Source organism: Neobacillus sp. D3-1R (genome assembly GCF_052180215.1).
Classification (GTDB): Bacteria; Bacillota; Bacilli; order Bacillales; family Cytobacillaceae; genus Pseudoneobacillus.
Genome location: NZ_CP197471.1, coordinates 2,651,209 through 2,708,879, shown reverse-complemented (window position 1 = coordinate 2,708,879; position 57,671 = coordinate 2,651,209). Strand labels below are relative to the sequence as shown.

Here is a 57,671-nt window from a genome sequence, read left to right as displayed (position 1 = left end):
TTTCTACAGCGGGAATCAGTTTTTTATACCAATCGAATCAATTAAAGACAGAGTTAACGGAAAGAGGTATGGGGGTAGCTTCTCTTTGGAGTGCCACTATTTCTCAGGATGATGTGTTGGCCATTCAAAAGTTAAAAGATCCTGACCATCCAGCTGTAGAGAGGTTAACTTATATTGTTTCTATGCTGAATGAGCGGAACTCGAACATCATTGACGGACATATATATGATGCAGCGCTTTTCAATAATAAACCATATTTTTTAGCCGTATCTAAAAAAGGACAAAAGATGGGATTAGAAAAATTTACGTCCTATAATGCTGGAAAAGAATTTCTGACAGCTTTTAATCAAACGGTTAAAGATAAAAAAGTTCATCATACAAGCATTTTTCGAGATCAATACGGAATTTGGATTACAGCTTTTGCCCCAATTATTGATAAAGAAGGCCAAGTTATTGCCTTGCTTGGTGTGGATGTAGATGCATCCGTTATCGAAAAAGATCAAAATAGAATTGCTGCGTATTTATTTACTTCTTTCCTATTAATTACTGTCCTTGTCTACTTTACGTTGAGATGGGGCTTAAAGAAGGTGACGGAGCCGATTAATGGTATTATTTTTGGGATTAATCAGGTGAGTGCTGGTAATTTTGATGTGAAACTCCAAATAAATGATGAATCGGAATTAGGACGATTGAGTGAAAATTTTAATCAAATGACCGAACAACTCTCACTTTTATTTAAACAGCTTTCCGTGACATCGAAAGAGCTTGGACATAGTCAGAAGGAAACAAATTTGCTGTACAAATTTGAAGATGCGATTGATGAAATGGAGCAAATTATTGAAAGGACGAAGCTGCAACGAGAATTACAACGTGCTGAAAAAATGAACGCCATTGGTCAACTTGCTGCTTCTGTTGCCCACGAAATAAGAAATCCAATGACGGTTGTAAAAGGTTTTTTACAGCTTTTTCTTGGAAAAGAGCATATGACAGAGGAAGAACATAGTTATTTACGATTGATGATTGATGAGTTAAATCGAGCGGAAATTATTATTAATGATTATTTATCTTTAGCAAAGCCGGACATCCATCAAGAATCAGAAAAGATTAATGCTAATGATTTAGCATTAAAAGCAATGGATTTGATGAATTCCTATGCGATGTTATCAAAAAATATCGAACTTGCAACTTATTTTGAAAAGCATGTGAGCATCAAAGGCAATACCAGTGAGTTAAAACAGGTTTTAATCAATATTTTAAAAAATGGAATAGAAGCCATGAAAGATGGAGGAAAATTAAGTTTAACTGTATCTGAATCAAATGGCTTTGGTGTTTTTGAAATATCTGATACTGGTATTGGAATGAATGAGGATGAACTTTCGAGGCTCGGTACGGCGTTTTACTCTTTAAAAGAAAAAGGTACAGGGATCGGATTGATGGTTTGTTATCAAATAATCGATCGAATGAAGGGTAAAATTGAAGTTGAAAGTAAAAAGGGAATCGGAACTACTTTTAAAATCTACTTACCTCTATATGAAATTTAAACAAATATTTCACCACTTGTTACAATAAAATGGGTAACAAGGGATAAAGGGCAGCTTCATAAAATGAATCTCCTTTACCGAATTGGGGTGAAAACAAAGATGAAGAATGTTTTATTCTTTAGTGATTTTGGTGTTGATGATAACGTAGCCATTATTTATTCCTTTTTTACTGAAGAAATTAATATCGTTGGTGTTGTCGCCGATTATGGAAATGTGTCTAAACAAGATGCAGTTCGGAATGCTGAATATATCCAGAAATTGACCGGAAGAAAGGATATTTCCGTTTTTGGTGGTGCTGAAATACCATTAACCGGGGAGTCACCAACGTATTACCCGGAGGTTCATGGGCTTGAGGGCTTTGGGCCTTTTATTCCAGACTTAGAATTAACCGACCAATTTGAAAATTTTGAGGGGATAAAGGGGCTCATTGAAAAATACAAAAATGATATTATCATTGTGAATGTCGGTAGATTATCATCACTTGCGACTGCCTTTATACTTTTTCCAAGCACCATGAAATTGGTTAAGGAGTTTTACATTATGGGAGGTGCTTTTTTAACTCCAGGGAATGTTACTCCTGTTACAGAAGCAAATTTTTTTGGTGATCCATATGCTGCAAACATTGTCATTAATTTTGCCCCCAAAAAACTACATATTGTTCCCTTAGATATAACGAAATCTGCGATTGTTACACCAGCTTTAGTAGAGAAGTTAAATAAACATTATGAGGCTACGAAAAATAAGGTTGGATTATTAGTAAAACCAATGGTGGATTACTATTTTAAGTTTTACAAAACAACCGATCCTAATATTAGTGGAAGTCCCTTGCATGATGTATTAACACTATGGGCGATTACAACGAATGCCAAAATTTCATACACCGAAGCACCCACAAAGATTATTGTTAATACTGGAAATGCATTTGGTCAGAGTATAGCAGATTTTCGTGAAACACCTAATAAGGTAGATTGGCCCATTCATAAAATAGCTCTACAATTTGATTATCAGTCTTTTATTCAAGATTTTTATAAGAGTATGACCAATGACCTTAAAACACCAACCAAATAGGTGTTTTATTTTTTTTGCATAAAATAGCCAATTCTTGTCCTTTCTAAAATGATAATAGTTTGTTAAGATAATGATGGAGTATAGATATGGATGAAAGAAAGGTGTAGTTTGTTGAAAAAGAATTGGTTATTCGCACTTTTAATTATTTTTACAGTATTATTGTCTGCATGTGGACAAAAGGAATTGAAAGATACAGTAGATTGGCCTGTTAACGATTTTACATATACAAACCAAGATGGAGAATCCTTGGGACTGAAGGATTTGAAAGGGAAGGTTTGGGTTGCTGATTTCATTTTTACAAGCTGTGTGGATGTATGTCCGCCGATGACGTTCAATATGAAAAAATTGCAGCAAATGACGAAAAAAGAAGGAATAGAAAATATACAATTCGTTTCCTTTAGTGTAGACCCTACTGTTGATACACCTGAAGTTTTAAAAAAATTCGGCGAAGATTTCCAGGCTGATTTTTCAAACTGGAATTTCCTAACTGGGTATTCACAAGAGGAAATCGAAAATATGGCATTAAAAAGCTTTAAAGCATTAGTGAAGAAGCCAGAAACAGGTGACCAAGTGATCCATGGAACGGACTTTTATTTAATAGGTCCAGAAGGGAAAGTATTGAAATATTATACGGGTCTTAATGAAATACCTTATGAGCAGATTGTCTCTGATATTAAAACCTTACAAGATTAAGTGTAAGGTTTTTTACTTGATATAAATAAAGAACTTAAATCAGGTTTGAAAAGTTTGTTTGGTGTTATAATATCTATACCAATAAAATGAGGTGAGGCAAATGCATAGAGCTTTCATCTTCTTCTTTATCTCAATTTTTTTATTATCCTCTTGTAGTCAAACTACTTCTGTTCGTCCCAAAACACTCTCATATAAACAAAGCCTTACTTTAATTAAACAACCAATACCTGTAGATTTTGTACCATCTAACTTAAACATTGTTTCCATAGGTGATTCCCTAACGCAGGGGGTAGGGGATAGCACGAAACGTGGTGGTTATATCCCATACTTAAAACAAAAATTAGAAGCAGAAAAAGGCATAAAACAAGTTAATTTTTCGAATTATGGAGTAAAGGGAAATAAAACGAACGACTTGTTGAATAGACTAAAAAAAGAGGAAATTCAAAAAGCGATAAAAGCTTCAGACATGGTTATTGTAACTATTGGTGGTAATGATTTGATGAAGGTAGTGAAAGAAAATATCTCACATCTTAAGAAAGAGGATTTTTCACCAGCCAAATTGCAGTACCAAAAAAATCTAATCAAAATTATTGCTTCCATTCGAACAATACAGCCAAAAGTTTCTGTTGTGGTATTAGGCTTATATAACCCTTTTTTCACATGGTTTCAAGATGTACAAGAGTTGGATGAAATTTTAGCAGAATGGAATCAAACGGCTCAAAATATCATTTCTTCATATAAAAATAGTTATTTTGTCCGTGTAGATGAACCATTTAAAAATAGCAATGAGAATCTGCTCTATAAGGATTACTTCCATCCAAATGATAAGGGTTACTCGATTATTGCGAATCAATTATATGTAACTTTAACAGATAAAGCCTTAAATGATTTATCAAAAAGGCAGTATATAGCAAGTAAAGAGGAGAACTAAATATGAAAGTTGATAGTTGGAAAAAGGGCTTTTTGCTTTTATTAAGTGTAAACATTTTGATCATCTTAATATTTGTCATCACGATTTCTTTGCCAGTGAATGATAATAAATATTATAAACAAGATGAAGAATTAAGCGGATACGTCCCGTTTTTAATTCATACACAAAAAGATAACTTAAATCAGGTGATTAATCACTACATAAAAAAAGAAGCCTCTGGCGGACCTATTGATTATCAAGTTGTGTTAGGAAAAGAAGTGGAGTTATACGGTGTCATTCCCATTTTTTCTGAAGAAATTCAAATGAAAATGACATTTGAACCAAAAGCCTTGGAAAATGGTGACTTAATCCTTCAACAAAAATCAATGTCTATAGGTAAGATGCAATTACCAGTTACCTACGTCTTAAAATTTATTAAGGATCGTTATAAGTTACCGAAAGGGGTCATCATTGAACCAAATGATAAATTAGTATATATCTCAATGCAAAAATTAAAATTAAAAAGTGATTTTAAAGTAAAAGTAAATGAGTTTGATCTAAAAAGAGATAAAATTTCCTTTCAATTTTTTGTTCCGACAAAGTAAGGTGGCTTATGTGAAGCCACCTTTAATCTTTTATTAATATGGTTTTTAAACCATTTTTTTGGGCTACATCACCAACAATTATCCACGAGTAAATTTCATTGGCTTGCAGTTTTAATCTAGTAAACGGGAGGATGGTGTTTTTGCTATTTGACACGTTTAGTCCTAAATCTACCGTCATCGGTGTTAACCCTAAATAATCAGTCGCTTGACCGTAGGAAACGTTTGAAAAGACCGTATCTCCATGTTTTACCTTCACATCAACAGCAGGAGCAGTATTAGCTAGGTGAATAATTCTAAGCTTGGTTTCATCTTCGGGAAGGTGTTGGTCAGTAGGGAATGTCAGTAAGTCTATTCCATTTTCAGTTTCTGTTATGGCAAAGGTGACATAATTAGATTTAGATATTTCTAGGTTTTGTCTCTTTAATAGCACACTCTCTTCACCGGTCGGTACGATTTCAATTTCATTTCTTTCCGTCGGCATAATAAAATAATCACTTAATCCATTTGTTTGAAAATCATGAAAAACTTCTGTACCGTTTATTAATATTTTTATACTTCTATTTAATAGGTTAATAAATCGAACATGTGAAAAAGGGTGCAAATTAGAATTACGTAAGTTTTCTTGATTTTGTAAGGCTAAATGGATGTACTTATAATGCTTTTTATAAAATTTTATGTGTAGATCAGGATTCGTGTATTTATAAAATTGAGCTATTAAATCATATTGACTGGCTTTTTGTAAAAAATCGTTTTGTTCATCATTCATCATCCGCTTCGCTCCCATCATCAATATTCCCGTGTTACTATATGCAATAAAACAAAGATAAGTGCCTAGGAGTGAATGGTTGCGAATTCAATAACATTCCGTTAATGTTATTATTAAATCTCTCTTTTCCAAGGAGTGTATATAAATGAATAGTGCATATGAACTTGCAACTTTTGCAGGTGGTTGTTTTTGGTGTATGGTAAAACCTTTTGATGAACAACCGGGAATCATAAAAGTTATCTCTGGTTATACCGGTGGTGAAAAAGAAAATCCAACCTATCAAGAGGTATGTTCAGAAACGACTGGACATTATGAAGCGGTTCAAATTACATATGATCCTACTATTTTTCCATATGAAAAGCTTTTGGAACTTTATTGGCAGCAAATCGATCCGACTGATCCTGGCGGGCAATTTTATGATCGTGGAGGTTCGTATAAAACAGCTATCTTCTATCATAATGAGGAACAGCGGGTATTAGCGGAGAAATCAAAACAAGACTTACAACAAAGCGGACGCTTTCAAAAACCCATCGTAACGGAAATATTGCCAGCAAAAGTGTTTTATGAAGCAGAGGACTATCACCAACATTATTATAAAAAAAATTCAGCCCATTATAATCGTTATTCCATTGGTTCTGGCAGGGTAGATTTTATAAAAAGACATTGGGGGGAAGAAGATGAAAAATAAAGACCAAGACACTTTAAGGAAAGAGCTGACACCGATTCAATTTGAGGTTACCCAGAATAATGGAACAGAACCTCCTTTTCGAAATGAGTACTGGAATGAAAATCGTGAGGGAATCTATGTAGACATCGTTTCTGGTAAACCGCTATTTAGTTCGAAAGATAAATTTGATGCAGGCTGTGGATGGCCTAGTTTTACCAAGCCAGTCGAAGAAGAAGAAGTCATTGAAAAAACGGATTTTAGCCATATGATGATTCGGACGGAGGTAAGAAGTAAATCTGCGGACTCCCATCTTGGTCACGTATTTAATGATGGACCTGGACCTACTGGATTACGTTACTGTATCAACTCGGCCTCACTTCGCTTCATACCAGTTGAGAAGCTCGAAGAAGAAGGGTATGGGGAATGGTTAAAAGAATTTAAAAAATAAAAAACACCGCATGCGGTGTTCAGCGTGTCGAAAAAGTGTTTTTCTTAACACTCTTTAATGTTTTAACAATATTTAACTTAAGTTATTAAAACAAAAAAGATTGCGATCCACTTATCCTAGCCTAGCTAGGTGGGTCGCAATCTTTTTCATGTTCTGACAAGCTGCAGTAAGTAGAACCTGCTCACTTGCGTTTTTAATTCCCCGTAACCTGCAATAGCGAAGCCCATGCAGCTCTTTTGAGTCTGCGAAGCTTCGCTCCACTTTTTCTTTTCTAAATTTATAAAGCATTTTCCCAGACTTGGAAAGGCGGTTTAATCTGACCTTCTCCTTGTACTCCTCCCAAACATGACGGGTAACCACTTTCACTTTATTTCTTGATCTTGTGCATTCGGAGAGAAGTGGGCAATTTACACATTTCTTTGAGTCTGATTTGTATTCTCTATATCCTTCTCTAGTTGTTGTTCGGTAAACTAGTTCTTGTTTGTTTGGGCAAAGGTAAACATCTTTTTCTTTATTGTATGTAAATTTCCACTTAGGAAACAAACCTGTAGTAGGGTGATACCTTCTGTGAGCAATGACTCCAAAGATATTCCTGTCGGATAGACCTTTACAAATGGGGGTTGTGAGATAACCAGAATCTAGTGCCACAGCTTCAACTTTAAATGCAAATCTTTCTATTTGACGGTCCAGACGCTTAAGATAAGGAACAGAATCATGAACGTTACCAGCGGTAACGAAGGCATCAGTAATAATATTGAACTTCATATCAGTCGTCCGATGATCAAGGTAACAGAACATTTCTTGTTTATTTTCTCGGGACATGAATCCGCATTCTGGATCTGTTGTACTAACGCGAATCTCTTTAGTTTCCTTCACCTCCTCTTTTTCCTTCAGAGGCTTTTTTCCTTGCTTTTCCCTATCTTCCTCTATTGCTTTATTTAAATCTTCAATATATTCACGTGTTTCAACTTGTACCTCTTCTTTTGTGAACTTATGTTTATTTGCATTAGCCTTTAAGTGGGTGGAATCTGAGAATAATACTCGTCCCCCTACCATTTTGTGATTAATAGCTTGTAGAACTATTTCATCAAAAATCTCTTGAAAGATATTTGTATCTTTAAAACGCTTTTGACGATTCCAACTAATTGTAGAGTGATGTGGAATAGGATCATGAAATTTCAAACCTAAAAACCAACGGTATGCCATGTTCATTTTAATTTCCTGCTCTAACTGCCTTTCAGAACGAATGCCATATAAATATCCAATAAACATCATCTTAAAAAGAATGAGGGGATCCGATGGGCGTCCATTTTCTTCACTATAATAAGGACGAACTTTTTCTAGAATAAAAGAAAAATCAATGTATTTATCAATTTTACGAAGTAGATGGTCCGAAGGAACCATTTCATCAATCGATACAAATTCGTATTCATTTTGGGTATATTCTCTTGGTTTTAACATGAACATTCACCACATTTATCATTTTAACATATTAACGCGGTGATTTATTAAAATGTTAGAATAAAATAATAGGCTATCGAGAGTTTCTCGACAGCCTGAACACCGCATGCGGTGTTTTTTATTTGCCCGTCATTCCACCGGAAAGGATGAATTTCATGGCTTCTTCTGGTTTTACATCGATGATTTCAACGCGGTCTTTAGGAATTAAAACAGTGAAACCAGCTACTTGGAAGGTTTGCGGAATATAAACGGCAACACAGTGTGAAAGTGGCTCATAAAATTCATGGATATCCTCAGAGGTTAAAAAGCCAATACTCTTCATATCTGATCCAGGATGAGAGATAAGAACCACTTTTGAAAACGACTTCTTTTCACCAAGGAAGGAGTTTACCGTATCTTTTATCACCGTATAGATCGTTTTAACAAAAGGGATTTTCTCTAATAAACGATCAATAATTTTAAAGATAGTTCCGGTAATAAATTTAGTGGATAGCCAGCCGAGCACTGTAATAAGAATAATAGTGAGAAGCAGGCCGATCCCTGGGATATAATCTTCCTTAAAATAAGGCTTTAACACATTTCCAAGGATACTGTCTAGAAACATAAAAATCTTATAAATCACATAAATGACAAGTAAAATAGGGACAAACGTAATGATCCCATTAATAAAGCTTTTAATAATTCCTTTCATCCAATCACCTGCAGTCAAAATTCTATTGCTCTATTTTAACGTAAAAACCTAAATAACAAAAGAAAAAGGGCAGACATTAAAGTCGCCCTTTTTGATGATTAAAATTTAAAGTTCCCAACTAAATCACGTAGTTTTTCGGACTGCTTGGATAGTTCTGAAGAAGAAGCGGTAACTTGTTCCATGGCAGCTGTTCCTTCTTCAGCAGCTGCAGCAGTTGATTCCGTATTAGATGCCGTTAATGCAGCAATGGAAGTGACTTCTTTAAACGAAGCAGTTACATCATTGCTTAATTCTAATACCTGATTGATTTGGTCACCCATCGAAGAAATAATGGATGCTGTATCGTTAATGTTAAATACAATTTGATTTAGTGATTGACTTGAATCGTTCATAATTTTTACTCCAGCTTGAACTTCTTCAACACCATTTGAGTTTTTTACAATAATTTTCTCAATTTCTTCTTGAATCATCGTGACAATATTTGTTACCTCTTTAGCTGCATTCTGTGAACCTTCAGCTAATTTTCGGACTTCATCAGCAACAACCGCAAATCCCTTGCCATGCTCGCCTGCTCTTGCCGCTTCAATGGCAGCATTTAAAGCAAGTAGATTTGTTTGATTTGCAATATCTGTAATGGTATTAATCATATGATTAATTTCAGAGGATTTTTCCCCTAGTGCTTCAATTAATATCGTATTTTCAGAAATCGTTTTTTCAATCGTTCTCATTTTTTGACCAGATAATTCAATGTATTCACTGCCTACATTTGCAGCCATTTTCATTTCATTAGAAGCCATTTGTACAGTCGAAGCATACTCGTGCAACTGTGTGGCCGATTGATTTAAATGTTTCATTTTATCATCCGCAACAGTCATTTGAGAAGTGGTATGGTCAGAGCCAGCGGCAACCTCATTAGTTGTGACAGCAATAGACGCTATCGTTTTAGAGGTTTCCTCAGCAGAAGCAAACAATTCCTGACTGCTTGCGGAAACATTCTCTGCCAACAACGATACCTGTTTCACTAGACCGGCGATTCCCTCAATTAGCGTATTTGTATCTGCTGCTAATCCAGCTAATTCATCTTTTGATTTTACATGAATTCGTTTTGTTAAATCTCCACCAGCATTGGCAATTTCCAAAATGGATTGGCTAATCTGTCTTGTACTTCTTCTAATATTACGTGAAAGAGAGAATCCAAAAAAGATAGCAAGTAGAAGAGCTGCAGCAGAAAGTACAATGGTAGCTATCTGAGCGATAGAAACAAATTGGTTTAATTTATTAATTCTATTTTCTGTATTTTGCTTTTCTTCATTAACGAAATTATCTACATGGGCTTGAAGCTCATTCATTAGCTTTCTGCCTTGAGAGGTTTCCACCATTTTAGCGGCTTCGTCCTTTCCAAGGTCCCGTCTTGCTTGAATGACTGAGTCAATCCATTTTAACCATTCTTCATATGTACTGCGAATATTCGCCAGTTCATTCTCTTGTTTTTTATCGCCTTTTGTAAAATCTTTTAATAAATTTAATTGGTTATCAACCGCATTTTTCCCATTTCCATAGGAAGCAAGTAACGATTCTGATCCAGTAATAACGAATCCGCGCTCCCCCGTTTCAATATCCACAAAGGACTTCATTAACTTTTGAACCTCTGTGTGTACAACTAAATCTCTTTCAACAAGATTCGTAATTTCATTATTAAATATTTTGACGTTATAAATAGATGCAGCGGATAATGCTAAAAGCACTAGCACTAAAGTTGCAAACGATAAGACAATTTTCCCCCTAATCGTTCGGAAATAGGTAAATGTCTTCTTCATGGATTAGCCTCCTGTAGCTAGTTTTTATCTAAAATTTGTTAATTCTATCATACTTTTAAATCAAACTTTCGACAATATTATTCTTGAAAAATGTCGAAATTTAGCATAATAGAAAGAAAGTGATATCACATATTTTACGAACAATTATCTATTAATATATAATAATGTTCGGAATTCACTTGACCCCAACCTTAATATTTGATATATTTACCACTGGGTTAAGCAATTAGGCGTACAAGGGGGAAGTTTCAATGAAAACAAATTATGATGTCATTGTAGTGGGTGCAGGTCCTGCAGGAATTTTTGCTTGTTATGAATTAACATTAAAAATGCCGCAAGCAAAGGTTTTACTAATTGATAAAGGCCATGACATATATAAACGAAATTGCCCTATTTTACAAAAGAAAATTGAAAAATGTCCTCCTGCTGCAGGAAGAAAAGAATATGCAGGGTGCTTACCGGCATGCTCCATTACGAATGGTTTTGGTGGTGCAGGGGCTTACTCTGATGGGAAATTTAATATAACCAGTGAGTTTGGCGGCTGGATGACTGATTATTTATCAAACTCTCAAGTAATTGATTTAATAAAATATGTAGATCACATTAATTTACAACACGGTGCTACGGAAAGTATTACCGATCCATTAACGGAACAAGTTAAGGATATTGAAAGACGAGGATATGCTGCAGGATTAAAATTACTACGTGCCCAAGTCAGACACTTAGGTACAGAACAAAATTTACAAATTTTACAGAGTATTTTCGAATATTTAAAAGATAAAGTTGATATGGTATTTAAAGCAGAAGTAGAAGACATCATTACGGAAAAAACAAACGTTGGTCAACATCAAGTTAGAGGAATTTTATTAAAAAATGATGAAAAAGTACTAGCTGAAAAGGTTGTCATTGCACCAGGTCGTGATGGTTCAAAATGGCTAAGTGATTTGTTTAGGTCTCGTCGATTGCGCTTGAAAAATAATCAAGTGGATATTGGTGTTCGAGTTGAAACCTCTAATGTAGTCATGCAGGAAATAAATGAACATCTTTATGAAGGAAAGTTCGTGTTTAATACATCGGTGGGAACCCGTGTTAGAACCTTCTGTAGTAATCCTTCCGGTCATGTCGTTGTCGAAAACCATTCTGGCATTATGTTAGCAAACGGTCATGCGTATAAGGACCCTAAATTAGGTAGCCCTAATACAAACTTTGCTTTACTTGTATCGCACACATTCTCTGATCCGTTCGATCGCCCGAATGAATACGCACATGAAATTTCAAGATTAGCCAATAGTTTATCGAATGGTGGACTAATTGTTCAAAAATATGGAGATATCCTAAAAGGTAGAAGATCTACGGCTAATCGTATAAAGGAAGGGTTTATTGAACCTACTTTGAAGGAAGCCGTTCCTGGTGATCTAGGATTAGTTCTCCCTTATAATACAATGAAGAGTTTAATTGAAATGACAGAGGCACTAAATCATGTTAGTCCAGGTTTGGCTTCAGAGCATACTTTATTTTACGGGATAGAAGCTAAATTTTATTCAGCCCGACCTATTATAAATGATCGTTTTGAGTCTGAAATAGCAGGTTTGTATGTGGGCGGGGATGGAGCTGGAATTACGAGAGGTCTTGCCCAAGCTGGTGCCTGTGGAGTTTGGATTGCAAGAGATATCGTACAAAAAGGGGCAACAACAGTTGTTCCGAAAGAAGTTGTTTATAATTAATAGAATTCAAGATAGAGCCAGCTTAAACGTTGGCTCTTTTTGTATTTAAACAAAGGGCACATAATTCCACCTATTTCATAAAATAACTTCTAGGTTAACGTAGATGGGGTGTCTTCATATGACAAGCATTAATGATTTTTCAAATGAGACTCGAATAAAATTAAAAGAACGCCTTTTTTCTATATATCAAGAAATGACGGATAAGATAAATGCCAAATACCTAAATGATTTGGGGACAACTGAAACGTATGAGAGTATGATAAATTTGCTTTCATTTTTAGAACTAAAAAAATTAAATACTACTGAAATAGTTGAAGACCTTAAGTTAGAAGGGTTGTCCTCGATTAAAGATATTCACCCCCATATTTTATTTTCTATAAAAAAAATGCTCTACAATCTTAATGCTCCAATCGAAGAGAGCACCAAATTAAACATAATTAACCCTGTTTCTGCTTCTGAAATGATTCAACGAAGATCTGAAGAGCTATTTGGGAAAGAATTGCCTTCCATTATGGTAACACTTGATACATCCATGTTATTAACACCAGAAATCTTTGAACAACTTATTTTGGCTGGCATGACAGTTGCTCGAATCAACTGTGCCCATGGTTCACCAGAAATTTGGAATCAAATGGTCGAACAAATTCGCCTGGCTGAATTGAAAATAAACCATCCGACTCCAACCAAAATTTATATGGATATAGCTGGTCCCAAAATACGAATTGACAAGATTATCTCATCCACAAAATCGAACGATTCATCTGATTTGACTTCTTCTATTAAGGTGAAAAAGGGAAGCACCCTACGAATCTATAAACATGACGACAAAGATTCCTATTCATCGTTGAAAATAGATCCTCCAACTATATTCATTACCTCTCCTAAAGCATTATTAAATGCCCGTATAAACGATCCTATTTTTTTTGATGATGGCAAAATATCTGGAAGGGTTTGTCATATAACAAATGAGTTTATTGACGTTATCATACTATTTATCCAGTCGGGCACATCCAAAATAAAAGTAGGAAAAGGAATAAATTTACCTGATTCCTTGGTGTATTGGAATGTAGCTGCCATAACAGAAGAGGATATTAAGGTTTTACCAGATATTTGTCAACTAGCTGATATAATTGGTGCTTCGTTTGTTAATCATCCACGTGATATGAGGAGATTGAGGGTGATACTGGATAAGTTAACAACAAAACGAATTGGAGTAGTGGCTAAGATTGAAACGAAAGATTCTATTCGTCATCTTTCAAAGATTATTTTGGAAGGGCTGCAGTTTGAATCATTCGGAATCATGATTGCTCGGGGAGATTTAGCTGTTGAAGTCGGATTTAAGGATTTAACACCCATACAGGAAAATATTTTAAGTATCTGTGAAGCTGCCCACATTCCGGTTATTTGGGCGACTGGTGTTCTTGAAAAAATGGCCAAAAAAGGCCTGCCATCAAGACCTGAATTAACAGATGCCTATATGGGGTTCCGGGCAAATTGTATCATGTTAAATAAGGGTCCATTTATCGTTGAAACGGTCAGTTTGTTGAAGCAGCTATTATTGTCCAAACAAAAGCTCGATGATAAGTTTCGGGGAAAAAGTGAAATTTCCCAAATTGAATTTTAAAAAGGTCAGGCATAAAAGTATATCTTTTTGCCAGACCTTTTTTTGTTAACTTTTTTCATTCAAGAAAGATTTTGCATTCTTACTCATACAATTTAATATATTGTCCATTCATTGTTGAGATGGGGGTTAGACAGTGGAACAGTCTTATTTAATAAAACCAATGCTAGATACGAATTATCCAGTCATCGATTACGGAAAAGGGGTCTATCTGTACGACAAGGAAGGAAAAAAATACTTAGATGCATCATCAGGGGCTGTTACAGCGAATATTGGGCATGGGGTGGAAGAAATTATTGATGCCATGCATGAACAAGCAAAGAAGGTTTCCTTCGTGTATCGGTCACAGTTTACGAGTGAAGCGGCAGAAAAGTTAGCTAGTAAAATTGCTGAACTAACAAACGGTGACTTAAACTGGAGCTTTTTCGTCAACAGCGGATCGGAAGCGACAGAAACAGCGATGAAAATTGCTATCCAGCATTGGCAAGAAAAAGGGATAACAACCAAAACGAAGGTGCTTTCAAGATGGGTAAGCTACCACGGAATTACATTAGGGGCACTTTCCTTGTCCGGGCATACAGGTAGAAGGGCACGGTTTGTCCCTCTTTTACAGGATTTTCCGGTTATTCATCCTCCTTATTGTTATCGTTGTCCTTACCACTTAGAGGCTCCTGGGTGTGGGCATTTATGTGCAGAGGAATTAGAGACGGTGATTAAAAGAATTGGCGCTAATCAAATAGCAGCTTTTATAGCAGAACCAGTCATTGGTGCTGCAGGAGGAGCAATTACCCCGCCAAAAGATTATTTTAAAAAGATAAAAGAAATATGTGAACGGAATGAAATTCTTTTTATTGCAGATGAAGTCATGACGGGATTTGGTCGAACAGGAAAGATTTTAGCAAGTGAGCATTGGGGGATTACTCCAGATATTGTAGCCCTTGGAAAAGGAATGGGCGCAGGATATGCTCCAATTGCAGCTGCTTTGGTCAGTGACCATGTGATGGAACCTATTTTAAGCGGATCAAAGAGTGTGATGAGCGGACATACATTAAGCGCCAATCCACAATCCTGTGCTGTATCTTTAGCGGTCTTAGAATATATCGAAAAGAACGGAATTATAGACGAAGTAGAATCAAAGAGTTGTTATTTAAGAAATCATCTTGAAAAGTTAAAAAACGAATTCGAAATGATTGGAGATATTCGTGGAAAGGGGCTCCTCATCGGAATAGAGTTAGTTCAGAATCGAGAACTGAAAACACCGTTCCCACGAAAAATGCTTGCCACTCAAAAGATGATTGAATTAGCCCAAAACAATGGATTGTTAATATATCCAGCAGGTGCTGGGATTGATGGGGTTAATGGCGATGCCATCATCATTTCACCGCCATTGACCATTACAAAGAGAGAATTAGAAGAGTTAACACGACTGTTGAAAAAAACGTTTCAAGATTTTGCAGCCCTTTATCCCAGTAATCAAGGTGAGGTAGTGTAATGGAAAATTTGTTTGGAAAACTAACGACCTTAGAAAATGTCTTATCCTTCTTTCATGATGGAATGACCTTAATGTTTGGGGGATTTGGTGGGGTAGGGTCACCACCAACATTAATAGACGGCATTATTGAAAGAGATGTAAAGGATTTGGTGTTAATCGGAAATGATACAGGATTCCCTCATATTGGAATTGGGAAAATTGTCAGCTTAGGTCGAGCTAAAAAGGTGATTGCTTCTCATATTGGGTCCAACCCTATTGCTGGAAGCTTAATGACAGAGGGGAAGATGGAGGTGGAATTTTCACCTCAAGGCATTTTAGCCGAACGAATCCGGGCTGGTGGCGTTGGACTAGGTGCTATCTTAGCGGATATAGGGATGGACAATGAAATGGTTTCAGCGAATAAACCGCGTTTTTTATTAAACGGAAAAGAATATTTAATCGAAACGGCTCTAACAGCAGAGGTTTCGATTGTTTATGCTCAAAAAGCTGATCCATACGGTAATTTAATTTATGACAAAAGTGCTCGGAATACGAACCCACTTGTGGCTATGGCGGGGAACATTACGATTGCTGAAGTAGAAGAAATAGTCCCCCTTGGCAGTTTAAATCCAGATGAAATTATGACTCCAGGAGTATTCGTTGATTATGTCATTCCTTCGAAAGGGGTGAATTGGAAATGGGCATGGGAATAGATACACGAAATCGTATGGCGAAAAGAGCAGCCGAGGAAATTCAAAATGGAATGGTTGTGAATCTAGGAATTGGTATTCCCTCATTAGTACCTAATCATCTACCAGAGAATTTAAATGTGATGTTTCATGCCGAAAATGGCATTGTCGGTATGGGGCAAAGTCCTAAACAAGGGGAAGAAGATGAAAATTTGTGTAACGCGGGGGGATTTCCGGTTACGATTCGTCCAGGTGCTTCTTATTGTGATAGTGCGGTCGCTTTTGGCATGATTCGTCGTGGCAGGATTGATCTTACGATACTGGGAGCTCTTCAAGTAAGTGAATATGGAGATCTTGCCAATTGGATTGTACCTGGTAAAAAAGTTCCTGGAATGGGAGGAGCGATGGAGCTAGCTCAAAAGGCAAAAAAGGTTATTGTCTTAATGAATCAGCTTGATAAAAATGGGCAATCCAAAATCGTTTCAACATGTACCCTTCCGTTAACCTCTGCAAATTGTGTTGACATGATTATTACGGAAATGGGGGTCTTTCAAGTTAATCATAATGGTTTAGAACTATGTGAGCTCTTTTTACCCTATACCCTTGATGATATGAAGAAGCATACTGCATGTGAATTTCGTGTCGCTGATTCCATTAGACAGATAGAGTACTAGAAAAATTAGAACTCTATTAAAGGAGTGATGAAACATCATGGAAGAAAAGACATTAGTGAAGGAATGGCTAAAAAACAATCGTGCACGTGGTGCGAGGTTGCTGCAAAAATTGGTCCAAGAGGATAGTACAAGAGGAAAAGAAAGCATTGCCCAAGCCATTGTGATTGAAAAATGTCGTCAGCTCGGGTTAGATCTCGATATTTGGGAAATTGGCCAAACAACCTTATTTCAACACCCAGCTTTTTGTTCAGACCGAAAGGATTTTAAGGGCAACCCAAATGTTGTTGCCGTTTTAAAAGGTACAGGTGGTGGGAAATCACTAATTTTAAATGGTCATATTGATGTCGTTCCAGCCGGAGACCAACAGACTTGGAGGGATGACCCATTTAGCGGTCTTATTCAAGGAGGTAAATTATACGGGCGTGGTTCAACGGATATGAAGGGTGGAAATGTAGCTCTTTTATTAGCCATGGAATCGATTATAAAAAATGAGATTCGCTTAAAAGGAGATGTCATTTTTCAAAGTGTTATAGAAGAGGAAAGTGGAGGAGCTGGCACGCTTGCTGCCGTATTAAGGGGATATCAAGCGGATGGTGCGATTATTCCAGAGCCGACGAATATGAAGTTTTTTCCAAAACAACAAGGCTCGATGTGGTTCCGTATTACAGTGAAGGGTAAGGCCGCACATGGTGGTACGAGATACGAGGGAATCAGTGCCATTGAGAAATCAATGATGGTTATTCAAGAACTACAGCAATTGGAAAAGGAAAGAAATGCTCGGATCAATGATCCTTTATATGAATCTATTCCGATTCCCATTCCGATCAATATTGGCAAAATTCAAAGTGGGGAATGGCCTTCCTCTGTTCCAGATGTAGCCATTATTGAGGGGAGAATGGGTGTAGCTCCTGATGAAACCATGGAGAATGCTCAAAAAGAAATGAAAAACTGTTTAGAAGCGATAGGTAAAAAGGATAAGTGGTTGGAGGAAAATCCTCTTACGATTGAATGGTTTGGTGGTAGATGGTTGCCAGGGAGCGTAGAAAATAATCATCCATTAATGGAGAGCTTGTCGCAAAGTTTTCAGGAGGTAAAAAAGCAAGTACCAGTCATTGAAGCTTCACCATGGGGAACGGATGGTGGAATATTATCGAATATCGGTCATACACCAGTAGTCGTATTTGGACCGGGGGTAACAGAGGTGGCTCACGACTCGAACGAATATATTGTGCTTGAAGAATTATACGAAGCGGCAGAAATCATCGCCTATACGATTATGGACTGGTGTGGAGTAGTGGAATAAGAGAGGAGAGATTAAAGATGGCTAATATAAAAATCAAAACGACAATTCCTGGACCAAAGGCGATAGAGCTTTTAAAACGAAAAGAATTAAATATTCCGATTGGCCCCTTCAATACGGTTAGGACCTTTGCGGTTAAAGGGGATGGCGCATTATTAACGGATGTTGATGATAATACCTTCATCGATTTTGCAGGAGCGATTGGCACTTTAAATGTTGGACATTGTCCGCCAAGGGTTGTAGAAGCCCTACATAAGCAAGTGGATGCCTATCTCCACCCTTGCTTTCATGTCATGATGTATGAGCCCTACATCCAATTAGCCGAAAAGATTAATGAAATCACTCCAGGAACGCATCGAAAAAAAACCTTCTTTTTAAGCAGTGGGGCGGAAGCAGTTGAAAATGCTGTAAAAATTGCTCGTAAATATACAGGACGAAAAGCGATTATTTCCTTTGAACGTGGTTTTCACGGAAGAACCTATATGGCGATGTCACTGACAAGTAAAGTAAAACCATATAAATTTGAATTTGGTCCATTTGTGCCGGATACGTATAAATGGCCGTATCCATATTATTTACGAAGTGAAGGATTATCGGAAGAACAATTAGATGCTCAGCTTTTAAAAAGATTTGAGACGTTCTTTTTAAGTGAAGTTCCACCTGAGGAAGTGGCAGCTGTGATTATGGAGCCTGTTCAGGGCGAAGGTGGCTTCGTGATCCCTTCTAAACGATTTGTTCAAGGAGTTAAAGCCCTTTGTGATAAACATGGTATTCTCTTTATAGCAGACGAAGTTCAAACAGGCTTTGGTCGTACAGGAAAAATGTTTGCCATGGAGCATTTTGACGTAGTTCCAGATTTAATGACGATGTCAAAGTCCATTGGTGCTGGCCTGCCAATAAGTGCCGTTTCAGGTAGAGCTGAAATCATGGATTCAGCTAATACGGGAGAAATAGGCGGAACATTTGGCGGAAGCCCGTTAGGATGTGTGGCAGCGTTAGAAGTCATTCGGACCATTGAAGAAGATGGACTTTTGGAAAGAGCTGTACAAATTGGGCAGGCATTTCATGAGCGTTTTAAACCGCTTCAATCTCAAATAGAACAAATAGCTGAGGTACGAAACCTTGGAGCGATGTGCGCCATCGAATTTGTGAAAGATAAAGAGACAAATGAGCCGAATAAAGAGCTTGTGCAGGAAATTATTCAAAATGCCCATAAAAATGGTTTAATAATCATGAGTGCAGGACTATATGGAAACATCATTCGTATTCTAACTCCTTTAGTCATTACCAATGACCAGCTAAATGAAGGCTTTGATGTTCTAGAAAAGGTAATTGTCAGCAGCTGCAAAAAAGGCTCTGAAAACTTACAAAAATAAAACCGCTATACAAGTTAGGAGGACTTCATTTTGAAGCAGCATCTCTGGATTAATGGTGAAAAAGTGGAATCAACCAATTATTATCAACTAAAAAGTCCCTATTCTGAAGAATTACTTGCTGATGTAGCTACAGCAACAGAAGAAAACGTTAAAGCTGCGATCTTGGCTGCTGAAAATGCCTTTAGCACGTGGCGAGAAACTCCAGCATTTCAGCGAGCTGAAATTTTAGAAAATTTAGTGTCGCTTTTAAAAGAACAAAGAGAAGAATGTGCAAAAATAATTGCACAGGAGGCGGCAAAACCTTTAAAAACAGCTCGAGCTGAAGTGGATAGAACGATTATGACATATCTCTTTGCAGCCCAAGAAGCAAGGAGAATCCATGGTGAAACGATTCCTTTGGATGCGGCACCAGGTGGAGAAAATAGAGTGACCTATACCGTTCGTGAACCTATAGGTGTGATAGCTGCCATTACGCCGTTTAATTTTCCAATGAATTTAGTAGCTCATAAAGTAGGTCCTGCACTTGCCGCAGGAAATACGGTCGTATTAAAGCCTGCGAGTCAAACGCCTTTATCTGCGTATAAAATAGCAGAATTACTTCATGAAGCAGGCTTGCCAAAAGGAGTTTTAAATGTAGTAACAGGCAGTGGACGCGTTGTCGGTGATGTTCTTATGAAGGATGACCGAGTAAAAATGATTACCTTTACCGGAAGTCCTGAAGTTGGAAAGCATATTCGAGAAAATGCTGGCCTAAAAAGAGTGACTCTTGAATTAGGCTCCAATTCAGCGCTTATCATTGATGAAAATACCGATATTGATGCAATTATTCCAAGGGTTGTAACAGGTGCTTTCAGTTTCCAAGGGCAAGTATGTATTTCCATTCAACGAATCTATGTGCACCAATCTCTTTTTGAAAAATTTGTAGATGCCTTTACAAGGGAAACAGCAAAGCTTAAGATTGGTGATCCTTTAGACGAAACCACGGATTTATCTGCTATGATTTCTCTTGGAGATGTGGATAGAGCAAAATCTTGGATTGAAGATGCAGTCGGGAATGGAGCAACACTTGCTTATGGTAACGAAACAGATAAAGGGGTATTAAAGCCTACTATACTATTAAATGTACCATCTACTGAAAAAATTTCTTGTCAGGAAGTCTTTGCTCCAGTGGTACATGTTAATACTTTTAATGATTTTTCAGAAGCACTAGAAAAGGTGAATGACTCTGAATATGGTCTACAAGCTGGTGTTTATACGTCCAATCTTCAAAGAGCCTTCCAGGCAGTAAAGCAGCTGCATGTAGGTGGGGTCATGATTAATGATATACCTACATTCCGAGTAGACCATATGCCTTACGGCGGGGTGAAGCTAAGCGGCATGGGCCGTGAAGGAATTAAATACGCCATCGAAGAAATGACCGAAATAAAACTAGTAAGCTTTAAACTTTAAATTCAAATCCAACAGAGGGATTAACCAATAAATGGTTACCCTCTTTTTTAAAATAAACTGTTTTCGTAAATTTTGTTGCTTTTAAATTATTTTTTATTTTTCGACTACTGAGTTGATTGGAACGGAGGGCACTTGACTCCTGCGGGATATAGAGGGAAGTGGGAGACCCCACAGGCGGTACGCCGAGGAGGCTCCCATCCCTCCCCGCGGAAAGCAAGTGTCTGGAGTGGAAATCAATGGGCTAATTAATGAGCTAAAAACAACAATTTATGCGAAAAGATTTTTAAAAAGAGGTGGACAATGAACGAATTAGCATCATTTTTAGAATATAAGGACCAAGGCATTTGGCTCCAGATTTATGTTGATCCATTTAACAAACGAATCCGAATTGATGATTATTACGGAAATCTACAGGCAATCATCGAATATGCTGAAAAACTAATCAAAGAAAAGAAGCTTGAAAAACTAATCTTTAAAGGTAGGAAGGAGCATTTTCAAGCTTTCATCCAACAAGGATATATCTTGGAAGCGCAAATTGACCATTATTTCTTAGGTTCCAATGCTTACTTTTTCACCAAATACTTTGACTCTCAACGTATGGAAAACAGCCACTGGATTACCGAAGACCAAATAATTCACAGTATAAACGGGATGGCTCTTTCTGCTGAAACGATCCATCCACCACAAGAATATCACTTAAAAAAAGTGGAAGCTGAAGATGCGGAAAATTTAGCTCAACTTTACCAGCAGGTATTTCAAATTTATCCGACACCTTTACATGATCCAGAATATATAAAGAAAACCCTTGTGGAAGGAACGATTTATTATTGTTTTTATGGCAATGGAAAAATTGTAAGTGCAGCCTCTGCAGAGGTGAATCAGACCTACCGAAATGCAGAGTTAACAGATTGTGCAACCCTAACAGAGCATCGTAAGCATGGCTTTATGAAAATACTTTTAAAAAAGCTTGAACAAGATTTATATAAGCAAGGCATTTATTGCTCCTATTCCATTGCAAGGTCTCTATCCTTTGGTATGAATGCGGCATTGCATCAATTAGGATATGAGTACCGAGGAAGATTAAGAAATAATGTTTTTATTTATGATAAGCTCGAAAATATGAATGTTTGGGTAAAGAATTTAGCCGAACAGCCAAATTTTCGGCAGTAAAATGACAATTTTTCGGCACCATCACATATAGATTAATATGGGACGGTGATAAGCATGGTTCAATTGTCAGAAATGACAAATGAAGTATTAGCGGCAATTTTAAAAAGTATCGATGAAGGCATTCATGTTGTCAACACAGATGGAATCACTATTTTTTATAATGAAGTAGCAGCCAAGCATGATGGACTTGAAATTGATGAGGTATTAGGGAAGCCATTGCTAGAGGTTTTTCCATCCTTAAATAAGGAAACGAGTACTTTATATAAAGTATTAAATGCAACGAAACCCATCTATAATCAGCCCCAAACCTATTTAAATAAGCATAGTGTCAAAATTGATACGATCAATACCACTCTGCCAATCTTTGTGCAGAATAGGATTATTGGGGCTGTTGAAATTGCCAAAGATTATTCCCGAATGAAGGTTCTGTCAGAGCGACTTATTGAGCTTCAAAAAGGAATTCAGCATAAACGTAAAAAAGAGCTCAAAACAAAAAATACCAATTATACATTAGATGATTTACTTACCGTTGATGAAAGAGTTAAAGCGATGAAAGAGAAGGCGAACAAATTAGCTCAATCGGAATCTTCTATATTAGTTTATGGAGAAAGCGGTACCGGAAAAGAGCTTCTCGTTCAAGGCATTCATCACGCCTCTAAACGGGCAAATGGTCCATTTATTGCTCAAAACTGTGCAGCTATTCCAGAGGCTTTACTAGAAAGTATTTTATTTGGAACAGCAAAAGGAAGCTATACAGGTGCAGTAGACCGACCTGGATTATTTGAGCTAGCAAATGGCGGAACCCTTTTTCTTGATGAACTGCACACCATGCCCATAGAGCTCCAAGCAAAGCTTCTTAGGGTGTTGGAGGATGGAATTGTACGAAGAGTTGGGGGTTCGAATAGTTTTTCCGTCGATGTTCGAATTATTGCAGCGATGAATGAACACCCCCACACAGTTTTAGCAAATCAAAAAATGAGATCCGACTTGTTTTATCGTTTAAATGTATTAATGTTCGAAATATTACCGTTAAGAGAGCGTGAAAAAGATATTCTAATCTTAACTAACCATTTTATTGACTATTTTAATAGGCAGCTTGATAAAAAGATTAGAGGAATCACACCAGAGGTGGATGATTTATTTTTACAATACCAATGGCCTGGAAATGTTCGTGAATTAAAGCATTGTATCGAATATATGATGAACATGTGTGAGGGGCATAAATTAACGGTAGATGACTTACCCAATTTATTTAAACAGAATATGAAGGTTAAAAATAAACCTAAGAAACATACAGAAAATCTTTCTCTTCGAAAAAATGTTCAAGAATTAGAGTCCGAATTAATCACCAAGGCATTAGCGATAAGTTCAGGCAATGTTATGCAAGCTGCTAAACTATTAGAGATACCAAGACAAACCCTTCAATACAAACTTCAAAAACTAAATCCCATTCCAACTGCCGAATAATTGGCAGTTTTTTTATTTAGAGGATCTGTTAAAGAGCAGTATTGATTTTTAACAAAGTTGATTGGAGCGGAAGGTACGAGACTCCTGCGGGAGCAGCGGGATAGGTGAGACCTAGTAAAATGGTCCACAAGTGGGACCATTTGTACCCCACAGGAGCGATAACGACGAGGAGGCTCACCGCACGCCCCGCGGAAAGCGAGTGCATGCAGCGGAAATCAACATTCTTGTTTAACAGAGTCTTTTATAAAAGTTAATAAATTATCAACTCCTTTATTAATGTCAATTCACCATTTTGGCACATATCTTGCATTATAGATTAGAAAAGGATTTGGGAGGAATGTAACCTTGAAACAATCATTATATAAACCAAAACGGCATTGGAAGGATATCGAATTATGGAAAGATGTTACCGAGGAACAATGGAATGATTGGATCTGGCAATTAACCAATACAATTCGAACGCTCGATGATTTAAAGAAAGTGATTAACCTAACTCCTGAGGAAGAAGAAGGAGTGAAGATTTCAACGAAAACAATTCCATTAAATATTACTCCCTATTATGCTTCCCTTATGAATGAAGATGATCCTCGTTGTCCGATTCGTATGCAATCCGTGCCTATCTCCAAGGAGATTTATAAAACAAAGTATGATTTAGAGGACCCGCTTCATGAAGATGAGGATTCCCCAGTACCAGGCTTAACACATCGCTATCCTGACCGAGTGTTATTTCTTGTCACAAACCAATGTTCGATGTATTGCCGTTATTGTACGAGAAGAAGATTTTCTGGTCAGATAGGGATGGGAGTGCCAAAGAAGCAGTTGGATGCTGCCATCCAATATATAGCCAATACTCCTGAAATTCGTGATGTTCTAATTTCTGGTGGAGATGGCTTACTAATCAATGACAATATTTTAGAGTATATCTTAAAAAATCTTCGTGCGATTGACCATGTGGAAATTATTCGTATCGGTACGAGAGCACCAGTCGTTTTTCCACAACGCATAACAGAAAACCTATGCAATATCTTAAAAAAATATCATCCGATTTGGTTAAACACTCATTTTAATACATCCATTGAAATAACAGAGGATTCCAAAAAAGCCTGTGAAATGCTCGCTAATGCTGGTGTACCTGTCGGAAATCAATCGGTTATTCTAGCTGGTATCAACGACAGTGTCCCGATTATGAAAAAGCTTATGCATGATTTAGTGAAAATTAGAGTAAGACCTTATTATATTTATCAATGTGATCTATCTGAAGGTATTGGCCATTTCCGTGCACCAGTTTCAAAGGGACTTGAAATCATTGAAGGTTTAAGAGGACATACAAGCGGTTATGCTGTGCCTACATTTGTGGTTGACGCTCCTGGTGGGGGAGGAAAAATTTCGTTACAGCCGAATTATCTAATTTCCCAGAGTGCTAACAAAGTAGTCTTACGAAACTTTGAAGGAGTCATCACCACCTATCCAGAACCAGAAAACTATATTCCTGGTAGAGCAGAAGATTACTACAAGAGTATCTACCCTGATATGGAAGAGAAGCGTTCTAATATTGGAATTGCTGGTCTTATGAATGATAAGCAATTTAACTTAGTACCAGAAAATTTAACAAGACTAAATCGCCGCCATGAGTATGAACAAAATCCTACTCATTCCTCCCTAAAGGATAAACGGGAAAAACGAGATGAGCTAAAGGAAAAGAAGTTTCAAGCTCAAAAAACAAAACATGATCCGAAGGAAGTAACAAAAGAATAGGGGGAGAACGTACTTGGAAGAAAGATGTGAATGGTGTGAAAGCAATCAAATTCAATTAGAACATGACGTCGTTTATTGGGAGTTGCCAGATGGTACAAAAGCCATTGAAATAGAAAACACCCCATCAATAAAATGTTCTGCATGTCAGATGAAATATCAGAAGGAAAGTATTATAAAAGAAATAGAAGACCAATTGTTTTTAATTGATACTAAACAACTTGGTAAAAAGGTGGATTTTGAGGAACTAATGAAGATTCCTAGATTGTTGAAACGGAATTACTTTGATTTTTCCAAGTAAATTAATGTGAGGAGGGCAAAATCCTCCTCTATTTTTCATGGAAAAGAGTAAAAAATCACCTTTTCAACCGTATTAGCTATGTTATCAACTGATATTCCATTTTATCAACCGTCTTTTCGAGTTTATCAACCGCTCCATCAACTTTTTCAACTTTAAGGTACTCTACAAAAAAAGAACCAAACCCTTTTCTATTGAATCAAACCAATCTTATCGGTTATAGTAATGAAAAAAGTTTGTAAAATTTAATGTGATTTTTACTTTTGCATTGAATTGGAAAGAAAGGCGTTTGTTTATGACTAAGAGTTTTTATCATTTTCTTATGAAATATCGACATCCGGAACCAAAGAATGAGATTAGTACATTTGCTAATCAAGCCTACATGGATCATGATTTCCCAAAACACTCTAAACAATATGATGAAATCAGTTTATATTTGGAGTTAAATGCATCTTATTTAACACGAATGTCTATTTTTGATGAGGCCTGGAATCTTTATGTAGCAGAAGAAACAAAAGAGGATTATTAAAAAAATGCCCTTTCCTATTGGAAATGGCATTTTTTGCATATTGACTCCCTTAGGTTTTCATAATCATGTTCGTTTTGTTTGCATATAATAATATACTCAATTCACGACGATCATTGGGAGGTGCGAAAGGATGGGGAAAAAGAAAAAACCAAAATTTGCAATCGGTGATACTGTCGTGATAAAAGCCTACGGAACCGTTGGAGAGATAACCGATATTAAATGGATAGATGGAGCTTACATCTATGAAATTAATACTGATGAGGGTTTATTTATAGAGGAACGGCTTCAATTACTCTCAGAATATCAGGAGAAAGTCATTGAAAAAGAGCAAATTGATATTCAGTACCAGTTCTATTTCGGGGATATTGTTCAAGTGAAGGGATATGGTACAGATCTATTTAAAATTGTCGGGTTTCGCACGGAAATTTGGCGTTATAAAGAGGATGCCTGGGAAGATGTTATTTATGAACTTTCCAGAATCTCTGATGGGGAATGGCTTGAATCGACAGAGGATGAGCTTACTTTAGTTGCAGATGCAGAACAGGCAGATGCTTTTTTGCAAAAGTTAGGACATTTATACATGATGAATACAAAAGAAATTCCATTAAAATTACCAGAACCTATCAAAAAAGCAAAAACAACTAAAAATGATTTAGACCAAAAGAAAGTAATTGATAACTTGTTAGATGTATATAATGATTACGAGATTTTATCTAAAATGTTTCATGATCAAGAGTATGATAGAATCAAGAAGCTCATTCTAAGAAAGCTTAAAAAATTAATCAATAACGATGATAAAAATACGGTTTAAAATAATTTAATGCAGAAATAAGTGAAAATAGGAACAGCTAGTAAAATGATTCCTTTAAAAAGAATAGATGTAAACTGTGTTGCCAATCTAGTAAATAAACCGTCTTCATTATTAACATCTTCCCTAAACATTTCGATTAAAGTATTCATTTCAAATTCCTCCCTCGTTTTTTCTAAAATATATGCTTGTCCTTTCTAATTATTCTTCCAACTATAAAAAATCAAGATAACTTTGTGAGGAATAAAGTAAATAGCATGAAAAGAGTGCTAGCTTCATACATTTTTAAAGAAAAACTTTCTATTGAGATAGACAACTTTCCTAACAATGGACTAAAAAGAAATCCGTACAGATATGCATTCAGAGTAAAATGTTATTCTGAATAGCTTAAAGGGGGGAGATGCGATGAAAGAAATTGAAGTATTTATTGATACGGAGGAAATTGCTGAATTTTTCTTTCACGAGCTTGTTAGAAGAGGTTACGTACCAACAGAAGAAGAGCTTGAAGAAATCGCAGATATCACCTTTGAATACTTAATAGAAAAATGCATTATTGATGAAGATGTAGATGAATAAGGAAAGAAGCGGGTCAAGAGACTCGCTATTTTTTCGTCACACTGAAACTTTCTTTTTTATCAATCGTACATATAGCCTGAGAATGAAATTATTAATGAGGTGAGGGAATAAAATGTCATTTTTTAACAAAGTATTTGCTAGTGTTGGAATTGGTGCTGCTAAGGTAGACACAAAACTTGAAAAAGATACTCTAACTCTTGGTGAACAAGTAAAAGGAGTAGTTCAAATTCAGGGTGGAAATATTGAACAGAAGGTAGATGAGATTTATTTATCTTTAAATACAACTTATGTGAAAGAATCGGATGATAAGAAGTATACGGTTTCTGCTCAAATTGATCGTTTTCGTTTAGTGGATTCATTTACCATCCAACCAAATGAACGAAAAGAAATTCCCTTCTCATTTGTGCTCCCAAATGATACACCCATTTCATTAGGAAGAACTAAAGTATGGGTGAATACTGGTTTAGATATAAAAAGTGCAGTGGATCCAACGGATAAAGACTATATCCGAGTTGTTCCGAATCCATTAATGTCAGGTGTTTTTCAGGCTGTTGAGGAATTAGGCTTCCGTATGCGTGAGGCTGATTGCCAACAAGCTTCTTATCGACTAAGAAAAAGACTTCCGTTTGTACAGGAGTTTGAGTTTGTACCAGTTTCAGGACCATTCCGTGGAAGACTTGATGAGCTTGAATTAGTGTTTTTTACGATTTCAAATGATCAAATGGATATTTATATGCAGGTAGATAGAAAAGCAAGAGGTTTGGCTGGATTTTTATCAGAAGCTTTGGAAATGGATGAAACCAATATTAGAATATCCGTTTCAACAAATGAATTGCCGAACTTACGTAGTAAACTGCAAGCAGTCATTGAAAAATATTCATAATAAAAAAGAGGTGCTCATGATGAGGGCACTGAAAAACTTTCGTTTTTCAAAAGTGTGCTTGAACCATTAAAGTAAAAAAGACAGTTCACATCCATTTTTTTGGATTCCGAACTGTCTTTTTGTGTTTTGAGTAGTTATTCTATTCCCTATTTTTGGTTCATTAGCGTCAATATTCTTTTCACATTCACTGTGAAGATAGCCATTGCCCCTTGCAAATGCATGCCAATTAGACCCGAGGAATCTGCAACATCATACCCGTGTCTATGTTTCAATTCGCTATTCTTAGCTTCTATTTTATATCGCTCCATCGATTTCTCTTTAAAATAGTCGCTTTCTTGAAATTTTATTTGTTCTGTATGCACATTTGATTTAATGCTTACAGAGTACCTCTTACTTTTAGCACCTTCCTTATAACATCCGTCTTTAAATGGACAAACTCTACATTTTTCTACATCAAAATAATAAGTGTCTACTTGATTGACAGCTACATCTTTTTTTCCTTGTCTAGCTTTCCTTATTGCCAGATGTCCAGCTTTACAAACGTACATCCCAGCGTCTTTATTAAATTCAAACTCTTCTTCTTTTTTACGATATCCTTGAGTAACAGAAGGGTTTAATTTAGCTACTAAATTTATTTCATTTGTATTTGCGTACTCGATATTTCCCTTTTCAGAATAAGCAGTATCACCGATTATCGTTTTTACTTCCATCCCAGCTTTTTTACTTTTCTCGACTAATGTTTCTAATTGTTTTCCATCATTCTTTTCGCCTGTTGTAATCACTGCGGCAGTGATAATCCTTTCTTCACTCATTGCCAGATGTGTTTTATAGCCAAAAAAGGAAGAATCAGCTGTCTTATGACCCACTCGCGCATCTGGATCATTGGACATCTGAAGCTGTTCATTCATATCTTCAAGGGTTTCTTTTAGTAAGTTCATTTTTTCTTTCACTTTTGGGTATTCACGGATTACCTCATTATTTTTGGCTACATCCATTAGCTTTTGGCAATACTCGATTTCATCTTCTAATACATCTGTGGAGGATTTTGGTGGAAACTGATTCTTAATACTTTCATCAATTTGATAGATTGCTTTTCGAAGAAGCTTTGATTTATCCATCAATATTTCTTTAGGAGACTTTTGATTATAACGAGCTTTCGAGTGAGTGGCATCCACAATAACAGAATTACTTTTGATAATTTCCTTTTCAATCGCTATTTCTACCGTTTTATTAATAAGTAAATCTAAAAGATTAACATCTTTTAAACGTATTTTTCGAAATTTTGTCAAAGAACTCGGGTCAATGACTTCTTCTTCAGGAGACATGTCTAGAAAATATTTAAACGACATATCGTACTTTGAACGTTCTACAATATCAACATCCGATAAGTCGTGTATAGATTTTAAAAATAGATATTTAAACATACGTATTGGGTGAATGGCATTTCTTCCATTATCGTGACAATAATTGTCCTTGAGTTCCTCATACACAAAGGAAAAATCAATGAGTTCATTCACTTTTCGAAGCATATTATCTTTTGGCACGATAATATCGTAAAGTGCCATGTATGGACTAAAACTCAAAGACTGTTGGTTTGGAATCATCTATAACACACCCGCTTTATATTAGTACATCAATTATACGACAAAAAAGTACCCCTTTCTTCAAAAAAATTTGAAGGAAGGGGTACTTTTAAAATATTTGAGAGACTTTTTCAGTGCCCTCCTCATGATTGAGCATCTTTTTTGTCGGAAAGTGCGGATAAAAAATCGTCCTTTAGACTTATCTGATGATAAGATTGTCGAATTCTTATATGTTCGCAATTGGAGGTTTTTTCAAATGAAATATCTATGTTTCATCATAAATAAAGTCACAGAGTATTAAAAATAGATTAAAACCTTGGGATTTTCATCCTATTTTTTAGTTTAGTGTATGTAGAAATTAGTCGGAAACTATTTTGACACTGACAAAATTAGATAAAGGATTCGACACGTGCTATCTCTAATTAAAGTTGTAACAATATACTATTAGGGGTGGTACACGTTGTTAAAAGTAAAATTAAAATTATTAAACCATTCTTATGATGTAACCATTTTTCAAGCACCTCAATTTTTACAGCAAAAGGGTTATAAGCCCGTATACCGTACAACCCTTACAGGAAGCAATCATCAGGAATGCTTAGAACACGCTTTTCGGTTATTCAATGTGGCTGATTTTATCCCGACAGATTACGAAGGTACCTATATTAGAACTGGGGATATCATTTTAATAGATGAAGGTTGGCTTGGTAAACATTATTATCAATTGAGATCCGGTGGTTGGACAAAAATTAATCGAGTTCATGTAAGATAACCCAGCTATAGTAAATAAGTAAAAAAAATCCCAAGTTGAATATGAACTTGGGATTTTTTTGTTTCTATCGTTTACGTCCTCCGGTAGGACTATTTTCTTTTGCATGTGCCTCATGTTCAGCTACAATAGCCTCTGGTGGAATGTGGTTATTCTTTTTTTGCCCCTTGATTCTAGCACGATGTTTTTTACCCATCATTACTTCCTCCTTATTTAGGGTTTTTCATTTTATCTCGGTTCATTGGAAGATTGCCTCCAGAACGCGATTTAGGGTTTGTTTCATTTGCGTGTTGTACGGCTTGCTGAAGTTTTTTACTCATTTGTTGTTTTGGCATATAGATCTCCTCCTTGGACAATCTATAATTAGCTTTTCCTTCTAAAGAAAAAAATGCTCAGGTAGTTTTTAGAAGTTAAAGAATATGGTATGATTGAAATGGTAGGAAGTCTGACAACTAATGTAAAATGGAGGTTAAAAAATGAGTATCCATATTGAAGCTAAAGAAAATCAAATTGCAGAAATCGTTTTATTACCTGGAGACCCACTTCGTGCACAATACATAGCAGAAAATTTTTTAGAAGGTGCAGAACGTTACAATAAAGTTCGAAACATGTTCGGATACACTGGTACTTACAAAGGGCAAAGAGTATCTGTTCAAGGAACTGGAATGGGTGTTCCTTCCATTTCTATCTATATCACAGAATTAATGCAAAGCTACAATGTTCAAAAATTAATTCGTGTAGGTACATGTGGAGCGATCCAAAAAGATGTAAAGGTTAGAGATGTTATTTTAGCCATGAGCGCATCAACTGATTCTCAAATGAATCGTTTAACGTTTGGTGGAATCGATTACGCTCCAACTGCAAACTTTGAATTATTAAAAAATGCATATGATGCAGGTTTAGAAAAAGGCTTAAATTTAAAAGTAGGAAATGTATTTACTGCTGATTTATTTTATAATGACAATGCTGACCATGAAAAATGGGCAAAATATGGAATTCTTGCATTAGAAATGGAAACAAGTGCATTATACACTTTAGCAGCCAAGTTTGGTCGCCAAGCACTTTCCGTTTTAACAGTAAGTGATCATATTTTGACTGGAGAAGAAACAACAGCAGAAGAACGTCAAACAACATTCAATGACATGATAGAAGTTGCATTAGAAGCAGCTATTAAATAAAAATTCAAAAGGTAAGCTTTTTAAAGAAGCTTATCTTTTTTATGCCCTTTTTCATAAAGTAATAACTAATATTCCCTATTACCCCATGCATCTTTTTCCTTAATTAGTTGATAAGTCCAATAGACTGTTTTACGATTAATGTTAAAATAGATATATTGCCAATAAGAAATAGAAAAAGACAGGGTGGAAAGACATGAAGAAATTATTACTATTAGGCATGATGGGTTTTGTCCTAGTAGCATCAGGTTGTACTCGTTTAGATGCTTTTACAGGAAAAATTCCATTTTTAAAAGAAGATAATAATGGTCAAAAGATACAACAAGAACAAAACAATGGACAAGCTGTTGTAGAAGAAAAAGAGGATTTAACCGAAGCAGGCAATGAAAATGAAACCACTTCTTCTTTAAATGACCAACAACAACAGGATGAAAATAATGAGGACATTCTAACATTAGATGGTATTTACTTTAATGAGATAAAAGAAATGAATGGTCATAATATTATTCAAAACCCTGAAAATACTCTAGCTTTGGTAAATAAACAATATGGACTTCCATCTACATTTTTACCGAAAGATCTGACTAGACCCAATGTGAGTTTTTCATTTGGTAATCAAAAGATAGAGAAGAGCTATTTAAGACAGGAAGCCGCTGTGGCTTTGGAAAAGATGTTTTTAAATGCTAAAAGTGCGGGTATAGAGCTTTTTGCTGTCTCAGGATATCGCTCGTATGCCTACCAAGACCAATTATTTAAGGCTGAGGTACAAAAGGTTGGTGAAAAAAAGGCACTTGAAGCTGTAGCTTATCCTGGACAAAGTGAACATCAAACCGGATTATCAATGGATATTTCAAGTAGAAATGAAGGGCTATTACTGACAGAGAAATTCGGTACATCCAAAGAGGGTATGTGGCTTGCTGAAAATGCTCACCAGTTTGGATTTATATTAAGATATCCAGAAGGGAAAGAAGCCATTACTGGCTATCAATACGAACCATGGCATTTCCGTTATGTGGGTGTGCAAGCGGCAACGATTATCTACGAAAAGAACTGGACATTAGAGGAATATTTTAATACCGTAAAAAAAATATAGTAGCACTAAAACGCATTAAAGCGCCGGGGGTCTGACCCCCGACGCTTTAATGCGATAAAGGAACTTTTTAGATTTGGACAACATTTCTTTTTTAATTTAGTGCGAAAAATGTTATTCTAAGACCTAAGGGCATTTATCTTTTAGTTTTGTTATGGTGAAAGTGGTGAAGAATGTGGAAGATGAGAAATTAGAGCAAAAAGAAACTCAGGAACAGCATAAAGATTCTGAGCATGAAACACCTTTAAAAAGTGCTGGATATGTAAAAATGAAACGATTTTATTTTATCATGCTAATTTTCTTTGTTATTTTTCTGTCTGCCGGTATTACGACATTTGTATTAGCTTTTGGGGATGAAAAAGCTGTTGATGTTGTAAGCGTAGAAAGAAGAGAATTTGATAAGCTTTTCTCCGCTTATGATACTCTTAAAGATAACTACTATAAAGATTTAGACGATGATAAATTAGTTAATGGTGCGATCAATGGTATGCTAGAAGCTTTAGATGATCCATATTCTGATTATATGAATGTAGAAGAAGCAGAAGGATTCCATAACAGTATTTCCTCTTCATTTGAGGGGATTGGTGCAGAAATTCAAGAAAAGGATGGGCATATTACGATTGTCTCTCCAATAAAAGGTTCCCCTGCTGAAAAAGCTGGGTTAAAACCTAATGATATTATCCTAACGGTGGATAATAAAAGTCTGCAAGGTATGAGTACAACTGAAGCAGTTTTATTAATACGCGGTAAAAAAGGATCAAAGGTAGAGTTAACAATCCAACGTCCTGGAACGGATGACCCGATAACTGTACCGATTGTTCGTGACACGATTCCATTGCAAACCGTTTACGGCGAATTATTAGAAGATAATATTGCCAAGGTTTCCATTACGAGCTTCTCTGAAAATACTTCTAAGGAGTTAGTGGAAACATTAAATAATCTTCAAAAACAAGGTATGAAAGGCCTTGTCTTAGATTTAAGACAAAACCCAGGTGGTCTTTTAGACCAAGCTATTCAAATTTCTAGCTTATTTGTTCCAGAAGGTAAAGTATTATTTAAAGTGGAAGACCGCAATGGCAATGTGAAGGAATATAAATCAAATAATGATAATGGTACAGATTTGCCGCTTGTTGTGATTATTGATAAAGGTAGTGCAAGTGCATCTGAAATCTTGGCCGCTGCTGTCAAAGAATCCGCAAACGTTCCTCTTGTAGGGGAAAAATCTTTTGGTAAAGGGACTGTCCAAACAGCTCAAGATTTGCAAGATGGTTCTAATATGAAGTATACGACAGCAAAATGGTTAACTCCTAAAGGTAATTGGATTCATCAAAAGGGTATTGAGCCAGACTACAAGGTTCAATTGCCTCAATATGCGAATCTTCCTTTCCTTGACCCGGATAAAGAATTATCAATGTCGATGTCTTCAAGTGAAGTTAGTGGAGCAGAACAAATGTTAAAAGCCTTAGGCTATGATCCAGGCAAAATGGATAGCTTCTTTGATGAAAAGATGAAGGATACAGTGATCCAATTCCAAAAGGATAACAAACTAGAAGCAAACGGTGTCTTAAAAGGAGATACTACGATAAAGCTGATGGAAAATGTTCGTGAAACACTTATTAAGAACGATCCTCAAGTTCAAAAAGCTGTCGAAATTCTAAAAGGACAGTTGAACAAATAAGAAGCTAAAAAGGAATTGTCCTAAGTGGACAGTTCCTTTTTTACTTTAAGTTGGAGTATATTTAAATGAATTTTTTTCCAAAATGGACAGTATAGAGTCTATTTTGGAGTGATTATGATGAAAAAAGCAGTGTTTCTACTTTTAATAGCTGGATTTATTGCAAGCAATTTTTACGCTGATAAAGAATCAAAGTTTAAGAATAATCCTGTTGTCGAAACCCAAATGGAAGAGGTTCAAACCATTCCTTCTTCAACAGATGATAAGGTATTAGGTGAGTATTCTGAAAAAAGCTATTTATTGTTAACACTAAAAGAAGGAAATGTACATAAAGCCATAATGGCAAAGACAAATAACAATTCCGAAACCATTGAAATGACGTCTATCCCTAATGAACAGATAGAACCTATTTTATCTACTGAAACAGATTCCCCAGAAGGTTTTGAAAAAGACGCCCATTTTAAAGAGAGATTAGCGAAGCATATGGGAATATCTATAGACCATATTATTGTTTTTGATAAGAAGGGATATATAGATGTATATTCTAAACTATTTCCAAATGGAGTGAATTTAAATTTAACAGAAGAGATGAAAAAAGATCTGGATGTTTCTAGCGATTCTAAAGAGTATTCGGTTAAAAATCCAGACGAATTATTAAAGGTCGTTAAAATGTTAACGGAAGACCATCAAAATAAAGAAGAAATATATTCGATGCTAGCCCAATCATTTACAAAGCAAATTTTAAAACCAGATACTCTTTTTTCTTTGTTTACAATTGCAAATCAAATTCATCACTACATTTATACGGATTTATCAATTGACGAATTACTTTCATTTGGCTTTCATGTTATGAAAAAGTCTGGGTCGGAAACAGATAGCTTTGAACTTCCAGAAACAGACCAGCAAGTTATTGAAACTACCCCATACGACATATATAATTTTTAGTCACTTATCATTTGAAATCGTTCCCTTTATCCTTTACCATTAGGACCGAGAGAAATGTATAAAAAGGGAGTTAACTACATGTCAAAGACAGAAATTTATATTTTATCGGGCTTTCTTGGAAGTGGTAAAACCACTTTGTTAAAAAGGTTACTAGAGGATGAAAAGAAAAAGAATCGAAAAGTAGCTGTAATGATGAATGAGCTGGGAAATGTATCGATTGACTCGGATGCTGTAGATGATGATATTGCATTGAAGGAATTGCTTGGTGGTTGTATTTGCTGCTCTATTCAAGACAAATTAGAATCACAGTTACAAGCCTTGCTATTTAATGAAAAACCAGAGGTTATATATATCGAAACAACAGGGGCCGCTCATCCAGTTGAGGTCTTAGATGCGATATTATCTCCTTATTTTGCCGATAAATTTATCATAAAGGGCGTTATCACCATAATGGATGGAGCTAGATGGTTATCACGTTCTATGTTATCGCCACAATTACAGCAATTATTATTAGAACAAGTAAAACATGCCGATTTACTAATTATTAATAAAGTTGACACCTTGTCACCTTCAGAACAAGCAAAAATTTCGTTTGAGGTACAGGGGTTAAATCCTCATGCCATCTGTATATTTACCTCATATGCAGATATATCTATTAAATCTGTAAGAGAAATGTCTTTGTCAAAAAAAGAAGATATAAAATCCGCAAAGATCCATACAGATTTAAGATTAGGTACCTTTGTTTATACCTTTAAAAAAGAGGTTGATTTAGATCAATTCGAACAATTTTTACGATCGTTACCTGATAGTATTTTTCGAATTAAAGGTTACGTAAAATTTAGCGAATATGATTTTCCTTATTTATTTCAATATTCATATGGCATGCCCATTTATATGAAAGAGGATATGAATTATCCACTGAATCTTGTTTTTATTGGCGAAAAAATAAATTGGGATGCGATTCATACTCAACTTAGTGAATTAGAGAGTTGAATGATATCCTAAAAAAAGGAGAAAAATAAAAAAAATGAAGAACTGAGTGATGAGAAATGAAAGTTTTTTATACTGCTTTTTTTATTTTTTTTCTTTTAATACCCTTTGAATCCAGTAAAGCAGAAGAAATTGGTTTAACCATTGATATCATGCCGTGGGATAAAGCGAATACCTTTTTACCTAAATACAGTAAATTTATTGTCATGGATAGTGAGACAGGATTTCGCTTTAAGGTTCAAAGAAGAGCTGGAAGCAATCATGCAGATGTTCAACCTCTTACCAAAGAAGATACAGCCATTATGAAAAAAATTTATAATGGAGAATGGAGTTGGAAACGTCGCGCGATAATCGTCATTCATAAAGATAGATGGATTGCCGCTTCTATGCACGGGATGCCGCATGGCGGGGGAGCATTGAAAAACAATTTTCCCGGTCATTTCTGCATTCATTTTTACGGAAGTACCACCCACCGTACGAATGCGATGGATTTATCTCATAAATTAATGGTTTTAAAAGCAGCTGGTAAATTGGATGAGCATTTAGCCTCTGTTGATCCATATGAACTGGTACAATCCTACATAGCTGGATTTAAACAGCAGGATCAAAGCATTTTAAGAACAGCTTCATTACAAAAAATAAAGTGGAAGCCAATAATCAATCAAGTAGAAAATGTAGGAATCGGCCGAATGTATATGTTACCAGCCGAGGATATAAATGATGAATTATCCCTTTCTGTTCCTGTTGAAATTGATTGGTTTATTACAGGTGAAGGAAGAAGAAGATATAAAGGAGCCATCCATCTTGTTCGGTTTTCACCTATTGGTGCTTGGAAAGTGGATAGTCAGCGCTTTTTACATGAATCATTATCTATGTAAAAAAACACCTCAATCGAGGTGTTTTTTCCTTTATGAGCTTCTCTCACCAAATTTTACAAACGTGAGTTCATCTTCTATCAGTCCGCAAGCACCACATTGAACTCGAATGGACGGTCCATTGTATGCTAAATGGAATGGCTCTAGCGTTGAATTTGTATAATCCTGGATGACATCTCCAGTTTGAGGATCCATTTTTACTGGATGTGCCTCTTGTTTTATGACATTAAAACGGCTTCGATTAGTCTTACAATTTGGGCATCGATAAGGTGCAGTCATGTGATTCATCCCTTTCAATATTTGGATTTTAGTCTATTTTTTGCAGAATGGATGGGATTTATGTAAAAATAATGTATAAATGGAATGGAGGAACAAAACATCATGAGTTACGACTTTGAACAACTTCTTGTGGAATATCGGAAATTATGGAATAATCGATTATTGGCTCAAGAAGACCTTGACAGTGAAGTAATAGTAATAGAGGCAATAAAAAGAGAACTAAAAGATGAAAATTCACATCCAAGAATTAGGAAGAGCATCTTTGAAAAATATTATCTTGCGACTAAAAGGATATTAGAATCAAATATCTCAAATGAATATAAAATGATACTAATCGAATTGCATAAAGAGATAATGAAGGACCTGTAAATAAAGCAAAAAACATATAGTCGTCAAGACTACATGTTTTAAAAAATCAATTTTCAGTTACTTCAATTTCTGAAAATTGCATATCAATATTCTTTTGTAATTTGATTTCTAAAATACCTTCTTTATAGTTGGCGCTTGTTCCTTTTTTTCGAACAATGGCTGGTAAAACGATCGTTTGTTTATCCTCTTCACTTGGAATATGTTCAATGATTAATTGATTAGAAGTATGGTACAATTTCATTTTAGAAAGCCAAGTGTCTTCTTTAATGTGGATACGGATATAGACATGATGATGGGTTTCAAAGACAGAATAGGATAGATTCCCCTCATTTTTTTGTTCAGATGGAGGGTCTTCCGGTTTCGTTTTAGGTCTCATCCAATCTTTCATCCAATCTTGTGATCCAAACATATCTTGCATTTGAGTTGGCATCATCTGATTCATCATATCTTTTACATACTTTTCGATATCATTTTGATCGAATTGGCCCATTGGATTATTAAATTTTTTATTAAAAGGGAATAAATTCCATGGAAACATTTTAGACATCCTTTCAAAGTTGAGCCATTTTACTATCTCATCATATGCTTTTATTCGCCCAAGTGTTCGTATGAATATTTGATAAAGAGGAATTATCTATCTTACTAAAGACTTATTAAAATATTGACATACATGAAAAATAGTGAGGTTTTGTTAGTGATGCAAAAAACAGCATTAATTACTGGCGGTGCAACAGGTATTGGAAAAAGAATAGCATTGGATTTGGGTCAACAGGGGTATAATATCGTCCTAAATTATAGAAACAGTAAAGAAGAAGCTGAAAGATTAGTGAAATCTTTAAATCAATTTGGCACTAAGAATATATGTGTACAAGGAGATGTTTCAGTAAAAGAAGATTGCTTGCGTATCGTTAAAAAATCCTTAAAGGAATTTACTCTCATAGATGTGGTCATTCATAATGCAGGGCCATATATATATGAACGTAAAGAAACGATTAACTATACGGAAGAGGAATGGGAATACTTAATTAATGGTAATTTAAATGCGGTTTTTTACTTATCGAAACATTTTATTCCCCTTATGCGAAAGAATCATTGGGGGAGATTAATTATGATTGGGTTTGATCGAGTTGACACAGCACCTGGTTGGATTTATCGGTCAGCTTTTGCGGCTGCTAAATCCGGCTTAGCGTCTTTAACGAAAACGTTGGCTTTAGAAGAAGCGCCCTATGGTATTACGGTCAATATGGTTTGTCCGGGTGATATCGTGGCTCAATGGAAAGAAAAGACTATCGATGATAGTAAGGATGTAAAAGTTGAAGAAAACCCTGTTGGGCGTCCCGGTACAGGGGAAGATATTTCTAGGGTTATCTCGTTTTTGGTAGAGGAAAAATCCAGTTTTATAACCGGATCTGTCATTCCGGTCACCGGAGCAAAGGATGTTTTAGGAAAGATTTTTAAATAACTTTTTAAGAGGGGAATTATGAAAAATAGAACGATTAATCTTACACCTTCTCAGCTGCTGACCTTTATTTTTCTTTTTTTTATCAGTATAGGTACACTGTTATTAAAGTTACCTATTTCAACTACACATCCTATTCGATGGATTGATGCTTCCTTTATTTCCGTCTCAGCTATGACAGTGACTGGCTTGGCAACAGTTGACCCAGGTTCAACCTTTACTTTATTTGGTCAAATCGTCATTATGATATTAATTCAACTTGGCGGTTTGGGAATCATGTCATTTGCGGTTTTAATTTTCATCATGCTTGGGAAGAAAATAGGTATTAAACAAAGATTAGTAATGCAGCAGGCATTAAACCAAATTAATATAGGTGGGGTTATTAAACTCGTTAGGAATCTTTTCTTCTTTTCTTTAACGATTGAGCTTATTGCAATGATATTGTTGGCATTAAGATGGATTCCTGAGTTCGGATGGAAAAAGGGTTTATTTTATAGTTTATTTCACTCCGTTTCAGCGTTTAACAATGCCGGATTTGCCTTATGGCCAGATAATTTAATGCAGTATGCCGGAGATCCAGTCATTAATATAGTCATCAGTTCTCTCTTTATATTAGGTGGATTAGGTTTTACAGTTCTTGCCGATTTAAAAGACAAGGGAACATTTTCAAAGCTGAGCCTTCACAGTAAAATGATGATTGTAGGGACACTCATTATTAACGTTTTATCCATGTTTTTCGTGTTTGTATTGGAATATTCTAATCCTAAAACGATCGGAAATCTTTCCCTTTTCGATAAGCTGTGGACTTCCTATTTTCAAGCTGTGTCCCCAAGGACTGCAGGGTTTAATACATTAGATATTGGCAGCCTTCACGAATCAACGATATTTTTAATCATCATCTTAATGTTTATTGGGGCTGGGAGTGCCTCAACAGGAGGCGGAATAAAGCTAACTACATTTATGGTTATTTGCCTTTCCACCATTTCATTTATTAAGGGAAGGTATGATATTAGATTATTTCGAAAAAATATTCCGTCCAGTTATATTGCAAAAGTATTAGCCATTGCCATGACGAGTGTGGTTACAGTTGTTGCTTCCTTATTTGTATTAAATATAATTGAAACTTTACCTTTCTTGACTCTTTTATTTGAGGTGGTTTCTGCTTTTGGCACAGTAGGCTTAACAATGGGAATTACACCTTCTTTAAGCCTGCTTGGAAAACTTGTCATCATTGTTGTGATGTTTGTAGGGAAATTAGGACCATTGACGTTAGCTTTTTTAATGGCCAAACCACAGAAACCGCCTTTTAAATATCCGGATGAAGATATTTTAACTGGATAATCAACCCTAAAGGAAAGCTGGCAAAAATGGCCAGCTTTTTTTCTTTGTTAAGAAAAATATTAATTTTAAATTGGATAACTTTTGAAAAAGTTTTTCGTAATCCAGCTTCAGCGCCTAGCCCCTCGAGGTCAAATAACCTGTAGAGTAAGAAGTCAAAGTGCAGACTTCTTACTCTACAGAACATTTGCTTGTCGGGGCTGTTCGAGGCACTTGCGCTTTTTTTCATTGTTAAGTCATTATTTTCCTATTGATTGCATAAAGTGTATGGACAAGCAATCAAAAGGGGGAAATGAAGATGGCATATCCAGGATCAAAGGGTTGGTATGTACAGGAGTTAAAAAAATTAGGGATTTCCAAACATCCAGTGGAACATAAAAAAATGGAACTATATAAAACGTATGTCATCCGTAATTTATATGTTCAATATTCAACAGTAGATAAATAATAGATAAAAATATTAACGATAAAAACTACTCTCAAATAGGAGAGTAGTTTTTCAATTTTATGAACAATTTGATAAAGAGGAATGAAAACAAAGAGAATAGTGGAAAATAAAAATAAAAAGACAGGGGGGTAGGAAGATGAATTTTCGGTTAAATCGAATTAATCCAAACCAAACACAGGTTTATTTTCACGACGGTCGGTTTGAAACTTTAACAAATGAAGAAGTAGAAGATTTTATGCTTCAAATGGGAATAAATGAGTCAGAAGAATCAATGGAACAAAGCGTAATAGACTAAAAAGTAAAAAAGTGGATCCTGTTGATGAGGATCCACTATCTTTTAAGCTTCTAGTAATTGAGTTTGATCCGTTTGCGGTAATCCATTACGTAATACATGTAATGTATACTGATCTTTCGAGATTTCATATAAATCGTAAATATCACCTTGGGCATTCAATTGTTCATAAAGCGATTTTCTTGTTTCATTTGCTTTGACAACATAAGGCAATTTCTCTGCTGCTTTAATAGAACGAACATTAATTTTGCGGATTCGCATAAATATCGTGTCAATTCCGAGTTCATAAAATAGTTCTTGGAAAAAAGCATCTTTGGCAAGGTTATTGTAACCTTTTCCGTGATAAGGTTTACCGAGCCAAGTACCTAAAAAGCCTGCATTGTCTTCCATATCAAACAAGTTAATCGTGCCAATCGGAGTGCCCCATTCGTCAAGAATTGTACGAGAAATTAATTCTCCACGTTCTTCAGCTTCAATGGTTTGCTTCGTCATAAAAAGGAACTCTTCATAGGAGTTTGCTTTATGACGCACGAAAGGGAAGACCTCTGGGTGCGACACTAAGTCATAAAGTTCGTGGCATTCAAAAAGATCACGTTTCTTGAGCATGTTTATCCCTCCAAACCGCGGGCAGTCCAGACTTATCCCATGCAAAAGAGAAGCCCCACCCTCGAAATTTTTTGTATGTTGCTAAAAAATTTCGGGGTGGGAATCGAACCCACTAGAACCAGTATTACTGGTGGCGCACCATTTGCCTTCCCTAGTCATTTAATTGTTTATTATCTTTGAAAAACAACTCACTTTACGTATAATACTAAAAAAAATTGTAAAAGAAAATAGGTAAATGATATATTTTTTACGTCAAATTTTTACAAGAATTTTAAAGTGCTTCATAGACGATTTCGCCGCCCATCATGGTCCATTTTGTTTTTGCAAGAAAATGAAAAGGATGATGAGACCACAGGACTAAATCTGCTTCTTTTCCAATTTCAATACTGCCAAGCTGATCGGCAATTCGTAAATTTTTAGCAGGTAAAATCGTAATTCCTTCTAATGCTTTCTCTTCTGAAAGCCCTTCCCTGACAGCAATTGCTGCACACACGTTTAAGTACTGTATAGGTGTATAAGGATGATCCGTTGTAATGGAAACCTCTACACCATGTCGAGTAAGCTCCTGATACGTGCGCCAGGTTTTATTTTTTAACTCTACTTTTGATCTTCTGGTTAATGTTGGTCCAACAGAAACTTTTAAGCCCAATCCTGATAACTCATCGGCAACGAGATGTCCCTCCGTACAGTGTTCAATTCTTAAATCTAAGTTAAACTCCTCAGCGAAACGCACAGCCGTCATGATATCATCTGCACGATGAGCATGAATTCTTACAGGAATTTCTCTTTTTATTGCCTTAATAATGGGAGCAATTCTTAGTGAGTCTGGGTTATCAGCATTTAATGCTCCATAAAATGCCTCACGAAGCATTCCCATGATTCCCATTCTTGTAATGGATTCGTTATTCCCATGACTATGAATCCGTTTTGGATTCTCACCAAGGGCAATTTTAAGTCCTGCTGTTTCTTGAATAATCATCTTTTTGATATTTCTGCCTGCTGTTTTGATTACAGAGGTTGTCCCTCCAATAACGTTCGCACTTCCAGGCATGATATGAGCTGTGGTAATGCCATATTTAATCGCATCTCCAAAAGCAGGATCTAAAGGGTAGACACCATCCATAGCACGGATATGAGGGCTAATCGCTTCAATCGTTTCATTGGCATCATTACCAGCCCATCCTGTTCCTTCATCATACAAACCTAAGTGGGTATGAACATCAATAAACCCTGGCAACAAATATTGATTCTGACATTCGATAACATGAGTCTCATGGTCAGCTTGCAGCTGTTGTCCAATGTTAGCAATTTTCCCATTCACAATGAGAACATCGCCATTTTCAATGACAGTAGATGTAATCGGATAAATCTTCGCATTTTTTAAAAGTGTTTTGGTCATAAAAATACCTTTCTCAATGATAATTTTAAGAATATAATTTATTATTTTAACAATTGTTATGATATGATGCATTATTTTTTCAAAAATTACACTTATCTTTTTACAAAAAAAACACCGGATTTTCCGGTGCTTTAGGCTTTTTTTGCGTGTTTTCGTTTGGCAATGATGATATAGATAACTCCTGCTAATAAAGCAATCAAGATGATAGGAAGCATAAATGGTTTTGCATATTCCTCAATTTTATCCCAATGTTGACCGAGTTGCATTCCTAATAGTAAAAACAAAATAGTCCACGGAATCATAGCAGCTAATGTATATAGAACAAAGGTAGATAAAGGCATTTTTGAAATACCTGCTGGAATCGAAATCGCATGTCGAACAACAGGGATAAATCTTGCTGTGAAAATAACTCCAGTTCCATATTGATTAAACCATTTTTCTGCTGAATCAAGATGTTTTGAATGGATAAATAAATATTTTCCGTAACGATCGAGAAATGGCCTACCTCCATATAATCCAATCCAATAAAGGAAAAGTTGTGCTATTGTACCACCAATAATCCCAGCTACTAATGCGCCAAAAAAGTTAATTTGTCCTTGATATATTAAAAAGCCGCCATAGCTTAGGACAATCTCACTTGGAATGACTTCAACCATTAAGCCAAGAAGGATCCCAAAATAACCTAATTGGGATAAGTAATCAAAGATTGTATTTACAAAATCGTGCAATATCTTTCCCTCCGTATGTAATGTTTCTATAGTATTTCAAGAAACTGTAACGCGAGTACAATGAAACCAAGTGCCCATACATAATATGCAAATAGTTTAAGTGATTTCTGTTTAAGAAAGCGAATCATCCATACTACTGCTAAATAACCGAATAGGGCTGAAGAAATGGTTGCAACCATCAAACTCCCAAAAGAAACAGCTTCTACATTCCCACTAAGTATATCACCAAATTCTAGGACGATACCACCCGCTATTGCCGGAATTGATAATAAAAATGAAAAATAAGCGGCTGTTTCTCGATCGAGTTTTCGAAATAAACCTGCTGCAATGGTTAAGCCAGACCTTGAAACGGCGGGAAATATCGCTAGAGCTTGAAAGCTGCCAATAAAAAAGGCATCAAAATATCCAAGGTCTTCCATTCTTTTTCTGCCTTTTTTTACAGACTCAGCCATCCATAGGATAAATCCAGTAAAAAGAAACTCCCATCCAAGCGTTATTCCAGTTTTTGAAATGGAATCAAATAAAGAACTAAAAAGAAGGCCGACAATAACAGCAGGAATGGTACCCACTACTAATAACATACTTAGCTTACCAAATGGCTTTTTAATAATAGTTAATAGTTCATCCTTATAAATCACAAGTACAGCAATTAAAGTACCAATATGTAGCATTGTATCAAGAAATAGGCCAGCCTCCTTTAACCCAAACAAAGCACGACCTAAAAATAAATGACCTGTACTTGAAATAGGAATGAATTCCGTAAGACCTTGTATAAGCCCTAAAATAAAAGCTTCTAGTTTTGACATCATGTTTGATCACCTCTATGCATGTTCTAAGACAACCTGTCTACTAAAATATGTATTCATAAAGGTGTAAACAAGAACAATTTTGTCCAATATCAAAAGCTAAAGATAAAAAATGAAACTTATATTTCTTTCATTCGTAATAATGGTATAGTAAAAAGTAAGGATTATTTGTAAGGAGAGGGATAAAATGCCAAGTAATGATGAAAGATTATTAGCTGCCGCCATATATGTGATTAGTTTTTTTACAGCATTTATAGGACCGTTAATCATTTGGTTATTAAAGAAAAATGACTCAGAATTTATTGACTATCATGGAAAAGAATATTTGAATTTTATTATTTCTTACTCAGTATACTCCGTTATCAGTGTCATTTTAATGATTATATTAATTGGCTTCGTCACAATCTGGATTATAGGAATCGCTTCATTCGTCTTCACCATCATCGCAGCCATCAAAGCCTACGAAGGCAAAGAATATCGTATTCCATTAGTATTTCGTTTAATTAAATAAGTCCACAAAAAAAATTCTCCTCTAAACTGAGGGGATTTTTTTGTGGACTTTTCTAAAATGTTGTTGTTTTGAAATGGATTTCAAAACGAATCGTTGACTGGAACGGAAGGTGCGAGACTCCTGCGGGAGCAGCGGGACAGGTGAGACCCCGCAGGTGCTTTAGCACTGAGGAGGCTCACCGCCCGCCCCGCGGAAAGCGAGCAACCTGGAGTGGAAGTCAACAACTTCTTAAATAGCAACAATGTTTACGAAGCCTTTTTGAAAAATATTTTTATAGAGTGAACGATTTATATAGTTCAAACGTCACATATTTGTAGAACATTAAAGACGAATATCTGGGGGAACAAAAATGGAAGAATTATTAAATGTGAATTGGGCACTGTTAGCTCCAATCTTTATTATCCAATTTATTTTATTACTTGTAGCAATTATTGACTTAGTAAGGATTGAAAAAACAAATGGACCAAAATGGCTTTGGGTAATCATCATCCTATTCGTAAACATCATTGGTCCCATTCTCTATTTTGTGATTGGGAGGAGAAATCAGTAATGTCCATTATAAGTGTCAATGGATTAAGAAAAAGTTTTCAAGGTTTAGAGATTATCAAAGGATTAGATTTCAGTCTTAAAGAAGGGAAATGCATTGCGTTATTAGGACCAAATGGAGCAGGGAAGACAACGACTCTTCGTATGCTTTCCGGATTAATGAAGCCTTCTTCGGGATCCATCCAATTTCAGAATAAAAATTTAGGCAAAGATATACGACAGTACATAGGGTACTTACCACAGTATCCTGTTTTTTATGAATGGATGACAGGACGAGAATTTTTAGAGTATGTCGGAAAGTTGGGCGGCTTATCTAATAAAGAAGCCCAAATTCGAAGCTTAGAATTGTTAGAGTTAGTAGGAATTAGCGATGCGAAAAATAGAAAAGTTGGTAAGTATTCAGGTGGGATGAAGCAAAGATTGGGGATTGCCCAAGCGGTCATTCATAACCCTCAATTATTAATGCTTGATGAACCAGTATCAGCCTTAGATCCATTTGGGAGAAGAGAAGTCATAGAGTTATTAGAAAAGTTAAAAACAAAAATGACCATTTTATTTTCTACTCATATTTTGAACGATGCGGAAGAGGTTTGTGATGAAATTCTTTTTCTCCATAAAGGATTAATTGTGGAATCCGGAACGCTTGCCGAATTAAAGAAGAGGCATCAAAAGTCTAAGATCGATCTTGAGTTTAAAGAAATGCCTGAGCCATACCTTCTGCCATTATCTGAAAACAAGTTTATCACTTCGTGGGATTTAGATGGTAATCGAGCTAGTATTACAACGACGAATTTAGAAGAAGCAAAAAAGGCTATCTTTCATGAAGCTTCTGTACAAAACTGGCCATTAACAAGATTTGAAAATAGTAAATTAACACTCGAAGATCTGTTTATGGAGGTAGTACAGAAATGAGACAATTTTTTATTTTACTCCAAAAAGAAATGCTTGAATCTTGGCGGAATTTTAAATGGATTTGGATGCCCATTTCTTTTATTATGCTTGGCATTATGGATCCGTTAACCCAACATTTTCTCCCGCAAATCTTAGATTCAGTAGGTGATTTACCTGAAGGGGCTGTGATACAACTTCCTACCCCATCAGCAGAAGAAGTGCTTACAATGAGTTTATCTCAATATAATATGCTTGGAGTTTTAATCCTCGTTTTAGCATCTATGGCGACAATAACAGGCGAACGGAAAAGTGGTGTTGCGGCCATGATATTGGTTAAGCCTGTGTCCTATTTCTCATTTGTAACGGCAAAATGGCTTGCAACCCTTCTAATAATGTGGCTATCTTATTTTATCGGCTTGTTGGCAGCCTGGTATTATGTAGGCATATTATTTAAAACGATTTCATTTACCGATTTTCTTCTTTCATTTTTGATTTATGGATGTTGGCTTACTTTAGTGGTAACGATAACCATATTTTATAATACTTTTTTAAAGACGACTGGGTTAGTAGGGTTTATTTCACTGGCAACCATTATTCTATTAAACACGATTACTAGTTTATTTTCTAAGTGGTTATCATGGAGTCCAGCTCAATTAATTAATTATGCTGGAGGAGTTCTAGGAAAACAAAGTCTACCTGAACATACAATGGAAACGGTGATTTTAACGATCCTACTAATTCTTTTCCTTATTTTCTTAAGTACAATGATTTTTCGTAAAAAAGAGTTAGCTGAGTAAAAGCAAAAACGTTGAGATTCCAACATGGTAAGGTTATAATTCATTGTTACAAACGTTATTAAAGAAGGTGTCCCAATGAATCAGGTTGGATTAGTTCTTGAAGGCGGAGGCATGCGTGGTGTTTACTCTGCAGGTGTAATGGAATATTTTCTCGAAAAGGATGTAAACTTCCCATATGTCATTGGAGTTTCTGCAGGTGCATGCAATGCTGCATCCTATCTTTCTAAGCAAAAAGGTAGGAATAGAAAAGTAAATATTGATTTTATTTCTGACCCGCGATACCTTTCTTGGCAAAACTATTTTAAACATCGCCAGCTTTTTGGTATGGATTTTATTTTTGATGAAATCCCAAACCGTATAGTACCCTTTGACTATTCAGCATTTTTTAATAATCCAAGTGAGTTTGTCATTGGAACGACTGATTGCCATTCAGGAGAACCTGTATATTTTACAAAATCGCAATATGGAAAAAATGTTCTCCCTATTTTAAAAGCATCAAGCTCTTTGCCATTTGTAGCTCCAGAAATTGAATATGATAATAAAGTTTTGTTAGATGGAGGAATAAGTGATCCGATTCCTATCCAAAAGGCGGAAAAAGACGGTTACAAAAAGAATGTCGTGATTTTAACTAGAAATGAAGATTATCGTAAAAGTCCATCTAGATTCCATTATTTTGTAAATAGAAGATATGCACACTATCCAGGCTTAGTAGCAGCAATGAAAAATCGTTATCAGATATATAATGAAACTTTGCAATATATCATAGAACAACAGAAAAAAGACAATGTATTTATCCTTCGGCCACAACAGCCTTTAAAGGTAGGACGAATGGAGAGAGATCCCAAAAAGTTATCTCAATTATTTGAACAAGGATATATGGATGCGAAAAATTCATATGATGACTTGAAAATATGGATTCAAAAGTAAGAGCAGCTTTATGTTGCTCTTTTTCTTTTGGAATCATTTCTTTTATTCTATTAATTTTTTTCATTCTTTTATCATGAAAACAACAAAAAATTAATAGAATAGAACATCGATCAATTTAAGGAGAGAACTATGGATATTTCTAAAATACAGCTTAAACAGGCTCATCTTTTCCTTAACTCTAGTATTATTGTTCAAATACCAGCGAGTTTATTTATTCTGTATATATTGATATACTCTGAAAAACAGATCATGTTCCTGGTGGCTCCATTTCTCGTTTATAGCCTTTTCCTGTTTCAAAATTATCTATTATATTATAAAAAATCTATGTATACCTCAAAGAAAATAACCAAAAAGAATATAGGAGGAAAAAATATACTATCTTCATCACAAGTATACCTCTATTTTTCTAAAGAGGATTTCGAGTTATTACTTTTTTCCCCTTCAGGTAAACTATTAGGGAAAATAATAAAAGGTAAGAGGAAATATTTTAACTGGGGATTGCCAAAAGAATTTTTATTAGTTAATTACCAAGGAATACATTTAGCTTCTTTTTACTATAATGCAGGAAGTATAGAGGTTATTCAACAAAATACGGGCTATATTGGCCATTTTTCTTATCCGCAGCGTAAAATCAATCATGGTATATTTGAGCTTTTATCTGGAAAGAAAATTGGAACCGTAAACAGTGAATCTATTTTTTTGGATGATAAAATTCTAAATGAAAATAATCAGCCAGTGTTTCAATTAAAAAAGGGTTTGATGTCATTGGATTCTCAAGAAATATTCGGAAACCCCAATACTCCTGTGTTGAGTGTATCCTCTGTTTTAAATGAAAAAGAAAGGCTTTTATATATGGCGCTATTAGTAAAAAGGTATTTTTTAACCTAATTTTACAAAAAAGACACCAATTTTGAGTTTTTTTTTTGAAAAAAATGTAAGTTATCTACAAATTTCGCCAAACTTTGCAAATTAATTAACATATTATTGGATTGAATAGTAAAAAGGACCTATCATTTTCAAAGTGTCGTTGCAAGGGGATGGATTAATGGAAGTATTTGTAGCCAGGCAACCAATTTTTACAGATAGAGAAGAGGTTTTTGCATATGAACTTCTTTATCGAAATAACCAAAACAATTATTTTCCCAATATTAATGGTGAAGAAGCAACCGCTGAGGTTATCATAAATAGTTTTTTAAATATTGGTATCGATGAGCTATCGAATGGAAAACCGTGTTTTATTAATTTTACGGAAAAGCTGCTTTTAATGAAGCTTCCTACTTATTTTCGACCAAGAGATATTATTGTGGAAATATTAGAGACTGTTGAACCTACTAAAGAAATTATTGAAGTATGTAAAGATTTAAAAGGGTTAGGTTATAAAATAGCTCTAGATGATTATGTTTTTCAGGAAGAAAATGAACTAGCATTTGAATTGCTTGCCTTAGTTGATATCATAAAAGTAGATTTCCTAAATTCTTCTTCACAAATGAGGAGAAACATAGAAACGGTTGCAAAAACATTAAACAAACAGCTATTGGCGGAAAAAGTGGAAACACATGAAGTCTTTAATGAAGCGAAAAGGGCAGGCTATCATTACTTTCAAGGCTACTTTTTTGCTAAACCTTTTATCGTATCTACATATGATATTCCAACCTATTTTCATTCATATTTTCGGGTTATCCAATCTTTAACTGAAACTGACCCAAATATTGAAAATATTGCACAGTTAATTGAACATGATTTATCACTATCATATAAACTTCTAAGATTGATTAACTCACCTGCTTTTAGACCAAGGCAAAAGATCAATTCAATCAGGCAAGCCATAATGCTCTTAGGATTAATAGAGATCCAAAAATGGATTTATGTATTGGCAGTAAGAGACTCTTCTAAATCAAAAAAAGCAATTCCAGAGGAAATTATTGGTCTTTGTTTAACTAGAGCAAAAATGTCAGAGAAAGTGGCTATGCACCTTAATCAGACTGGTGCTGCACCTGATTTTTTCATTACAGGTATGTTTTCTTTAATGGATGCTTTATTAGGTATGCCAATGGAAGAGATTTTAAAAGACCTACCTCTAGATGACCGTATTAGCGAGGCCTTAAGCGGAAAAGAGAATCGATTAAAACAAGTGTTGGACTTATCTATTTCCATTGAAAAAGGTAACTGGTCTGAAGTCACTGTACATTGTGAGCAATTGGGATTATCAGAGGAAGTTGCCTATCAGTTATTTAATGAATCAACTTCATGGTCAAAAGAAGTACTGAGCCTAGAAGCATCCAAACCTGTCTAAAGAGTAGACAGGTTTTTTTATATAATTTTTAGTTTGATAAATCGTTAAAAGTATGTCAATCTAAAGGTATTATTAATTGTTGTTGGAGGTTATTTGCTTTGCAAATTGAAATTTTAAAGGTTCATGGCTCTAATAATGACTTTATATTATTGGATGAAATAACACATGAGTATCATTTTACTGAAGAGCAAAGAAGAAAATTAGCGATTCTTCTCTGTGACCGTGAAACTGGGGTCGGAGCAGATGGAATTCTCTACACAATGAAAAGTGAAAAAGCACAAGGCAGAATGCGCGTCTTTAATTCCGATGGGTCTGAAGCTTCCATGTGCGGAAATGGTTTACGTTGTGTGGCAAGGTATGTATGTGAATTATTAGGAATAGAAGAGGCTATTATTGAGACGATGAAAGCTAATCTTCATGTGAAAAAGCAAGAAGATATTATTCCAAACGTTCCAACTTACCAAGTGGAGATTTCTCCTGTATCGTTTCAATTGGCCGATTTGCCATTAGTACTACCTAAAAATACGCTTATAAATGAAAAAATCGACCAGCTATCACCGGACTTGATTTTTACAGCGGTTGCGGTGCCTAACCCTCATCTGATTACAGTGGTGGATGATTTAGATAAACAGATTGATAACCAAAAAAGCTTAAGTGAGTATGTGAATGGACCGAATGAATGGTTTCCTGAGGGTGTAAATGTTAGTTTTGTGAAGTCCATTGAAAAGGGACATATTTATGTTCGGACCTTTGAGCGAGGTGTTGGATTTACAAATGCCTGTGGAACAGCCATGTCAGCATCTAGTTTGGTGACCTGTTTATTAAATTTAAATGATCTTGGTGAAAAGATACACGTTTACAATGATGGCGGAATGGTCAATTGTGTTGCCCATCAAACAGAAAATTCCTATCAAATCGACTTAATCGGAAATGCAACGAACGTGTTTAAAGCAACATTAGCAATAGGAGGAGATTTAAATTCTTTTTCCTTTGTTCAAAAAGAAATATTTGATGATGAGAATGAAAACTATAAAAAATTACAACAATATGCAAAAAAATATTTAGAACAACAAAAAAGCTTATAGAGAGTATATCTCTTTAAGCTTTTTTATTGATTATTTTTTAAGAATTGAAGAACAGGTTCAAAGGCTTGTTCTTCTTTTACTTTAAAGTAATTTTGAAACGGACAGCCATGTTTTTTTATACGTTCCATGATTATATGAAGAGTAAACTGCTCAATATGGAGGCTTTCATCTACTTCGTCCCAAAATAATGGAGTGGAAATCGTTGCTTCTTCCCTTCCTCTAGCAGAATATGGGGCAATAATTGTTTTTCCTTCAGCATGCTGAACATAATCCACATATAAGCGAGTGCCTCGATTCTTTTTCATTCTTTCAATGGTAAAAAGGTCTGGTTCTTTTGATACTAGAAAATTTGCAACAAATTCAGTAAACAAACGTGTATCCTCATAACTGTACAAATCATTGGGTAAAGGGATATGAACTTGAAGGCCCTTACTGCCTGAAGTTTTGATGAATCCAATTAGATTAAGTTGATCTAGGATGTCTTTAATATAAGAAGCTGCTTTTTTGGCTAATGGAAAGTCTTCTCTTGAAGGTGGATCAAGATCAAAAACAATTTCGCTTGGGCCTTTACTTTGAATGGTCTGAAAAGGAATATGAAATTCTATGGCTAATTGATTACCTAACCATACGAGTGTTTTTAAATCATTACATAGAATGTAATTAATATCTTCCGTTTGAAAAGTCTTAATAAATGAAGGAGCATAATCTGGACAATTTTTTTGATAAAAGGGTTCACCGTATAGACCATGTGGATAACGAATAACCGTTAATAGATGATCCTTTAAAAAAGGTAGCATATAGGGAGAAATTTCCCTTAAATAAAATAAATATTCCATTTTATTAATTAATGGATCTTTCCAAACCGGCTTATCAGGATGAGTGATGGTAACTTCTATTGGAAAGTTTTTTTGTTGAAAGTAAAAACTTTCATAGGTACAATCCTCAGGTGTTAAATCAAAACGAAATTGATGAAAATGTGGTTCGCGCAATTGACCCTCGTACATTTCAAGGTATTTAATTTCTAAACAAATACCAGGTGGAACATAAATATATTTTGCATCTTCATCATTTTGATTTTGACGAACAATTTGTGCAAGAGCCTTTTTTTCCTCAGGTTTAAATCCAAATAAAACTAAGCCAATGGGGAAAATTTCCTCCTTTTTGTAAACTGCCACATGAAAATAGCCGTTTTCTTTATCAAAGGCTGTCACAAAACATGAAACCATCTTCCAATTTTTATATTTGATCCAAAAAGGACTTCTTTTTCCTTCTTCCCATAGGCTGTTTTCCTGTTTAGCAACAATCCCTTCTCCATCAGAAAGCTCGATATGTTCCCATAACTCAACAAGATTTTTATAATTTGGGATCATTTGTATCAATTCTTCCTTTTCAGTAGCGGGGTGAAGAGGGAGCAGTAAGCTAGAAAAAAGTTTTTCTAGTAACTCTTTTCTTTCCGTGTATTTTTTTCCTGATAAGGATTTTCCCTTTACTGTTATAAGGTCAAAGGCTAAATATTTGGCCGGTCTCTTGGATGCCTCCTCGGTAATTCTATGCTCTGAGCGCATTCTTCCCCTTATTTGAAGGGCACCAAAATCTGATTTGTATTCATTTTCTAAAATGACCATTTCACCATCTAGTACAATCGGTAAAAAGGGAGTTAAACGATTTTGAATACTTTGGACAAAGTCCGTTATTTCTGGAAATTGAGGGATTAATGTTTTTTCATTTCGACTCATTAAGATGATTTCATTTTCCTTTATCGTACAAAAACAACGAAAACCGTCATATTTACATTCATAAAACCAATCATTCCCTTTTGGAGGGTCAAATTGTAAAGTTGGCAGCATTGGTTTCATGGTTTTCTTTCCTTCCATTTTGTTTGTATTTTATTTTGGCTCTTTGCGTAAGATTTACTCGCTTACCAAACTTTTTTAGGAATTATCTCATCCAATTGGCGGACATTATTAATAAAGGATGGGATATATATGCATACAATGTGGAAGGGCAGTATCAGTTTCGGTCTTGTTAATATACCAATCAAGCTGCATGCTGCAACAGAAGACAAAGACATTAAATTACGGACTCTTCATAAAGAGTGCCACACTCCGATTAAATATGAAAAGATTTGTACAACATGCGATGTGGAAGTAAAGCCAGAAGATATCGTAAAGGCATATGAATATACAAAAGGCAGATATGTTGTTTTAGATGATGAGGAATTAGAAAAATTACGGAAAGAAAATGAAGAAAAAGCAGTAGAGATTATTGATTTTGTCAATATAACAGAGATTGACCCAATCTATTTTAGCAAAAGTTATTATATGTCGCCAAATGAAGGTGGAGGTAAAGCATATTCTCTTTTAAGGAAAGCTTTACAAGAGTCAGCGAAGGTGGGGCTTGCCAAAATAAATATTCGCTCTAAGGAACAACTAGCTGTAATTCGTGTATATGAAAATACGTTGGTTATGGAAACCATTCATTATCCTGACGAGGTTCGTAAGGTAGTAGATGTACCTAATGTGCCAGCTGAGGATAAAGTAACCCAAAAAGAGTTAGATACTGCCATTATGTTGATTGATCAATTAACATCTGAATTCGATCCAACCAAATATACAGACGAATACCGTACGGCCCTACTTGAATTAATCGAATCTAAACGAACTGGTCAGGAAACGGTAACGGCGACAGAAAAAGTTCCTGCATCCAATGTGACTGATTTAATGGCTGCTTTACAGGCTTCCATTGATCGAACGAAACCACGTACAAATAAACCAGCAGGTACTCCTGCAACTGTTTCACCAATAACAGCAGCTTCTAAAAATGTTGCTGCCAAACCAGTGGCACCGAAAGAATCAGCAGCCAAAGCAGAAGCTCCATCTCCAGCTGCAACTGTCACAAAACCAGCAGCTCCTAGAACAAGAAAGAAAGCCGCCGTACCAAAAACGAAGAAGCAAGCATAATTCATTCATAAAAAACCGATTTCCATTAGGAAATCGGTTTTTTATGAATACAATAGAATCAATTTTATATAAATAAGACAAAGTCATATGGTATCCTTTTTTTACAAAGCTGTTTTCGTATAGATTGTGGTTTTGGTAAAAATCCCCAAATCCGGATTTTTACAGGGCTCTCTTAATAAGTGATCAGCTCTTTTCTTTATTTTCATATGAGTTTAACATTCTGAATGGCGAAATGCCTATTTATTAGTTACAAAAGCAACAAAGTTTCAGAAAAGAGCCTTTTACAAAGAGTAGGAGAAGAGAGGGATGTTATGGAAACCTATATTTTATCTTTGGATCAAGGTACGACAAGTTCAAGAGCTATATTATTTAATCGTGAAGGAAAGATTGTGCATACTGCTCAAAAGGAATTTTCGCAAATTTTTCCTAAGCCTGGTTGGGTGGAACATAATGCAAACGAAATTTGGGGTTCTATTCTTTCTGTTATCGCGTCTTGTTTATCTGAATCAGGGACAAAGCCGGAACAAATTGCTGGAATTGGTATTACCAATCAACGTGAAACAACGGTAGTATGGGACAAAGAAACATCGCAGCCCATCTATAATGCTATCGTTTGGCAGTCACGGCAAACAAGTGGCATTTGTGATGAATTGAAATCGAATGGTTACAATGAGTTGTTTAGGGAAAAAACGGGATTATTAATTGATGCTTATTTTTCAGGTACAAAGGTAAAATGGATTTTAGATCATGTAGAAGGTGCTCGAGAAAAGGCTGAACAAGGGAAATTATTATTCGGTACCATTGATACCTGGTTAATATGGAAGCTTTCAGGTGGCAGGGTGCATGTGACGGATTATTCAAATGCATCAAGAACCTTAATGTTTAACATTTATGATTTAAAATGGGATGAAGAATTATTAGAAGTATTGAGCATTCCTAAAAATATGTTGCCAGAGGTTCGTCCTTCATCAGAGATTTATGGCCATACGCTAGAAGAGCATTTCTTTGGAAAGAAGGTTCCAATAAGTGGGGTTGCTGGAGACCAGCAAGCGGCATTATTCGGTCAAGCTTGCTTTGAAAAAGGAATGGCGAAAAATACGTATGGCACCGGTTGTTTTATGTTGATGAACACTGGTGAAAAAGGAGTATCTTCCCAAAATGGCTTACTCACTACAATAGCCTGGGGATTAAACGGTAAAGTGGAATATGCTCTGGAAGGAAGTATTTTTGTGGCTGGTTCCGCCATTCAATGGCTTCGTGATGGACTGAGAATGCTTAAAAATGCTAAAGATAGTGAAATGTATGCGAATAGAATTGAGTCGACCGAGGGTGTTTATGTAGTCCCGGCATTTGTTGGTTTAGGAACACCTTATTGGGATAGTGATGTAAGAGGGGCTGTTTTTGGTTTAACGCGAGGAACATCAAAGGAGCATTTTGTTCGTGCAACACTTGAATCACTTGCTTATCAAACCAAGGATGTATTGTCTGCTATGGAAGCGGATTCAGGTATTCAATTAAAGACATTACGTGTGGATGGAGGAGCTGTTAAAAATAATTTCCTGATGGGATTTCAGGCAGACCTATTAAATGTTCCCGTCGAAAGACCATTCATCAATGAAACAACTGCCCTAGGTGCAGCCTATTTGGCTGGCTTAGCTGTTGGATATTGGAAGGACCAAGAGGAAATATCGAAACAGTGGCTAATGGAGAAGTCATTTAGTCCAAAAATGGCTGAAAAAGAAAGAAATCATTTATATAACGGCTGGAAAAAAGCAGTAAATGCAGCTATGTTCTTTAAATAGTTAATAAATTGCGAATATTTCTTTTTTGAGATGAATAAAATTCTATAAGTTATTTAAATCAAAATGAAATGTGAACCACAAAGACATTATCGTAGACCGATACTGACTTTGTGGTTTTTCTTATTCGTATTTGGAGGTTGTTTAATATGAACTTCTCCTATTTTTCACGTAAAGAAATTATTTCTCGTCTTAAAGAAACTGATTTAGATGTATTGGTTATTGGCGGTGGAATAACAGGTGCTGGGATTACATTAGATGCTGCTTCCAGAGGGATGAAAGTCGGATTGGTTGAAATGCAGGATTTTTCAGCCGGTACATCAAGTCGTTCTACCAAACTTGTTCATGGCGGATTACGTTACTTAAAGCAATTTGAGGTAAAAATGGTTGCGGAAGTAGGAAAAGAAAGAACCATCGTTTATGAAAATGGTCCACATGTGACAAAACCGGAATGGATGCTTTTACCCATCCATAAAGGTGGTACCTTCGGCATGTTTAGCACCTCAGCTGGATTAAGAATATATGATTTTTTAGCTGGTGTAAAAAAGAAGGAAAGGAGAAAAATGTTAAGTCCTGAAGAGACGA

At 35.6% G+C, this 57,671-nt stretch carries 61 protein-coding genes (2 of these 61 only partly in view); 46 read left to right on the top strand and 15 right to left on the bottom strand.

All coding sequences use genetic code 11. The annotated features are described in order from the left end of the window. The 5 genes from ACSBPO_RS13865 to ACSBPO_RS13845 form a co-directional block, all read left to right on the top strand. On the top strand, positions 1-1,541 hold the 3' portion of the coding sequence (locus ACSBPO_RS13865; RefSeq protein WP_442594229.1) for an ATP-binding protein. It extends 85 nt beyond the left edge of the window; the window shows 1,541 of its 1,626 coding nt (coding positions 86-1,626); its start codon lies beyond the left edge, outside the window; the stop codon is at positions 1,539-1,541. A gap of 99 nt (positions 1,542-1,640) precedes the next feature. Beyond that, positions 1,641-2,609, top strand: a complete 969-nt coding sequence (locus ACSBPO_RS13860; RefSeq protein WP_442594227.1) for a nucleoside hydrolase — start codon at positions 1,641-1,643, stop codon at positions 2,607-2,609. A 111-nt stretch (positions 2,610-2,720) separates the two neighbouring features. Beyond that, complete coding sequence (locus ACSBPO_RS13855) at positions 2,721-3,302, top strand: SCO family protein (RefSeq protein ID WP_442594225.1); 582 nt, start codon at positions 2,721-2,723, stop codon at positions 3,300-3,302. Between the two features lie 100 nt (positions 3,303-3,402). Next, the gene (locus tag ACSBPO_RS13850) at positions 3,403-4,233 is read left to right on the top strand and encodes an SGNH/GDSL hydrolase family protein (protein WP_442594223.1); all 831 of its coding nucleotides are present in this window, start codon (positions 3,403-3,405) and stop codon (positions 4,231-4,233) included. Between the two features lie 2 nt (positions 4,234-4,235). Further along, the gene (locus ACSBPO_RS13845; RefSeq protein ID WP_442594221.1) at positions 4,236-4,817 is read left to right on the top strand and encodes a YpmS family protein; all 582 of its coding nucleotides are present in this window, start codon (positions 4,236-4,238) and stop codon (positions 4,815-4,817) included. 22 nt (positions 4,818-4,839) lie between these two features. Here the strand turns inward: ACSBPO_RS13845 and ACSBPO_RS13840 are convergent, their stop codons facing one another. Continuing rightward, positions 4,840-5,586: a DUF4397 domain-containing protein gene (locus tag ACSBPO_RS13840; RefSeq protein WP_442594219.1), complete on the bottom strand. Its 747-nt coding sequence runs from the start codon at positions 5,584-5,586 to the stop codon at positions 4,840-4,842. A 142-nt stretch (positions 5,587-5,728) separates the two neighbouring features. On the opposite strand from ACSBPO_RS13840, the gene msrA reads away from it, so the two are divergent. Together msrA and msrB are read left to right on the top strand one after the other, a co-directional pair. Further along, positions 5,729-6,271 (top strand): peptide-methionine (S)-S-oxide reductase MsrA, encoded by a 543-nt coding sequence (gene msrA / locus ACSBPO_RS13835; RefSeq protein WP_442594217.1) that lies wholly within the window; start codon positions 5,729-5,731, stop codon positions 6,269-6,271. Then, positions 6,261-6,698, top strand: coding sequence for a peptide-methionine (R)-S-oxide reductase MsrB (gene msrB / locus ACSBPO_RS13830; protein WP_442594215.1), 438 nt, complete (start codon positions 6,261-6,263; stop codon positions 6,696-6,698). The genes msrA and msrB overlap by 11 nt, the downstream gene beginning before the upstream one ends. Before the next feature lie 111 nt (positions 6,699-6,809). Here the strand turns inward: msrB and ACSBPO_RS13825 are convergent, their stop codons facing one another. From ACSBPO_RS13825 to ACSBPO_RS13815, 3 genes are all read right to left on the bottom strand, one after another. Next, entirely contained in the window at positions 6,810-8,159 is a 1,350-nt protein-coding gene (locus ACSBPO_RS13825) for an IS1182 family transposase (RefSeq protein ID WP_442594213.1), read from the bottom strand. A 118-nt stretch (positions 8,160-8,277) separates the two neighbouring features. Then, positions 8,278-8,850, bottom strand: a complete 573-nt coding sequence (locus ACSBPO_RS13820; protein WP_442594211.1) for a DUF502 domain-containing protein — start codon at positions 8,848-8,850, stop codon at positions 8,278-8,280. A 98-nt stretch (positions 8,851-8,948) separates the two neighbouring features. Further along, on the bottom strand, positions 8,949-10,667 hold the full coding sequence (locus tag ACSBPO_RS13815) for a methyl-accepting chemotaxis protein (protein ID WP_442594209.1): 1,719 nt from the start codon (positions 10,665-10,667) through the stop codon (positions 8,949-8,951). Between the two features lie 251 nt (positions 10,668-10,918). Here ACSBPO_RS13815 and ACSBPO_RS13810 point away from each other — a divergent pair, with 251 nt between their 5' ends. From ACSBPO_RS13810 to ACSBPO_RS13745, 14 genes are all read left to right on the top strand, one after another. Continuing rightward, positions 10,919-12,391 carry an NAD(P)/FAD-dependent oxidoreductase gene (locus ACSBPO_RS13810; protein WP_442594207.1) on the top strand — a complete coding sequence of 491 codons (1,473 nt, stop codon included), beginning with the start codon at positions 10,919-10,921 and terminating at the stop codon, positions 12,389-12,391. A 118-nt stretch (positions 12,392-12,509) separates the two neighbouring features. Further along, positions 12,510-14,015, top strand: coding sequence for a pyruvate kinase (locus ACSBPO_RS13805; RefSeq protein ID WP_442594205.1), 1,506 nt, complete (start codon positions 12,510-12,512; stop codon positions 14,013-14,015). A gap of 133 nt (positions 14,016-14,148) precedes the next feature. Further along, the gene (locus ACSBPO_RS13800; RefSeq protein ID WP_442594203.1) at positions 14,149-15,504 is read left to right on the top strand and encodes an aspartate aminotransferase family protein; all 1,356 of its coding nucleotides are present in this window, start codon (positions 14,149-14,151) and stop codon (positions 15,502-15,504) included. After that, the gene (locus tag ACSBPO_RS13795; protein WP_442594201.1) at positions 15,504-16,196 is read left to right on the top strand and encodes a CoA transferase subunit A; all 693 of its coding nucleotides are present in this window, start codon (positions 15,504-15,506) and stop codon (positions 16,194-16,196) included. Before ACSBPO_RS13800 ends, ACSBPO_RS13795 begins: the two co-directional genes overlap by 1 nt. Then, a complete protein-coding gene (locus ACSBPO_RS13790; RefSeq protein ID WP_442594199.1) occupies positions 16,181-16,846 on the top strand; it encodes a 3-oxoacid CoA-transferase subunit B in 666 nt (221 codons plus the stop codon). Before ACSBPO_RS13795 ends, ACSBPO_RS13790 begins: the two co-directional genes overlap by 16 nt. 37 nt (positions 16,847-16,883) lie before the next feature. Next, complete coding sequence (locus ACSBPO_RS13785; RefSeq protein ID WP_442594197.1) at positions 16,884-18,149, top strand: peptidase; 1,266 nt, start codon at positions 16,884-16,886, stop codon at positions 18,147-18,149. 17 nt (positions 18,150-18,166) lie between these two features. Then, entirely contained in the window at positions 18,167-19,522 is a 1,356-nt protein-coding gene (gabT, locus tag ACSBPO_RS13780) for a 4-aminobutyrate--2-oxoglutarate transaminase (RefSeq protein WP_442594195.1), read from the top strand. 30 nt (positions 19,523-19,552) lie between these two features. Beyond that, positions 19,553-20,971, top strand: a complete 1,419-nt coding sequence (locus tag ACSBPO_RS13775) for an aldehyde dehydrogenase family protein (RefSeq protein ID WP_442594193.1) — start codon at positions 19,553-19,555, stop codon at positions 20,969-20,971. Positions 20,972-21,271: 300 nt separating this feature from the next. Beyond that, positions 21,272-22,141: a putative beta-lysine N-acetyltransferase gene (gene ablB, locus ACSBPO_RS13770; RefSeq protein ID WP_442594191.1), complete on the top strand. Its 870-nt coding sequence runs from the start codon at positions 21,272-21,274 to the stop codon at positions 22,139-22,141. Between the two features lie 54 nt (positions 22,142-22,195). Next, positions 22,196-23,608, top strand: coding sequence for a sigma-54 interaction domain-containing protein (locus tag ACSBPO_RS13765; protein ID WP_442594189.1), 1,413 nt, complete (start codon positions 22,196-22,198; stop codon positions 23,606-23,608). Positions 23,609-23,953: 345 nt separating this feature from the next. After that, positions 23,954-25,363 (top strand): lysine 2,3-aminomutase, encoded by a 1,410-nt coding sequence (gene ablA / locus ACSBPO_RS13760; RefSeq protein WP_442594187.1) that lies wholly within the window; start codon positions 23,954-23,956, stop codon positions 25,361-25,363. A 13-nt stretch (positions 25,364-25,376) separates the two neighbouring features. Further along, entirely contained in the window at positions 25,377-25,661 is a 285-nt protein-coding gene (locus ACSBPO_RS13755) for a YokU family protein (RefSeq protein WP_442594185.1), read from the top strand. Positions 25,662-25,953: 292 nt separating this feature from the next. Then, a complete protein-coding gene (locus ACSBPO_RS13750; protein ID WP_442594183.1) occupies positions 25,954-26,187 on the top strand; it encodes a YozE family protein in 234 nt (77 codons plus the stop codon). Positions 26,188-26,317: 130 nt separating this feature from the next. Next, positions 26,318-26,998: a hypothetical protein gene (locus ACSBPO_RS13745; protein WP_442594182.1), complete on the top strand. Its 681-nt coding sequence runs from the start codon at positions 26,318-26,320 to the stop codon at positions 26,996-26,998. Here the strand turns inward: ACSBPO_RS13745 and ACSBPO_RS13740 are convergent. After that, a complete protein-coding gene (locus ACSBPO_RS13740; RefSeq protein WP_442594180.1) occupies positions 26,995-27,147 on the bottom strand; it encodes a hypothetical protein in 153 nt (50 codons plus the stop codon). The genes ACSBPO_RS13745 and ACSBPO_RS13740 overlap by 4 nt on opposite strands. Before the next feature lie 253 nt (positions 27,148-27,400). Between ACSBPO_RS13740 and ACSBPO_RS13735 the strand changes: the two genes are divergently transcribed. After that, positions 27,401-27,571, top strand: coding sequence for a YozD family protein (locus tag ACSBPO_RS13735; protein WP_442594179.1), 171 nt, complete (start codon positions 27,401-27,403; stop codon positions 27,569-27,571). Between the two features lie 112 nt (positions 27,572-27,683). Beyond that, on the top strand, positions 27,684-28,454 hold the full coding sequence (locus ACSBPO_RS13730) for a sporulation protein (RefSeq protein WP_442594177.1): 771 nt from the start codon (positions 27,684-27,686) through the stop codon (positions 28,452-28,454). Between the two features lie 146 nt (positions 28,455-28,600). Here ACSBPO_RS13730 and ACSBPO_RS13725 read toward each other — a convergent pair whose 3' ends face one another. Next, positions 28,601-30,058: an IS1182 family transposase gene (locus ACSBPO_RS13725; protein WP_442594175.1), complete on the bottom strand. Its 1,458-nt coding sequence runs from the start codon at positions 30,056-30,058 to the stop codon at positions 28,601-28,603. Positions 30,059-30,497: 439 nt separating this feature from the next. On the opposite strand from ACSBPO_RS13725, the gene ACSBPO_RS13720 reads away from it, so the two are divergent. Next, positions 30,498-30,806, top strand: a complete 309-nt coding sequence (locus ACSBPO_RS13720; RefSeq protein WP_442594173.1) for a hypothetical protein — start codon at positions 30,498-30,500, stop codon at positions 30,804-30,806. 64 nt (positions 30,807-30,870) lie between these two features. Here the strand turns inward: ACSBPO_RS13720 and ACSBPO_RS13715 are convergent, their stop codons facing one another. After that, positions 30,871-31,002: a hypothetical protein gene (locus ACSBPO_RS13715; RefSeq protein WP_442600440.1), complete on the bottom strand. Its 132-nt coding sequence runs from the start codon at positions 31,000-31,002 to the stop codon at positions 30,871-30,873. 10 nt (positions 31,003-31,012) lie between these two features. Continuing rightward, positions 31,013-31,138 (bottom strand): hypothetical protein, encoded by a 126-nt coding sequence (locus tag ACSBPO_RS13710; RefSeq protein WP_442594171.1) that lies wholly within the window; start codon positions 31,136-31,138, stop codon positions 31,013-31,015. A 141-nt stretch (positions 31,139-31,279) separates the two neighbouring features. Between ACSBPO_RS13710 and deoD the strand changes: the two genes are divergently transcribed. The 6 genes from deoD (at position 31,280) to ACSBPO_RS13680 (ending at position 37,556) form a co-directional block, all read left to right on the top strand. Beyond that, positions 31,280-31,981: a purine-nucleoside phosphorylase gene (gene deoD / locus ACSBPO_RS13705; protein ID WP_442594169.1), complete on the top strand. Its 702-nt coding sequence runs from the start codon at positions 31,280-31,282 to the stop codon at positions 31,979-31,981. 193 nt (positions 31,982-32,174) lie between these two features. Next, the gene (locus ACSBPO_RS13700; protein WP_442594167.1) at positions 32,175-33,071 is read left to right on the top strand and encodes a M15 family metallopeptidase; all 897 of its coding nucleotides are present in this window, start codon (positions 32,175-32,177) and stop codon (positions 33,069-33,071) included. 151 nt (positions 33,072-33,222) lie between these two features. Continuing rightward, a complete protein-coding gene (locus tag ACSBPO_RS13695; RefSeq protein WP_442594165.1) occupies positions 33,223-34,746 on the top strand; it encodes a S41 family peptidase in 1,524 nt (507 codons plus the stop codon). Between the two features lie 117 nt (positions 34,747-34,863). Next, positions 34,864-35,688, top strand: a complete 825-nt coding sequence (locus ACSBPO_RS13690; protein WP_442594163.1) for a hypothetical protein — start codon at positions 34,864-34,866, stop codon at positions 35,686-35,688. A gap of 78 nt (positions 35,689-35,766) precedes the next feature. Next, complete coding sequence (locus ACSBPO_RS13685; RefSeq protein WP_442594161.1) at positions 35,767-36,681, top strand: CobW family GTP-binding protein; 915 nt, start codon at positions 35,767-35,769, stop codon at positions 36,679-36,681. Between the two features lie 56 nt (positions 36,682-36,737). Then, a complete protein-coding gene (locus ACSBPO_RS13680) occupies positions 36,738-37,556 on the top strand; it encodes a hypothetical protein (protein WP_442594159.1) in 819 nt (272 codons plus the stop codon). A 30-nt stretch (positions 37,557-37,586) separates the two neighbouring features. Here ACSBPO_RS13680 and ACSBPO_RS13675 read toward each other — a convergent pair whose 3' ends face one another. Further along, positions 37,587-37,832: a DNA alkylation repair protein gene (locus tag ACSBPO_RS13675; RefSeq protein WP_442594157.1), complete on the bottom strand. Its 246-nt coding sequence runs from the start codon at positions 37,830-37,832 to the stop codon at positions 37,587-37,589. 102 nt (positions 37,833-37,934) lie between these two features. Between ACSBPO_RS13675 and ACSBPO_RS13670 the strand changes: the two genes are divergently transcribed. Next, entirely contained in the window at positions 37,935-38,201 is a 267-nt protein-coding gene (locus ACSBPO_RS13670) for a hypothetical protein (protein WP_442594155.1), read from the top strand. Positions 38,202-38,247: 46 nt separating this feature from the next. On the opposite strand, the gene ACSBPO_RS13665 is transcribed toward ACSBPO_RS13670, so the two are convergent. Continuing rightward, the gene (locus tag ACSBPO_RS13665; RefSeq protein WP_442594153.1) at positions 38,248-38,739 is read right to left on the bottom strand and encodes an Hsp20/alpha crystallin family protein; all 492 of its coding nucleotides are present in this window, start codon (positions 38,737-38,739) and stop codon (positions 38,248-38,250) included. Between the two features lie 156 nt (positions 38,740-38,895). Between ACSBPO_RS13665 and ACSBPO_RS13660 the strand changes: the two genes are divergently transcribed. The 4 genes from ACSBPO_RS13660 (at position 38,896) to ACSBPO_RS13645 (ending at position 41,741) form a co-directional block, all read left to right on the top strand. Beyond that, positions 38,896-39,663 (top strand): SDR family oxidoreductase, encoded by a 768-nt coding sequence (locus ACSBPO_RS13660; RefSeq protein WP_442594151.1) that lies wholly within the window; start codon positions 38,896-38,898, stop codon positions 39,661-39,663. A gap of 18 nt (positions 39,664-39,681) precedes the next feature. Continuing rightward, positions 39,682-41,001 (top strand): TrkH family potassium uptake protein, encoded by a 1,320-nt coding sequence (locus ACSBPO_RS13655; RefSeq protein WP_442594149.1) that lies wholly within the window; start codon positions 39,682-39,684, stop codon positions 40,999-41,001. A gap of 295 nt (positions 41,002-41,296) precedes the next feature. Further along, complete coding sequence (locus tag ACSBPO_RS13650) at positions 41,297-41,446, top strand: YflJ family protein (RefSeq protein ID WP_442594147.1); 150 nt, start codon at positions 41,297-41,299, stop codon at positions 41,444-41,446. 136 nt (positions 41,447-41,582) lie between these two features. Further along, a complete protein-coding gene (locus ACSBPO_RS13645; protein WP_442594145.1) occupies positions 41,583-41,741 on the top strand; it encodes a hypothetical protein in 159 nt (52 codons plus the stop codon). A 42-nt stretch (positions 41,742-41,783) separates the two neighbouring features. Here the strand turns inward: ACSBPO_RS13645 and ACSBPO_RS13640 are convergent, their stop codons facing one another. From ACSBPO_RS13640 to ACSBPO_RS13625, 4 genes are all read right to left on the bottom strand, one after another. Then, positions 41,784-42,344, bottom strand: coding sequence for a GNAT family N-acetyltransferase (locus ACSBPO_RS13640; RefSeq protein WP_442594143.1), 561 nt, complete (start codon positions 42,342-42,344; stop codon positions 41,784-41,786). A gap of 271 nt (positions 42,345-42,615) precedes the next feature. Beyond that, entirely contained in the window at positions 42,616-43,743 is a 1,128-nt protein-coding gene (locus ACSBPO_RS13635; RefSeq protein WP_442594141.1) for an amidohydrolase, read from the bottom strand. Positions 43,744-43,874: 131 nt separating this feature from the next. After that, on the bottom strand, positions 43,875-44,471 hold the full coding sequence (locus ACSBPO_RS13630) for a DedA family protein (RefSeq protein WP_442594139.1): 597 nt from the start codon (positions 44,469-44,471) through the stop codon (positions 43,875-43,877). A gap of 26 nt (positions 44,472-44,497) precedes the next feature. Next, positions 44,498-45,277, bottom strand: coding sequence for an undecaprenyl-diphosphate phosphatase (locus tag ACSBPO_RS13625; protein WP_442600368.1), 780 nt, complete (start codon positions 45,275-45,277; stop codon positions 44,498-44,500). A gap of 187 nt (positions 45,278-45,464) precedes the next feature. On the opposite strand from ACSBPO_RS13625, the gene ACSBPO_RS13620 reads away from it, so the two are divergent. The 8 genes from ACSBPO_RS13620 to dapF all read left to right on the top strand — a co-directional run bounded on the left by ACSBPO_RS13620 (position 45,465) and on the right by dapF (position 52,327). Then, positions 45,465-45,788 carry a DUF4870 domain-containing protein gene (locus ACSBPO_RS13620; protein ID WP_442594137.1) on the top strand — a complete coding sequence of 108 codons (324 nt, stop codon included), beginning with the start codon at positions 45,465-45,467 and terminating at the stop codon, positions 45,786-45,788. A 349-nt stretch (positions 45,789-46,137) separates the two neighbouring features. Further along, on the top strand, positions 46,138-46,338 hold the full coding sequence (locus tag ACSBPO_RS13615) for a PLD nuclease N-terminal domain-containing protein (RefSeq protein WP_442594135.1): 201 nt from the start codon (positions 46,138-46,140) through the stop codon (positions 46,336-46,338). After that, a complete protein-coding gene (locus ACSBPO_RS13610; protein WP_442594133.1) occupies positions 46,338-47,246 on the top strand; it encodes an ABC transporter ATP-binding protein in 909 nt (302 codons plus the stop codon). Before ACSBPO_RS13615 ends, ACSBPO_RS13610 begins: the two co-directional genes overlap by 1 nt. Further along, complete coding sequence (locus ACSBPO_RS13605) at positions 47,243-48,022, top strand: ABC transporter permease (RefSeq protein ID WP_442594131.1); 780 nt, start codon at positions 47,243-47,245, stop codon at positions 48,020-48,022. Before ACSBPO_RS13610 ends, ACSBPO_RS13605 begins: the two co-directional genes overlap by 4 nt. Before the next feature lie 75 nt (positions 48,023-48,097). Further along, positions 48,098-48,949: a patatin-like phospholipase family protein gene (locus ACSBPO_RS13600; RefSeq protein WP_442594129.1), complete on the top strand. Its 852-nt coding sequence runs from the start codon at positions 48,098-48,100 to the stop codon at positions 48,947-48,949. A gap of 129 nt (positions 48,950-49,078) precedes the next feature. Then, positions 49,079-49,837: a hypothetical protein gene (locus ACSBPO_RS13595; protein WP_442594127.1), complete on the top strand. Its 759-nt coding sequence runs from the start codon at positions 49,079-49,081 to the stop codon at positions 49,835-49,837. Positions 49,838-49,994: 157 nt separating this feature from the next. Then, entirely contained in the window at positions 49,995-51,242 is a 1,248-nt protein-coding gene (locus ACSBPO_RS13590; RefSeq protein ID WP_442594125.1) for an EAL and HDOD domain-containing protein, read from the top strand. Between the two features lie 98 nt (positions 51,243-51,340). Next, complete coding sequence (dapF, locus tag ACSBPO_RS13585) at positions 51,341-52,327, top strand: diaminopimelate epimerase (RefSeq protein ID WP_442594123.1); 987 nt, start codon at positions 51,341-51,343, stop codon at positions 52,325-52,327. A gap of 23 nt (positions 52,328-52,350) precedes the next feature. Here the strand turns inward: dapF and ACSBPO_RS13580 are convergent, their stop codons facing one another. Then, on the bottom strand, positions 52,351-54,183 hold the full coding sequence (locus tag ACSBPO_RS13580; protein WP_442594121.1) for a DNA ligase D: 1,833 nt from the start codon (positions 54,181-54,183) through the stop codon (positions 52,351-52,353). Between the two features lie 129 nt (positions 54,184-54,312). On the opposite strand from ACSBPO_RS13580, the gene ku reads away from it, so the two are divergent. The 3 genes from ku to ACSBPO_RS13565 all read left to right on the top strand — a co-directional run. Next, on the top strand, positions 54,313-55,287 hold the full coding sequence (gene ku, locus ACSBPO_RS13575; protein WP_442594119.1) for a non-homologous end joining protein Ku: 975 nt from the start codon (positions 54,313-54,315) through the stop codon (positions 55,285-55,287). Between the two features lie 311 nt (positions 55,288-55,598). Continuing rightward, positions 55,599-57,089 (top strand): glycerol kinase GlpK, encoded by a 1,491-nt coding sequence (glpK, locus tag ACSBPO_RS13570; protein ID WP_442594117.1) that lies wholly within the window; start codon positions 55,599-55,601, stop codon positions 57,087-57,089. A gap of 146 nt (positions 57,090-57,235) precedes the next feature. Further along, positions 57,236-57,671 carry the 5' end (the start) of a glycerol-3-phosphate dehydrogenase/oxidase gene (locus ACSBPO_RS13565; RefSeq protein WP_442594115.1) on the top strand. The gene runs 1,220 nt beyond the window's last position, so only the first 436 of its 1,656 coding nucleotides appear in the window; its start codon is at positions 57,236-57,238; its stop codon lies off the right edge, out of view.

Bases quoted from the DNA above. Each gene is read 5' to 3' on its own strand.
- ACSBPO_RS13860 (WP_442594227.1), top strand. From the start codon at position 1,641: ATGAAGAATGTTTTATTCTTTAGTGATTTTGGTGTTGATGATAACGTA.
- ACSBPO_RS13850 (WP_442594223.1), top strand. From the start codon at position 3,403: ATGCATAGAGCTTTCATCTTCTTCTTTATCTCAATTTTTTTATTATCC.
- ACSBPO_RS13845 (WP_442594221.1), top strand. From the start codon at position 4,236: ATGAAAGTTGATAGTTGGAAAAAGGGCTTTTTGCTTTTATTAAGTGTA.
- ACSBPO_RS13840 (WP_442594219.1), bottom strand. From the start codon at position 5,586: ATGATGAATGATGAACAAAACGATTTTTTACAAAAAGCCAGTCAATAT.
- msrA (WP_442594217.1), top strand. From the start codon at position 5,729: ATGAATAGTGCATATGAACTTGCAACTTTTGCAGGTGGTTGTTTTTGG.
- msrB (WP_442594215.1), top strand. From the start codon at position 6,261: ATGAAAAATAAAGACCAAGACACTTTAAGGAAAGAGCTGACACCGATT.
- ACSBPO_RS13825 (WP_442594213.1), bottom strand. From the start codon at position 8,159: ATGTTAAAACCAAGAGAATATACCCAAAATGAATACGAATTTGTATCG.
- ACSBPO_RS13820 (WP_442594211.1), bottom strand. From the start codon at position 8,850: ATGAAAGGAATTATTAAAAGCTTTATTAATGGGATCATTACGTTTGTC.
- ACSBPO_RS13815 (WP_442594209.1), bottom strand. From the start codon at position 10,667: ATGAAGAAGACATTTACCTATTTCCGAACGATTAGGGGGAAAATTGTC.
- ACSBPO_RS13810 (WP_442594207.1), top strand. From the start codon at position 10,919: ATGAAAACAAATTATGATGTCATTGTAGTGGGTGCAGGTCCTGCAGGA.
- ACSBPO_RS13805 (WP_442594205.1), top strand. From the start codon at position 12,510: ATGACAAGCATTAATGATTTTTCAAATGAGACTCGAATAAAATTAAAA.
- ACSBPO_RS13795 (WP_442594201.1), top strand. From the start codon at position 15,504: ATGGAAAATTTGTTTGGAAAACTAACGACCTTAGAAAATGTCTTATCC.
- ACSBPO_RS13790 (WP_442594199.1), top strand. From the start codon at position 16,181: ATGGGCATGGGAATAGATACACGAAATCGTATGGCGAAAAGAGCAGCC.
- ACSBPO_RS13785 (WP_442594197.1), top strand. From the start codon at position 16,884: ATGGAAGAAAAGACATTAGTGAAGGAATGGCTAAAAAACAATCGTGCA.
- gabT (WP_442594195.1), top strand. From the start codon at position 18,167: ATGGCTAATATAAAAATCAAAACGACAATTCCTGGACCAAAGGCGATA.
- ablB (WP_442594191.1), top strand. From the start codon at position 21,272: ATGAACGAATTAGCATCATTTTTAGAATATAAGGACCAAGGCATTTGG.
- ACSBPO_RS13765 (WP_442594189.1), top strand. From the start codon at position 22,196: ATGGTTCAATTGTCAGAAATGACAAATGAAGTATTAGCGGCAATTTTA.
- ACSBPO_RS13750 (WP_442594183.1), top strand. From the start codon at position 25,954: ATGACTAAGAGTTTTTATCATTTTCTTATGAAATATCGACATCCGGAA.
- ACSBPO_RS13745 (WP_442594182.1), top strand. From the start codon at position 26,318: ATGGGGAAAAAGAAAAAACCAAAATTTGCAATCGGTGATACTGTCGTG.
- ACSBPO_RS13740 (WP_442594180.1), bottom strand. From the start codon at position 27,147: ATGAATACTTTAATCGAAATGTTTAGGGAAGATGTTAATAATGAAGAC.
- ACSBPO_RS13735 (WP_442594179.1), top strand. From the start codon at position 27,401: ATGAAAGAAATTGAAGTATTTATTGATACGGAGGAAATTGCTGAATTT.
- ACSBPO_RS13730 (WP_442594177.1), top strand. From the start codon at position 27,684: ATGTCATTTTTTAACAAAGTATTTGCTAGTGTTGGAATTGGTGCTGCT.
- ACSBPO_RS13725 (WP_442594175.1), bottom strand. From the start codon at position 30,058: ATGATTCCAAACCAACAGTCTTTGAGTTTTAGTCCATACATGGCACTT.
- ACSBPO_RS13715 (WP_442600440.1), bottom strand. From the start codon at position 31,002: ATGATGGGTAAAAAACATCGTGCTAGAATCAAGGGGCAAAAAAAGAAT.
- ACSBPO_RS13710 (WP_442594171.1), bottom strand. From the start codon at position 31,138: ATGCCAAAACAACAAATGAGTAAAAAACTTCAGCAAGCCGTACAACAC.
- deoD (WP_442594169.1), top strand. From the start codon at position 31,280: ATGAGTATCCATATTGAAGCTAAAGAAAATCAAATTGCAGAAATCGTT.
- ACSBPO_RS13700 (WP_442594167.1), top strand. From the start codon at position 32,175: ATGAAGAAATTATTACTATTAGGCATGATGGGTTTTGTCCTAGTAGCA.
- ACSBPO_RS13695 (WP_442594165.1), top strand. From the start codon at position 33,223: ATGGTGAAAGTGGTGAAGAATGTGGAAGATGAGAAATTAGAGCAAAAA.
- ACSBPO_RS13690 (WP_442594163.1), top strand. From the start codon at position 34,864: ATGAAAAAAGCAGTGTTTCTACTTTTAATAGCTGGATTTATTGCAAGC.
- ACSBPO_RS13685 (WP_442594161.1), top strand. From the start codon at position 35,767: ATGTCAAAGACAGAAATTTATATTTTATCGGGCTTTCTTGGAAGTGGT.
- ACSBPO_RS13680 (WP_442594159.1), top strand. From the start codon at position 36,738: ATGAAAGTTTTTTATACTGCTTTTTTTATTTTTTTTCTTTTAATACCC.
- ACSBPO_RS13675 (WP_442594157.1), bottom strand. From the start codon at position 37,832: ATGACTGCACCTTATCGATGCCCAAATTGTAAGACTAATCGAAGCCGT.
- ACSBPO_RS13670 (WP_442594155.1), top strand. From the start codon at position 37,935: ATGAGTTACGACTTTGAACAACTTCTTGTGGAATATCGGAAATTATGG.
- ACSBPO_RS13665 (WP_442594153.1), bottom strand. From the start codon at position 38,739: ATGTTTCCATGGAATTTATTCCCTTTTAATAAAAAATTTAATAATCCA.
- ACSBPO_RS13655 (WP_442594149.1), top strand. From the start codon at position 39,682: ATGAAAAATAGAACGATTAATCTTACACCTTCTCAGCTGCTGACCTTT.
- ACSBPO_RS13650 (WP_442594147.1), top strand. From the start codon at position 41,297: ATGGCATATCCAGGATCAAAGGGTTGGTATGTACAGGAGTTAAAAAAA.
- ACSBPO_RS13645 (WP_442594145.1), top strand. From the start codon at position 41,583: ATGAATTTTCGGTTAAATCGAATTAATCCAAACCAAACACAGGTTTAT.
- ACSBPO_RS13640 (WP_442594143.1), bottom strand. From the start codon at position 42,344: ATGCTCAAGAAACGTGATCTTTTTGAATGCCACGAACTTTATGACTTA.
- ACSBPO_RS13635 (WP_442594141.1), bottom strand. From the start codon at position 43,743: ATGACCAAAACACTTTTAAAAAATGCGAAGATTTATCCGATTACATCT.
- ACSBPO_RS13625 (WP_442600368.1), bottom strand. From the start codon at position 45,277: ATGTCAAAACTAGAAGCTTTTATTTTAGGGCTTATACAAGGTCTTACG.
- ACSBPO_RS13620 (WP_442594137.1), top strand. From the start codon at position 45,465: ATGCCAAGTAATGATGAAAGATTATTAGCTGCCGCCATATATGTGATT.
- ACSBPO_RS13615 (WP_442594135.1), top strand. From the start codon at position 46,138: ATGGAAGAATTATTAAATGTGAATTGGGCACTGTTAGCTCCAATCTTT.
- ACSBPO_RS13610 (WP_442594133.1), top strand. From the start codon at position 46,338: ATGTCCATTATAAGTGTCAATGGATTAAGAAAAAGTTTTCAAGGTTTA.
- ACSBPO_RS13605 (WP_442594131.1), top strand. From the start codon at position 47,243: ATGAGACAATTTTTTATTTTACTCCAAAAAGAAATGCTTGAATCTTGG.
- ACSBPO_RS13600 (WP_442594129.1), top strand. From the start codon at position 48,098: ATGAATCAGGTTGGATTAGTTCTTGAAGGCGGAGGCATGCGTGGTGTT.
- ACSBPO_RS13595 (WP_442594127.1), top strand. From the start codon at position 49,079: ATGGATATTTCTAAAATACAGCTTAAACAGGCTCATCTTTTCCTTAAC.
- ACSBPO_RS13590 (WP_442594125.1), top strand. From the start codon at position 49,995: ATGGAAGTATTTGTAGCCAGGCAACCAATTTTTACAGATAGAGAAGAG.
- ACSBPO_RS13580 (WP_442594121.1), bottom strand. From the start codon at position 54,183: ATGAAACCAATGCTGCCAACTTTACAATTTGACCCTCCAAAAGGGAAT.
- ku (WP_442594119.1), top strand. From the start codon at position 54,313: ATGCATACAATGTGGAAGGGCAGTATCAGTTTCGGTCTTGTTAATATA.
- glpK (WP_442594117.1), top strand. From the start codon at position 55,599: ATGGAAACCTATATTTTATCTTTGGATCAAGGTACGACAAGTTCAAGA.